The 56,559-nt window shown below is 60.5% G+C and carries 49 protein-coding genes and 2 tRNA genes (1 of these 51 running past the window's edge); 36 read left to right on the top strand and 15 right to left on the bottom strand.

Going from position 1 to position 56,559, the window contains the following annotated elements:
- Positions 1-1,143 carry the 3' end of a hybrid sensor histidine kinase/response regulator gene (locus tag A11A3_RS04995; RefSeq protein ID WP_083851677.1) on the top strand. It extends 1,410 nt beyond the left edge of the window, so the window shows 1,143 of its 2,553 coding nt (coding positions 1,411-2,553); its start codon lies beyond the left edge, outside the window; the stop codon is at positions 1,141-1,143.
- Here the strand turns inward: A11A3_RS04995 and A11A3_RS04990 are convergent.
- Positions 1,133-1,438, bottom strand: coding sequence for a hypothetical protein (locus A11A3_RS04990; RefSeq protein ID WP_008928179.1), 306 nt, complete (start codon positions 1,436-1,438; stop codon positions 1,133-1,135). The genes A11A3_RS04995 and A11A3_RS04990 overlap by 11 nt on opposite strands.
- A 338-nt stretch (positions 1,439-1,776) precedes the next feature.
- Between A11A3_RS04990 and A11A3_RS04985 the strand changes: the two genes are divergently transcribed.
- The 3 genes from A11A3_RS04985 (at position 1,777) to cmoB (ending at position 4,042) form a co-directional block, all read left to right on the top strand.
- Complete coding sequence (locus tag A11A3_RS04985; RefSeq protein ID WP_008928178.1) at positions 1,777-2,226, top strand: hypothetical protein; 450 nt, start codon at positions 1,777-1,779, stop codon at positions 2,224-2,226.
- Between the two features lie 116 nt (positions 2,227-2,342).
- Positions 2,343-3,074 carry a carboxy-S-adenosyl-L-methionine synthase CmoA gene (cmoA, locus tag A11A3_RS04980; protein ID WP_008928177.1) on the top strand — a complete coding sequence of 244 codons (732 nt, stop codon included), beginning with the start codon at positions 2,343-2,345 and terminating at the stop codon, positions 3,072-3,074.
- A complete protein-coding gene (gene cmoB, locus A11A3_RS04975) occupies positions 3,071-4,042 on the top strand; it encodes a tRNA 5-methoxyuridine(34)/uridine 5-oxyacetic acid(34) synthase CmoB (RefSeq protein WP_008928176.1) in 972 nt (323 codons plus the stop codon). Before cmoA ends, cmoB begins: the two co-directional genes overlap by 4 nt.
- On the opposite strand, the gene A11A3_RS04970 is transcribed toward cmoB, so the two are convergent.
- The gene (locus A11A3_RS04970; protein WP_040296721.1) at positions 4,022-4,723 is read right to left on the bottom strand and encodes a diguanylate cyclase domain-containing protein; all 702 of its coding nucleotides are present in this window, start codon (positions 4,721-4,723) and stop codon (positions 4,022-4,024) included. The genes cmoB and A11A3_RS04970 overlap by 21 nt on opposite strands.
- A 216-nt stretch (positions 4,724-4,939) precedes the next feature.
- Between A11A3_RS04970 and A11A3_RS04965 the strand changes: the two genes are divergently transcribed.
- A complete protein-coding gene (locus A11A3_RS04965; protein WP_008928174.1) occupies positions 4,940-5,260 on the top strand; it encodes a hypothetical protein in 321 nt (106 codons plus the stop codon).
- A gap of 16 nt (positions 5,261-5,276) precedes the next feature.
- Here A11A3_RS04965 and A11A3_RS04960 read toward each other — a convergent pair whose 3' ends face one another.
- Complete coding sequence (locus A11A3_RS04960; RefSeq protein WP_237738829.1) at positions 5,277-5,969, bottom strand: SCP2 sterol-binding domain-containing protein; 693 nt, start codon at positions 5,967-5,969, stop codon at positions 5,277-5,279.
- Between the two features lie 289 nt (positions 5,970-6,258).
- Between A11A3_RS04960 and A11A3_RS04955 the strand changes: the two genes are divergently transcribed.
- From A11A3_RS04955 to A11A3_RS04945, 3 genes are all read left to right on the top strand, one after another.
- Entirely contained in the window at positions 6,259-7,479 is a 1,221-nt protein-coding gene (locus A11A3_RS04955) for a DUF445 domain-containing protein (protein WP_040296720.1), read from the top strand.
- Positions 7,476-7,784, top strand: coding sequence for a DUF2486 family protein (locus A11A3_RS04950; RefSeq protein WP_008928171.1), 309 nt, complete (start codon positions 7,476-7,478; stop codon positions 7,782-7,784). The genes A11A3_RS04955 and A11A3_RS04950 overlap by 4 nt, the downstream gene beginning before the upstream one ends.
- A 149-nt stretch (positions 7,785-7,933) precedes the next feature.
- Complete coding sequence (locus A11A3_RS04945; RefSeq protein ID WP_008928170.1) at positions 7,934-8,392, top strand: phasin family protein; 459 nt, start codon at positions 7,934-7,936, stop codon at positions 8,390-8,392.
- Between the two features lie 940 nt (positions 8,393-9,332).
- On the opposite strand, the gene A11A3_RS04940 is transcribed toward A11A3_RS04945, so the two are convergent.
- The 7 genes from A11A3_RS04940 to A11A3_RS04910 all read right to left on the bottom strand — a co-directional run bounded on the left by A11A3_RS04940 (position 9,333) and on the right by A11A3_RS04910 (position 20,070).
- Positions 9,333-11,162 (bottom strand): long-chain-acyl-CoA synthetase, encoded by a 1,830-nt coding sequence (locus A11A3_RS04940; protein ID WP_008928169.1) that lies wholly within the window; start codon positions 11,160-11,162, stop codon positions 9,333-9,335.
- A 300-nt stretch (positions 11,163-11,462) separates the two neighbouring features.
- Positions 11,463-13,412: an acetyl/propionyl/methylcrotonyl-CoA carboxylase subunit alpha gene (locus A11A3_RS04935; protein ID WP_008928168.1), complete on the bottom strand. Its 1,950-nt coding sequence runs from the start codon at positions 13,410-13,412 to the stop codon at positions 11,463-11,465.
- Between the two features lie 144 nt (positions 13,413-13,556).
- Complete coding sequence (locus tag A11A3_RS04930) at positions 13,557-14,360, bottom strand: enoyl-CoA hydratase/isomerase family protein (protein WP_008928167.1); 804 nt, start codon at positions 14,358-14,360, stop codon at positions 13,557-13,559.
- Positions 14,361-14,464: 104 nt separating this feature from the next.
- Positions 14,465-15,622, bottom strand: coding sequence for an acyl-CoA dehydrogenase family protein (locus tag A11A3_RS04925; protein WP_008928166.1), 1,158 nt, complete (start codon positions 15,620-15,622; stop codon positions 14,465-14,467).
- Between the two features lie 186 nt (positions 15,623-15,808).
- The gene (locus tag A11A3_RS04920) at positions 15,809-17,419 is read right to left on the bottom strand and encodes an acyl-CoA carboxylase subunit beta (RefSeq protein ID WP_008928165.1); all 1,611 of its coding nucleotides are present in this window, start codon (positions 17,417-17,419) and stop codon (positions 15,809-15,811) included.
- Entirely contained in the window at positions 17,419-18,288 is an 870-nt protein-coding gene (locus A11A3_RS04915) for an SDR family oxidoreductase (protein ID WP_008928164.1), read from the bottom strand. The genes A11A3_RS04920 and A11A3_RS04915 overlap by 1 nt, the downstream gene beginning before the upstream one ends.
- A complete protein-coding gene (locus tag A11A3_RS04910) occupies positions 18,289-20,070 on the bottom strand; it encodes an acyclic terpene utilization AtuA family protein (RefSeq protein ID WP_008928163.1) in 1,782 nt (593 codons plus the stop codon).
- 166 nt (positions 20,071-20,236) lie between these two features.
- Here A11A3_RS04910 and A11A3_RS04905 point away from each other — a divergent pair, with 166 nt between their 5' ends.
- The 15 genes from A11A3_RS04905 (at position 20,237) to A11A3_RS04835 (ending at position 40,363) form a co-directional block, all read left to right on the top strand.
- Positions 20,237-20,827 carry a TetR/AcrR family transcriptional regulator gene (locus tag A11A3_RS04905; protein ID WP_008928162.1) on the top strand — a complete coding sequence of 197 codons (591 nt, stop codon included), beginning with the start codon at positions 20,237-20,239 and terminating at the stop codon, positions 20,825-20,827.
- The gene (locus tag A11A3_RS04900) at positions 20,824-21,015 is read left to right on the top strand and encodes a hypothetical protein (protein WP_008928161.1); all 192 of its coding nucleotides are present in this window, start codon (positions 20,824-20,826) and stop codon (positions 21,013-21,015) included. Before A11A3_RS04905 ends, A11A3_RS04900 begins: the two co-directional genes overlap by 4 nt.
- A 156-nt stretch (positions 21,016-21,171) precedes the next feature.
- A tRNA-Val gene (locus A11A3_RS04895) sits at positions 21,172-21,247 on the top strand.
- Between the two features lie 30 nt (positions 21,248-21,277).
- Positions 21,278-21,354, top strand: a tRNA-Asp gene (locus tag A11A3_RS04890).
- A gap of 589 nt (positions 21,355-21,943) precedes the next feature.
- A complete protein-coding gene (locus A11A3_RS04885; protein WP_008928160.1) occupies positions 21,944-23,299 on the top strand; it encodes a hypothetical protein in 1,356 nt (451 codons plus the stop codon).
- Between the two features lie 103 nt (positions 23,300-23,402).
- Entirely contained in the window at positions 23,403-24,473 is a 1,071-nt protein-coding gene (locus A11A3_RS04880) for a cyclic nucleotide-binding domain-containing protein (protein ID WP_008928159.1), read from the top strand.
- 54 nt (positions 24,474-24,527) lie between these two features.
- Positions 24,528-25,439, top strand: a complete 912-nt coding sequence (locus A11A3_RS04875) for an NAD(+) kinase (protein WP_051011751.1) — start codon at positions 24,528-24,530, stop codon at positions 25,437-25,439.
- 198 nt (positions 25,440-25,637) lie between these two features.
- Entirely contained in the window at positions 25,638-25,910 is a 273-nt protein-coding gene (locus tag A11A3_RS04870) for a YeaC family protein (RefSeq protein WP_008928157.1), read from the top strand.
- 236 nt (positions 25,911-26,146) lie between these two features.
- Positions 26,147-28,669: a putative lipoprotein gene (locus tag A11A3_RS04865; protein ID WP_008928156.1), complete on the top strand. Its 2,523-nt coding sequence runs from the start codon at positions 26,147-26,149 to the stop codon at positions 28,667-28,669.
- A gap of 130 nt (positions 28,670-28,799) precedes the next feature.
- Complete coding sequence (gene pepN, locus A11A3_RS04860) at positions 28,800-31,418, top strand: aminopeptidase N (RefSeq protein ID WP_008928155.1); 2,619 nt, start codon at positions 28,800-28,802, stop codon at positions 31,416-31,418.
- Positions 31,419-31,642: 224 nt separating this feature from the next.
- Complete coding sequence (locus A11A3_RS04855; RefSeq protein ID WP_008928154.1) at positions 31,643-33,628, top strand: DUF1302 domain-containing protein; 1,986 nt, start codon at positions 31,643-31,645, stop codon at positions 33,626-33,628.
- A gap of 53 nt (positions 33,629-33,681) precedes the next feature.
- A complete protein-coding gene (locus A11A3_RS04850) occupies positions 33,682-35,091 on the top strand; it encodes a DUF1329 domain-containing protein (RefSeq protein WP_008928153.1) in 1,410 nt (469 codons plus the stop codon).
- 120 nt (positions 35,092-35,211) lie between these two features.
- Positions 35,212-36,270: a WD40/YVTN/BNR-like repeat-containing protein gene (locus tag A11A3_RS04845; RefSeq protein ID WP_040296718.1), complete on the top strand. Its 1,059-nt coding sequence runs from the start codon at positions 35,212-35,214 to the stop codon at positions 36,268-36,270.
- Positions 36,271-36,281: 11 nt separating this feature from the next.
- A complete protein-coding gene (locus A11A3_RS04840; RefSeq protein ID WP_008928151.1) occupies positions 36,282-38,663 on the top strand; it encodes an efflux RND transporter permease subunit in 2,382 nt (793 codons plus the stop codon).
- 689 nt (positions 38,664-39,352) lie between these two features.
- On the top strand, positions 39,353-40,363 hold the full coding sequence (locus A11A3_RS04835; RefSeq protein WP_008928150.1) for a quinone-dependent dihydroorotate dehydrogenase: 1,011 nt from the start codon (positions 39,353-39,355) through the stop codon (positions 40,361-40,363).
- 102 nt (positions 40,364-40,465) lie between these two features.
- Here A11A3_RS04835 and rmf read toward each other — a convergent pair whose 3' ends face one another.
- Positions 40,466-40,672: a ribosome modulation factor gene (rmf, locus tag A11A3_RS04830; protein WP_040296717.1), complete on the bottom strand. Its 207-nt coding sequence runs from the start codon at positions 40,670-40,672 to the stop codon at positions 40,466-40,468.
- A 266-nt stretch (positions 40,673-40,938) separates the two neighbouring features.
- On the opposite strand from rmf, the gene rlmKL reads away from it, so the two are divergent.
- The 3 genes from rlmKL to A11A3_RS04815 are packed head-to-tail and all read left to right on the top strand — an operon-like array spanning position 40,939 to position 43,615.
- Positions 40,939-43,050, top strand: coding sequence for a bifunctional 23S rRNA (guanine(2069)-N(7))-methyltransferase RlmK/23S rRNA (guanine(2445)-N(2))-methyltransferase RlmL (rlmKL, locus tag A11A3_RS04825; protein WP_008928148.1), 2,112 nt, complete (start codon positions 40,939-40,941; stop codon positions 43,048-43,050).
- A complete protein-coding gene (locus A11A3_RS04820; protein WP_008928147.1) occupies positions 43,050-43,277 on the top strand; it encodes a glutaredoxin family protein in 228 nt (75 codons plus the stop codon). The genes rlmKL and A11A3_RS04820 overlap by 1 nt, the downstream gene beginning before the upstream one ends.
- A 35-nt stretch (positions 43,278-43,312) precedes the next feature.
- Positions 43,313-43,615, top strand: a complete 303-nt coding sequence (locus A11A3_RS04815) for a DUF6482 family protein (protein ID WP_008928146.1) — start codon at positions 43,313-43,315, stop codon at positions 43,613-43,615.
- On the opposite strand, the gene A11A3_RS04810 is transcribed toward A11A3_RS04815, so the two are convergent.
- From A11A3_RS04810 to lexA, 3 genes are read right to left on the bottom strand one after another with little or no spacing between them, the layout of a single operon-like run.
- Positions 43,612-44,445: a TatD family hydrolase gene (locus tag A11A3_RS04810; protein ID WP_008928145.1), complete on the bottom strand. Its 834-nt coding sequence runs from the start codon at positions 44,443-44,445 to the stop codon at positions 43,612-43,614. The two genes, A11A3_RS04815 and A11A3_RS04810, sit on opposite strands and share 4 nt — an antisense overlap.
- Positions 44,381-44,809, bottom strand: coding sequence for a DUF1499 domain-containing protein (locus tag A11A3_RS04805; RefSeq protein WP_008928144.1), 429 nt, complete (start codon positions 44,807-44,809; stop codon positions 44,381-44,383). Before A11A3_RS04805 ends, A11A3_RS04810 begins: the two co-directional genes overlap by 65 nt.
- A gap of 31 nt (positions 44,810-44,840) precedes the next feature.
- Positions 44,841-45,455 carry a transcriptional repressor LexA gene (gene lexA / locus A11A3_RS04800; protein ID WP_008928143.1) on the bottom strand — a complete coding sequence of 205 codons (615 nt, stop codon included), beginning with the start codon at positions 45,453-45,455 and terminating at the stop codon, positions 44,841-44,843.
- Between the two features lie 285 nt (positions 45,456-45,740).
- Between lexA and A11A3_RS04795 the strand changes: the two genes are divergently transcribed.
- Positions 45,741-46,394 (top strand): cyclic nucleotide-binding domain-containing protein, encoded by a 654-nt coding sequence (locus A11A3_RS04795; RefSeq protein WP_008928142.1) that lies wholly within the window; start codon positions 45,741-45,743, stop codon positions 46,392-46,394.
- Between the two features lies 1 nt (position 46,395).
- Here A11A3_RS04795 and A11A3_RS04790 read toward each other — a convergent pair whose 3' ends face one another.
- Complete coding sequence (locus tag A11A3_RS04790) at positions 46,396-46,842, bottom strand: universal stress protein (protein ID WP_008928141.1); 447 nt, start codon at positions 46,840-46,842, stop codon at positions 46,396-46,398.
- A 393-nt stretch (positions 46,843-47,235) separates the two neighbouring features.
- Between A11A3_RS04790 and topA the strand changes: the two genes are divergently transcribed.
- The 9 genes from topA (at position 47,236) to cysK (ending at position 56,533) form a co-directional block, all read left to right on the top strand.
- On the top strand, positions 47,236-49,965 hold the full coding sequence (gene topA / locus A11A3_RS04785) for a type I DNA topoisomerase (RefSeq protein WP_008928140.1): 2,730 nt from the start codon (positions 47,236-47,238) through the stop codon (positions 49,963-49,965).
- An 87-nt stretch (positions 49,966-50,052) separates the two neighbouring features.
- Positions 50,053-50,583: a DUF6586 family protein gene (locus A11A3_RS04780; protein ID WP_008928139.1), complete on the top strand. Its 531-nt coding sequence runs from the start codon at positions 50,053-50,055 to the stop codon at positions 50,581-50,583.
- 181 nt (positions 50,584-50,764) lie between these two features.
- Positions 50,765-51,403, top strand: coding sequence for a TetR/AcrR family transcriptional regulator (locus A11A3_RS04775; protein ID WP_008928138.1), 639 nt, complete (start codon positions 50,765-50,767; stop codon positions 51,401-51,403).
- A 32-nt stretch (positions 51,404-51,435) separates the two neighbouring features.
- The gene (locus A11A3_RS04770) at positions 51,436-51,903 is read left to right on the top strand and encodes a L,D-transpeptidase (protein ID WP_040296716.1); all 468 of its coding nucleotides are present in this window, start codon (positions 51,436-51,438) and stop codon (positions 51,901-51,903) included.
- Positions 51,904-51,911: 8 nt separating this feature from the next.
- A complete protein-coding gene (gene nagZ, locus A11A3_RS04765) occupies positions 51,912-52,934 on the top strand; it encodes a beta-N-acetylhexosaminidase (protein WP_237738828.1) in 1,023 nt (340 codons plus the stop codon).
- Positions 52,931-54,088: a mechanosensitive ion channel family protein gene (locus A11A3_RS04760; protein WP_008928135.1), complete on the top strand. Its 1,158-nt coding sequence runs from the start codon at positions 52,931-52,933 to the stop codon at positions 54,086-54,088. The genes nagZ and A11A3_RS04760 overlap by 4 nt, the downstream gene beginning before the upstream one ends.
- On the top strand, positions 54,075-54,647 hold the full coding sequence (locus tag A11A3_RS04755) for a hypoxanthine-guanine phosphoribosyltransferase (protein ID WP_008928134.1): 573 nt from the start codon (positions 54,075-54,077) through the stop codon (positions 54,645-54,647). The genes A11A3_RS04760 and A11A3_RS04755 overlap by 14 nt, the downstream gene beginning before the upstream one ends.
- Complete coding sequence (locus A11A3_RS04750; RefSeq protein WP_008928133.1) at positions 54,647-55,384, top strand: S-methyl-5'-thioinosine phosphorylase; 738 nt, start codon at positions 54,647-54,649, stop codon at positions 55,382-55,384. Before A11A3_RS04755 ends, A11A3_RS04750 begins: the two co-directional genes overlap by 1 nt.
- Before the next feature lie 180 nt (positions 55,385-55,564).
- Complete coding sequence (cysK, locus tag A11A3_RS04745; RefSeq protein WP_008928132.1) at positions 55,565-56,533, top strand: cysteine synthase A; 969 nt, start codon at positions 55,565-55,567, stop codon at positions 56,531-56,533.
- The last annotated feature ends 26 nt before the right edge of the window (positions 56,534-56,559 follow it).

The raw sequence follows: 56,559 nt of genomic DNA, 5'->3' as shown, positions 1-56,559 counted from the left end.
CGCCAGATCCTGATCAACCTGATGGGCAACGCGGTGAAATTCACCCCCCATGGGCGGGTGGTACTCTCGCTCAGTTGTCGGCGCCACGCTGGCGAGGCGCCATTGCTGACCTTTGCCGTGACCGATACCGGTATCGGCCTGAGTGCCGAGGAAAAGAGCCGCCTGTTCGAGCAGTTCAGCCAGGCCTCACCGTCCACCGCCAAGCGCTTTGGTGGCACCGGGCTGGGACTGGCCATCAGCCGCGAGCTGGTCATGCTGATGGGCGGTGATATTCAGGTACGCAGCACCCTGGGACACGGCGCCCGTTTTTCCTTCAGTATCCAGCTACCGGTTTGCGAGGAAGCGGTGCCACTGATGGTCGAGCCTCCGCCGGATTCGCTGGTCTGGGATGTGCAGGGCACCCTGGGGGACTGGCTGGCGGATGACGAACGTTTCGAGAAAGCCCGGGTGGCACACCGTCTGCAGGAGGTGGCCGACGAGCTGGAGAAACAGGATTGCTCCGTGCTGCTGATCAATGGGCTGCCGGAGCCGGAATTCCTGCAGGAGGCCCTGTCGTTTTGCCGGGTTTTGCAACCGGACATGCCGATACTGATGCTGACGGGTATGCGCAGCGAACCGCCTGCCGGTCTTCCGGAGGGCATTCGCCTGATTCGTCGCTCGGTACTCACCGTCAGCGAGTTGCAACAGCTGCTGGGCAGTCAGCTGCCAGGTTCCATCCCGCTGGTCACCGACACGGTTTCCTCGGAGCGCTTGGATCAGCTACGGGTGCTGGTGGCCGAGGACAACCCGGTCAACCAGATGGTCACCCGTGGCTATCTGCAGCGGCTGGGCATCCGCAATGTGGATATTGCCGAGGACGGGCGCCCGGCGCTGGCCATGTATCGCGACAACAGCGACATTGGCCTGGTACTCATGGACCTGGACATGCCGGACATGGACGGCTTCACCTGTGCCCGCGAGATCCGTGCACTGGAGCGCACATCCGGGCGAGAGCCGGTGGTGATACTGGCGCTCAGTGCCCATGCCCTGCCGGAACACAGCAAAATGATCCGTGAGGCCGGCATGGATGGCCAGCTGATCAAGCCATTGACGCTGAGTGGCCTGCAGGCGGCCCTCAAGGAACACCTGAACCTCAGGGTTTGAGGTATTCCAGCGTGTCCTGAAGGCCCACGGGCAGCAGCGGCTGCGCCAGCATGATGGCTGCCATGACGGCCAGCAACAGGCTGTCGGCAAACGCCCCGGGGCGATAACGCAGCGCCCGCCAGGCAAAGCCCACTACCGTGGCCAGGGCGCCGGCAAAGAACGCCAGCATGCCCACCAGTTGCAGACGAATGTCCAGGGTCATCATGGTAATGCCCGCCAGCATGGCAACCAGTGCCCAGGCGGTACCGGTTTCGACCATGGGTCGGGTGGAACGAGGGCCGGATGTCTCGCGCATGTGTACTACACTCCCCACATTGACTGTCTTCAACCATTGCTGTGCCCGCGGCTTGCGCTCCCAGCCTGGGAGAGGCGGCAGCGGGCCCCGCGGTTCTCAGGCAAAGCCTTGAGCAATGCCTTAAGCAAAAAGCATTCCAGCCCCGGGGCCAGCTATGTTGGCAGGCTGCCAAGGGCATCCGGCAAGGGTGCGAGCGGTTGGTGACAGATTTATGACATTATTTTGGCATTATAATAATGACGCAGTAGTCACTTTTGTAGGGCAAAAGGATTATTTTTGTTCACTAAGTGGTCAAATCTTACCTATAATCTGGCCGTTCCGTGAATGGGGGATTTCCTATGCGTTATGTCATGTTTGCCGTGCTGGCCGCGATGGCCATGCCCCTTCAGGCCCAGCCCGTGGATCAGGGCCTGACCGATCAGTTGTGCCTTGCCGCTGGCCAGGACAGTGCACTGGGTGTGCTGGTTGACCAGTTGATCGAAGAAGGCCGGATGCCGCTCAAGTCCGGTGAAGAGCTGTTGTCGCTGCCCTGTGGCGGCAACCAGAGCCTGTTGAGCCGGGTAGTGGATCAGCACCAGGCGGAAAACCTGGAGTATGCGGTGATCGACATGGGCCTGAGCCTGAAGCGCTCCCATGTCCTGCTGCAGGGCCAGGACCTGCCGCTGGGCCAGGCCATGCAGCGTCTGGCCGAGCAGGGTGACGGGGAAACCCGGGCCTTTGTCAGTGATTACCTGGATTCGCTGGCCGATGAGGACTTCAATCCCAACCTGCGTTTGAGCCTCAAGTAAGTCGCCAGGCCGTGCCCCGTGCCCGGCCTTTGGTCCTGCTGCCCGGCTGGGTATAATCCGCCCTGTTCCGTGCGCCGCTGTCATACGGTGCCCCCCGACGTTGTTCCGGATTGCCTATGTCAGACCAGCAGGACCGTATCTATGCCACCGCCCATGATCAGGTGGCGCGCTTCTCCTTTGATGACACCGTGGTACGTGTCTTTCCGGACATGATTCGCCGCTCGGTGCCGGGCTATCCCACCATCATCGACATGATCGGGGTGCTGGCGGCCCGTTATGCCCAGCCAGATACCGTGCTTTACGATCTGGGCTGTTCATTGGGCGCGGCCACCACCGCCATGGCGGCACTGACCCGGGACCGGGCCTGTCCGCTGATTGCGGTGGACAATTCCGAGGCCATGATTCGCCAGGCCGGGACCTTGCTGGAAGAGGCGGGCCTGCGTGAGCGGGTCAGTCTGCAGCTTGGCGATGTATCGACCATGGCCTTTGAGCCCTGCTCCATGGCGGTGCTCAATTTCACCCTGCAGTTCATCGAGCCGGCCCGGCGCGATGCGTTGATTCGCCGTCTGGCCGAAGCCACCGTGCCGGGTGGGATTCTGGTGCTGTCGGAAAAAATCACCTTTGCCGATGCGGCGGAAAATCAGCTGCAGACCGACCTGCACCATGCCTTCAAGCGCAATAACGGCTACTCGGATCTGGAAATCAGCCAGAAACGCTCGGCACTGGAAAACGTGCTGATTGCGGAAACGCTGGACGTGCACCGCGAACGCTTGCTGAAGGCCGGTTACCGGCACATCCATGTCTGGTTCCGCTGTTTCAACTTCATGTCCCTGATGGCGGTGCGATGACCCTGAACGATTATCTGGCGGCCCTGGATCCGGCGCTGCGATCGCTGTTCACGGCGCAAGACCACGAGCAGGTGCTGTCCCTGACTCGCCACCGGCTTGTCGATCATCCCCATGGTGATTTGCCGCGCTGGCTGGCGGCGCTGGATTCCCTGCCCGCCGGCCCGGCACCCTGCCAGCTGGACCGGGACACACTGCAGCTGGGTGAGCCTGGCAGCGAAGATAGCGATGCGGTGCGCCAGTCACTGCAAGGGCTGATTCCCTGGCGCAAGGGGCCGTTCAACTTCTTCGGTGTAGCGGTGGATACCGAGTGGCGCTCGGACTGGAAATGGCAGCGGCTGGCGCCGCATCTGGCGCCTTTGGCCGGGCGGCGGGTGCTGGATGTGGGCTGCGGCAGCGGTTATCACTGCTGGCGAATGGCTGCCGCCGGGGCAGAAAGCGTACTGGGTATCGACCCGACCATCCTGTTTCTGGTGCAGTATCTGGCGGTAAAGCGCTATGCCGGCCAGGCGCCGGTGTGGTTTGCGCCTCTGCGCATGGAAGAATTGCCGACGCAGACCGATGCCTTTGATACGGTTTTTTCCATGGGCGTGCTCTATCACCGCCGCTCGCCGCTGGACCATATTCTGGAACTGAAGGGGGCGCTGGCACCCGGCGGTGAGCTGGTGCTGGAAACCCTGGTGGTAGAAGGTGACGGGCAAACCGTGCTGATGCCGGAAGACCGCTACGCCAGAATGCGCAATGTGTTTTTCCTGCCTTCGGTGGCCATGCTGACACTCTGGCTGCAACGCTGCGGCTTTACCGACGTGCGCTGCGTGGATGAAAGCCAGACCACGGTGCAGGAGCAGCGGGCTACGGACTGGATGCGCTTTCAGTCCTTGCCCGATTTCCTGGATCCGCAGGACCCCTCACGCACCTGTGAGGGGTACCCGGCGCCGCGACGGGCGGTGTTACTGGCTCGCAAGCCTTGAGTGGGCCAGCGACGCCTCCAGTAGCAGGTCTACCAGTTGCAGGCGCAGGCCTTCGTCCAGGCGCGACATGGCCGGCGTCAGTGTTTGCAGGATATCGTCACGGTTGTTCTGGCTGACCAGCTTCTCCAGTTGCAGAGCCAGCGAGGCTTCGCATTGCCGGGCGGCCTGGTCCTCCTCGGAACTGGCGCTCTCGGCACGGGCGGAGAGAATGACCGGCGCCTTGCTGGCATCGGTTTTCAGCACGCCCAGGGCGGTGGTCAACAGATCGCGCGGGGTGTCTTTGCTTTCCGGGTCGCGGCAGTGCACGACGATGCGCGGTTGCAGGCAGACGTGGTACTCATCCAGCGCAAACTCGTGCTTGCGCAGACTTTGCTGCAGGCGTTGGGCCGCCGCTGCCGCACCCCGGGCGCTGGTACCGGGCAGGGTCAGTATCAGGTAGCCTTGATGCCAGCTAACCGGCGCATCTTCAAGGCGTTTGTGTTTGCCGATAAAGCGGTTGATCAGCTGGCGAAGCTGCACCACGCGATCCATACCGATCTCGTCGGCCAGACCGAGTAGCTCGGAGAAGTGTACGGCCAGCACGGAGAGTGGCAGCTGATGGCGGCAACAGAAGGACAGTTGGCGGCTCAGTGTGGAAAGACTATGACTTTCGGCACTCTTTGGTGGCGTCACAGCAGTCATTGGCGTCCCCAGGGAAATAATTATTATTGCTCCTTCCCGTCTGAACTCGGGCGTCCTGCCCAGTGGAATGACTATAGCGGTTTGGCCGTTAAACGGGCGTGAGCTCTCACCATTGGTAACAACAATACCGGTTACTGTTACATCCGCATTATGGCTACGCCATGGCCGTGACTGTGGGACAATGGCAATAAATCAGGACCGGTTCTGGAGACAAACATGACATTATTCTGGGTACTGATGACCGCGGTACTGTGTGCCGTGATCACGCTGCTGGTGGTGGCGCTGTGGGCGCATTTCTATTTCCAGCCGCGTTTGCGCGGCAGCCTGCAAAAGGAACTGGATGCGCAGGTGGAGCAGGCCGCCACGGTGCTGGCCGAGCGGGTGGAGGAAGCGGTACGTCGGGGGCTGGTGGAAGGCGTTCGGGATCTGCCGTCCCGGGAGGTGCTGCAGGGCGCCAGCCGCAACCTGGCACGCACCAGCGCCGAGCTGGTGGGGGAACGGTTGGGCCAGATTTTCGGTCGCCGCGAACGGGATTGATCCCCGCGCTGGCAGGTCAGGAGCGCCGCGGCAGCAACCGGGCAACCAGACAGGCCAGCCCCAGGCTCAGCATGGCCAGCGACAGGGTGTCATGCTGCAGTGCCTGCCAGGTGCTCTGCCACTGGCCCATGGCCTTGAGTAGCGACAGCAGGATCAACAGGGTGCCCACCAGCATGAAGAACAGGTCGAGCTTGCGGGCACGCCGCATTTCTTCTCGCAGGCCGCGCACTTCGTCCAGAATGTCTTCCTGAAGCAGTTGCTGGCGGGCCATCTGTTCGGCCAGCTCGCCGACCTGGGAGGGCAGCGTGGCCAGTTTCTCCAACCAGACCGGGTCCTCCCGGCGCAGCACGGCCAGCAGTTCCTTGAGACGCACATGGTCGTCCAGCCAGTTGCGGATCAGCGGCCAGAGGCTGAAATGCTGTAGCAGCTGTGCCAACTGGGCCACACGAGCCTCATCGCCATTAACGCGAAGCGCCTCCTGATCTTCCAGATTGTCACTGCTGAATACCCAGCCAAGCATGGCACCCAGCGGCCCGCGCACCCGAATGTCCACACTGCCTTCGTATTCGGTGAGCAGCTCGATGCCATCTTCGTAGATCAGCACATAGAGCACCCAGCGAGGGCGCTCTGCACGGATGCGCACCACGGTGCCGTGCAATGCCGCCAGGCGTTCGCGGCCTGCCGCTGTCCCGGTGAGGGCCTGGTTCAAAATATTTTCCAGCCCCCCAAGGAGAATCAGCTGAGGGAAGTTCCCGGTCTGCGGCATGGTATTGACGACATTCCTGTTGGTATGTGAGTGCTTTTGTCCCCGGTGGGGCCGTTTAGTTGCCAAAAATTACGTTAGGTTGCTTATATTTAGCCCCCCCTCTACCTATACTATGCATTTTCATAATTGCACAACATTGGCTTTTTTGACTGGGGTGGTTGCTCTCGGGAGCTGTTCTGTTTTGCCCCGTGAGGCTAGAGTGCGTTTTCCCTTGGAGGGGAGTTGGTTGTAAATGCTTGATTCTCTGCTTTCGTATCCTGATGTCTGGAAGTACATCAGTATACCCTTTATTGCCGGTGCCGTTGGCTGGACTACCAACTGGATGGCCGTGCAAATGACGTTTTATCCTCTGGAATTTCTCGGTATTCGCCCTTTTTTCGGCTGGCAGGGCATTATCCCGTCCAAGGTGGAAAAAATGGCCGGCATCGTGGTGGACAAGGCCCTTTCCAAACTGGGTAGCCTGGATGAGTTCTTCCGCGAAATGGAGCCGGAAAAAATTGCCGCCCACCTTACCCGCACCATCCAGGCCCGCATCGAAGAATACACCGATGAAGTGATGACCGAACGCAACGCCGTGCTGTGGGAGAACCTGCCACTGGTGGTGCGCAAGCGCGTCTACAGCCGCGCCCGCCGTGCCATTCCGGCGGTGATGGACAATGTGGTGGATGATATCAGCCGCAATCTGGAAAGCCTCGTGGACATGAAGCACATGGTGGTTACCCAGATGAGTGAAGACAAGCAGTTGATGGTGCAGATGTTCCGGGAAGTTGGTGATCCGGAATTTCGCTTTGTCACCAATTCCGGCCTCTACTTCGGTTTTCTGTTTGGTCTGATTCAGGTGCCGGTGTTCATCTTCTTTCCGGAAAACTGGGTGCTGCCGCTGTTCGGTTTCATCGTCGGTATTGCCACCAACTGGCTGGCGCTGAACCTGATCTTCCGTCCCCTGCATCCGGTCAAGATTGGCCCGGTGAGAATCCAGGGGCTGTTTCTGAAACGCCAGAAGGATGTGGCGGAATCGTTTGCCCGCCTGTCCACCGAGCAGGTCATTACCCTGCGCAATATCATGTATCAGGTGGTTAATGGCCCCCGTGGTGACCGCACCAAGGCGTTGATCAAGCGCCACCTCAAGCCGTTGCTCAATGGCGGTGTGGTTCGCACCGCCGCCCAGCTGACGGTGGGCCCCGGCGGCTACGCCGACCTGAAGAAGGCGGTGGAAGAAAAGGCCGTGGACCTGGCCGTGGAGCCTTTCGAGGACCCGTCCTTCAACCGTGAGCGCGGCGCCATCGTCGAGCGTCTGATGAGCGAGCGCATGCAGGCGCTCAGCGTGGACGAGTTCCAGGACCTGCTGCGGCCGGCCTTCCAGGAAGACGAGTGGATCCTGATCGTGGTGGGGGGCTTCCTGGGCGCCATGGCGGGGCTGGGTCAGCTTGTCTTTATGTTTGGTGTGGCATGACCCTGACGGTGGATCTGCAGACGCTGGGCTGGCTGCTGTTCGCCGCCGCCGGTGCGTCGTCGTTGCTGACGCTGCTGATCCTGGCGCTGGTAGGGCGCTTTTATCTGGGCCCGCGGATCGAGAAGAAAATCGACCGGCGTCTGGAAGAGGGCGCCGACCAGCTGGAAGAACGCCTGCGCAAGCGCTTTGTGGACCTGCTCACCGGCCGCTCCCGGGAGGTCATTCGTGACCGTGCCCGGGATCTGGCCCGGGGTATGGGCCTGATTGGCGGCAATCGCCGCGACCGCGAGGACGATGAGCTGTAATTTTTTTGCTTATTGGCTTTTTGTTCGACAATGTGAACACGCTTTTCGCTTGCCCCCTCTATACTTTCCCTTATTGCGCTTTCTGTTGAGTTTTGTGTTGTTTTCCCGCTGCATTCGCTCGTGGAATTGCCTTCGGGAGTATTAGGACTATGTCCGATCAGGAACAGGAACATAAAGATGGACGCACCGGCGGCCCCATTCGGGCGCTGACAGGTGCTTCCCGCGACCTTCGCAAGTATACCCACCAGATCTGGTTAGCGGGTCTGGGCGCTTTCGCTCGCGCGGAAGAAGAGGGCAGCGGCTTTTTTGAAGCGCTGGTGGAAGCCGGTCGCGAAGTGGAGCGTCACACCAAGGACAAGACTGAGTCCCGGGTGGAGGAGCTCAAGGAACGGGTTCGCCATCATACCGGCGAAACCATGGAAAAGATGGAAAAGGCCTTTGACGATCGTCTCGGCAAGGCGCTTTCCCGTCTCGGAATTCCCAACAAGCGTGAGGTGGAGGCCCTGCAGCAACGTGTGCAGGAGTTAACCCAGGCGCTTGATAGCGTGGACGAAGAAGAAGCCCGGGAAGCGGAGAAAGCCGCCGCCCGTCGCTCACGCAAAAAGTAAGGGTCAGAGTGTTGTAGCGCACACCGCTAACCCCTTAGTGGTGTCTTTCGGCGGGTACCTCCCAGGTACCCGCTTTTTTTATGTCTGTCATTTTGCCGCCATGATCGCCGGGCGTAAACCGCGGGTACCGCTTGTCGGCGTGGCGGCGCATCGGCTTGCACCGTGTCAGCGCGTTTTATGGCGACGGTAACACCGGGCTGTCACCGCTGGTAACGCTTGAAACACGCCGGGAATTCTTTTTTTGTGCACAGGCGCCTGTCAATGGATTTTTTCACGGCGCGAGCATGACAAAAACGTTAAAAGTGCGGAAAAAATAACACAACTCATTGAAATAAAAGAAAAATATTATCAGGTTAAAAAATAGACAGTCAGTTGAGAGCGCCGTTTTTAGCAAGCTTATGGGGGGTTATCAGCATACTGTTCACAGCTTTATCCACAGAAGCTGTGGAAAACCCGGCACGACCGTTCTGCTGTAAATTTTTTTGAGGACTTTATTGACTCGGCGTCGATTTTTTTACACAGGCCGTGATTTCCTTGCCAGACGCTGGAGTTGGCGTGACTTCCTCACTCGCTTTGTCTGAAGTTGAATGTAACTAATTGAAAATAAATAAAAAAATAAAGAGGGTAAAAAATCACCAATGTGTGAAGGGTGGGGCTATCACTGGTCTTGCTCGGGTTTTCCTCAAACCATTCACAAACTTGTCCACAGATTCTGTGTATAACCTTCAGTGCCAAGCCATTCGTATTTTTCCTGGGGATAGTCTATTGGTGAAAAACTGCTCTTATCGACTAACTGATTGTTTTAAAAAGAATTAAAAGGTTTGTTAGAGGAGGGTTAACAGGGTTGTCCACAGTAATCGTGGATAAATGCTGTTGGGGATAAGCGAGTGAGGCGGGCGGTGGGGCCGCGGACTCGTCCCTGAGTCCGCGTTTTCGGGTATCAGAAGCGGTGTTCGCCGCTGTCGATACTCTTCTGGGTGGCTTCGTCCAGTTGCTGGTAGCAGCTTTCCTTGGGCAGCAGCACGTAAACCGCGTTGTCCTGCTGGCTGAGGTCGTATTTCTGCTCTTTCAGCTTGTTCTTCTGGTGCTTGAAGGTACCCGTGGTCTCCATGGCCTGCTCATTGATACGCAGGAATACCGGGATGGCATAGGGCGGCAGTTCGCGCTTGAGGTAGGCGCACAGCCCCTGGAAGTCGAACTCCTTGTGGTCCCGGTTCAGGCGAACCTGGGCCATGCCGGCACGGCCGTTGGTATTGGGGATCTCGACCCCGTAGACCACGGATTCCTGAATACCGTCGAAGCCGTCGAGAATCTGTTCCACCTCGGTGGTGGAAACGTTCTCGCCTTTCCAGCGGAAGGTGTCACCCAGGCGGTCCACGAACTGGGCATGGCGGAAGCCGATATCGCGCATCATGTCGCCGGTGTTGAACCAGGCATCGCCCTGTTTAAAGACATTGCGGAAGATGGATTTTTCCGTCTTTTCCGGGTCGGTGTAGCCGTCGAAGGGGGTTTTGTCGGTGATTTCCCCCAGCATCAGGCCGGATTCGCCCTTACCGACCTTGATCATGTGGCCCTTGCTGTCCCGGATCGGCTCGTCACGCTCCTTGTCGTATTTGACGATGGCGTAGCTCACCGGCGAGAAGCCCACGGTGTTATCGAAGTTGAACACGTTGGTGAAGGCCACGTTACCTTCCGAGGAGGCATACAGCTCGACCACCCGCTCAATGCCGAAGCGTTGCTTGAAGTCTTTCCAGATGCTCGGGCGCAGGCCGTTGCCGACGATGGTGTGGACCTTGTTGTCCTGATCGTTGGGCTTTTCCGGCTGTTCGTGCAGATAGCGGCACAGCTCGCCCACATAGCCAAAGGCGGTGCAGTTGTGGCGACGGATATCATCCCAGAAGCCGCTGGCAGAGAACTTGCGGGCAATCACCAGGCTGCCGGCGCTGGCGATCACCGAGGCCCAGCAAATCACCATGCCGGTGGCATGGTAGAACGGCAGGGTGGTGTAGAGACGATCATCCTTGCTCAGGCGTACCGCGGAGAAGCCGAAGCCGCCGAAGGCCTTTTCCCAGCGCCCGTGGTTGAAAACCACGGCTTTGGGCAGGCCGGTGGTGCCGGAGGTATAGATGTAGAACAGCGGATCACGCAGAAAGGTTTGCTTGCTGGAGGCCGGGTTCTCACTGGAGCAGTCACGGATTTCCGTGGCCAGGTTCTTGTAGCCCTGTGGCGCTTCGCCCGGGTTTTCCAGAGTGTCCTGGTCGGCGAAGAAGAAGAAATTGTCCTTCAGGTCCAGCTGGTCACGGATTTCTTCCACCGCGTCCACCAGCTCGGCGCCGATGATGGCCGCTCTGGGTTTCACCAGATTGAAGGAATGGATCAGTACCTTGCCACGCTGGGAGGTGTTGATCAGGGCCGCACAAACACCGATCTTGGCGCAGCCGACCACGGTGGCCAGCAGTTCCGGGCGGTTTTCGATATTGACCGCAACGGTGTCGCCTTTTTTCAGGCCGATGGACGCCAGGTAGTCGGCGATGCGGTTGGCCCAGGCATTGAACTGCTTGTAGGTCAGTTCGGTGTCCTGGTAGATCACGGCGGCGCCGTTGGGGTTCATGCTGGTGGCACGTTCGATGGCCACGCCCAGGCCCAGGGGTTTGTTGGCGTCGGTGATCTTGGCCATCCGCGAGCCCTTCACCAGGCCGGGAAGGTTGGTGATCAGCTCGGGAACCTTGGACAGAATCTTGGGCAACGTGATGATGTCGGCGTTGCTCATAGGATCTCCATTGTCTGTGTTCTTGGAAGGCCCGGGGATAGCAGTGTTTCGGCATAACCGGATACTCGCGTGTGCCCAACGGGCCGCAAACGGTATCGAATTAACCGGAAACCCCTCGCCGGGAACCCAGTGTTGGCAAGCGGGCGCTTACCTTAACCGCAGCACCAGGGCAGGGCAAGCGCCGTGCCCCCGGGCGGTGTGCCGGGCGGGCCGGCGCATCCATGATTGGCCCGATATGCCCGGCATATTGCATCACAGCGGAGTGTCCCTCTCCGTTCAGAAATTGTCACTGACCCCGGATTACGCCTCGTCTGGACTCAGGGTGACCAGCACCTGCTGGCGTTTCACCTGATCGCCAACGGCCAGTTCAAGGCTTTCCACCTGCCCGTCACAGTCGGCCTTGAGGCTGTGCTCCATTTTCATGGCTTCCATAATGACCAGCACCTGGCCCCGTTTGACCGATTCGCCGGCACGGGCGCAGACCTCAATCACCGCGCCATCCATGGGCGCCCGAATCTGGCCGGAACCGGCCTGGTCGCTGGCGCCGGCGGCCAGGTGAGTGATGTCTTCAAAGCAGGCGGTCTGCCCGCGGCATTGCAGCCAGTAACCGTTACCGTCTTGCACCAGGTTATAGGACAGTCGCACGCCATCGACGATGGCCTGTCCGTCCCCGTCCAGGGCGACCTGAATGTGCTGGTCAGCCATGCTGATGCGGGCTTCATGGCCCTGGAAGGTGAGGTAGAGGGTGTGGCTGTGTTCGCCGCTGCGCAGTGTCACCGGCTGGGCACCGACGCTGCTGGAATGCCAGCCGCGCAGGTTGTCGGCGGGCGTCTGGCTGCGCGAATGCAGCATGGCCGCCAGGGCCCAAAGAGCGGGTGCCGGGCCGTGCCCCTGCAGGCTGGCGTCATCGGCAAAATCACTGCCGATGAACGCGGTGGTGGCCTGTCCGGCCGCGAAGACCGGGTGGCGCAGGATGGCAGCCAGAAAGGCCCGGTTGTCGTTGACACCCATCAGCACGGTGTCCTCCACCGCGCGAATCAGCCGCCGGCGGGCATCCTCGCGGCTGTCGCCGAAGGCGATGATCTTGGCCAGCATGGGGTCGTAATGGCTACCCACCGGGTAACCCTGTGCCAGGCCATGATCAACGCGCACGCCGTCGCCTTCGGCGGGTTGCCATTTCAGCACCGGCCCGGTTTGCGGCATGTAGTTCTGGGCCGGATCTTCCGCATAGAGGCGCACCTCCATGGCGTGCCCGCGCAGTTGCACCTGTTCCTGGCTCAGCGGCAGGGTTTCGCCTCGTGCCACCTTGATTTGCCAGGCGACCAGATCCTGGCCGGTGACCAGCTCGGTGACCGGGTGCTCCACCTGCAGGCGGGTGTTCATTTCCAGAAAGAAGAAGTCGCCCTCGGGCGCGAGCAGAAACTCCACTGTGCCGGCGCCCACATAATGGCAGGCTTTGGCCGCATTGACGGCGGCTTCGCCCATGCGCGCGCGCAGGGCGTCGTCCACCGCCGGCGACGGGGCCTCTTCCACCACCTTCTGGTGACGGCGCTGCACCGAGCAATCCCGCTCACCCAGGTGGATCACATTGCCGTGGCGGTCGCCGAATACCTGGATCTCCACATGTCGTGGCTGCATCACGGCGCGTTCCAGAATCAGCTCGTCACTGCCGAAGGCGCTTTTCGCCTCCTGACGGGCACTTTTCAGTTGGGCCGGTATTTCGCTGGCATCGGTGACGACGCGCATGCCACGGCCGCCGCCGCCGGCGCTGGCCTTGATCATCAGGGGCAGGCCGATGCGCTCGGCTTCCTTGAGCAGGGTGTCATCGCTCTGATCTTCGCCTTCATAGCCGGGAATGCAGGGCACGCCGGCCTCGATCATGGCGATCTTGGACAACCGTTTGGAGCCCATCAGGTGGATGGCTTCTTCGTCCGGGCCGATAAAGGTGATGCCGGCATCCTTGCAGGCGCGGGCAAAGCCGGCATTCTCCGACAGAAAGCCGTAGCCGGGATGCACCGCATCAGCACCGGTCTGCCGGCAGGCATTGAGCAGTACCTCTACATTCAGATAGGAGGCACTGGCCAGTGCCGGGCCAATACACACGGCCTCGTCGGCCAGCTGGGCATGGCGGGCCCCGGCGTCGGCTTCGGAATAGACCGCCACGGTCCGGTAGCCCAGGGACCTGGCGGTGGCGATCACCCGGCAGGCAATTTCCCCACGGTTGGCAATCAGGATTTTTTCAAAGCTCATAATGTTCCCTTACCGGCAACCGGTATGTCTTTAGCCGCGCAGCTCGGAAATGCCAGTAGGGCATCTCCGACATGGCCTTGCAGGATGGCACGGCTCGCTTTCAGTCATGGCGGAGAGGGGCTGGTGCCCATTGCCGCCCTACGGTTATTGATTCCAGGACGCCGGTCGTTTCTGCACGAACGCCATGGTGCCTTCCTGACCCTCTTCGCCGTTGACGGCGTCGGCAAAATCCCGCGCCGCCTGGTCGAGAAGGCTGTCCATGGGTTCATGGCCGACCTTCAGCACCAGCTGTTTGGTCACCCGGTTGGCGTTGGGCGCGCAGCGGCGCACTGTGGCCAGCGTCTGCGCCAGGGCGTTGTCCAGTTCGCTGCTGTCGACCACCTCGTGCACGATGCCAAGGCGCTGTGCCTCCTCGCCCTTGAAACGCAGGCCGGTGAGTGCCAGACGGCGGGCCTGGGTGAGGCCGATGCGTTGAACCACAAAGGGGGCGATCTGGGCGGGAATGACGCCCAGGCCGGTTTCCGGCAGCCCGAAGGTGGCATCGCGGCTGGCAATGGCCACGTCGGAAATACAGGCCAGGCCGAAGCCGCCGCCCAGCACCGCCCCTTCCAGCACGGTGATAACCACCTGTGGCTGCTGATTGGCGGCTGTGATCATTTCCCCGAATCGGCGGTTGAGTGCCACGTAGGCGTCACTGTCACCGGCGGCGGCCTGCTGGCGGGCGCCGGCCATATCCTTGATATCGCCGCCGGCACAGAAGTGGCCGCCGGCCCCGCGCAGCACAATGGCGCGTATATCGCGGTTGTCCTTTACCGCCTCGAACAGGGCCATCAGTTCATTGACCATGGCCAGGCTCATGGCGTTACGGCTGTCCGGCCGGTTCAGGGTGATGTGCAGAACCGGACCGTCCTGGTTCACCAGCAAGGTGTCGGTGTTGGGTAAGCGCATGCTTCACCTCGTTGTTTTCTTCTGTAGGAGCGACACTCGAGTCGCGAACAGGGTTGCAAGCCATCGCGACTCGAGCGTCGCTCCTACGGATGAAGGGCCTGACGTTATTTTTTCTTGCCCGGAAGGATATCCATGGTCTTGCAGATGATGCCCAGCATGACCTCGTCGGCACCGCCGCCGATGGAGCCCAGGCGACCATCCCGGTAGAGCTGGCCGGCCGGGTTGTCCCACATGAAGCCATTGCCACCCCAGTACTGCAGGCAGCTGTCGGCCACTTCCCGGCTCAGACGGCCCACTTTCAGTTTCGCCATGGAGGCCAGCTGCAGCACATCCTTGCCGTTGATGTACATTTCGCAGGCCCGGTAGGTGAGGGCACGCAGGGCTTCCAGATCGGTCTGCAGCTCGGCCAGGCGGAAATGCACGCTCTGGTTATCGATCAGCGGCATGCCGAATACCTGGCGGTCCTTGGCATAGGCAATGGTTTCGTCGATCACGTGCTGCATGCCCATCAGGCTGTTGGCGGCGGCGAACAGGCGCTCTTCCTGGAACTGCATCATCTGCATCATGAAGCCCATGCCCTCCTGGCCGATCAGGTTGCGCTGGGGGACACGGACATTGTCGAAGAACACCTGGGCGGTTTCCGAGGAGCGCATGCCCAGCTTGTTGAGCGGCTTGTCCACGGTGATGCCGGAGGCATCACGGGGCACCACGATCAGGGACTTGTTGACATGGGGCTTGTCGTCGGAGGTACAGGCCAGCAGGCAGAAGAAGTCGGCACTGGGGGAGTTGGTGATCCACATCTTGGTGCCGTTGATGACGTAGTCATCGCCATCTTTTTTGGCGGTGGTTTTGGTGTTGGCCACATCGGAGCCGGCATGGGGCTCGGACACGGCAATGGAGGCCACCATGTCACCGGCGATGGCCGGCGCCAGGAATTCCTGGCGCAGGGCATCGCTGCCGAAACGGGCCAGGGCCGGCGTCGCCATGTCGGTCTGCACGCCCACCGCCAGCGGCACGCCGCCGCAGTGCACGCGACCCATTTCCTCACTCATGACCAGGCCATAGGAGTAATCCAGCCCCATGCCACCAAACTCGGCGGGCTTGGTCACGCCCAGCAGGCCCAGGTCCCCCATTTTCTTGAACACCTCATGGATCGGAAAACGGCCGGCGTCTTCCCATTCCTTCACATGGGGGTTGAGTTCCTTTTCCACAAAATTGCGGACCGTACGGCGCAGTTCTTCATGTTCTTGAGTGAAAAGCATGAGTGACTCCTGTTGTGTTCGTCATGTTCTGTTGTGTTCAGCGCTTGCCGGAAAGGCCGGGGGCAAATTGATAATTGAGAATGGATAATTGATAACGAAAACCCAAAAGCGCGGGCTCAGGAGTGGAAGATCGGCAGAGCCGTACTCGCGTCGTTATCCATTGTCAATTCTCCATTATTCATTGCTTTATAGCCTTGCCACCCCGAACGCATTCGGGTGCAGTTGTCGTTGTTCCGCGTCTTCGCAGATGTCCAGGGCATAGGCCACCACACGGCGTGTGTCGCGGGGGTCAATGATGCCGTCATCCCACAAACGGGCGGTGCCGTAGAGGGCCGTGGATTGGCTGTCGAGTTTCTGTGCGGTGCTCTGCTGCAGCATGTCCAGCACCTTTTCATCCGGCTCGATGCCGTTGGCGCGCTGTTTGGCTTCGGCGACGATGCGCAACACCATGCCGGCCTGCTGGCCGCCCATCACGGCTACCCGGGAATTGGGCCAGGCAAAGATGAAACGCGGGTCCAGGCCACGGCCGCACATGGCGTAGTTGCCGGCGCCGTAGGAGCCGCCGATGACCACGGAAATTTTCGGCACGCGGGCATTGGCTACTGCCTGCAGCATTTTGGAACCGTGCTTGATGACACCGTTCTGTTCCGCATCGGTGCCCACCATGAAACCGGTGGTGTTGTGCAGAAACAGCAGGGGACGGCGGGTCTGGTCGCACAGCTGGATGAACTGGGCGGCCTTGGCGGCGCCACGGGGTGTGATCGGGCCATTGTTGCCGATGATGCCCACCGGCTTGCCTTCAAGGGTGCTCCAGCCACAGACGGTGGCGCTGTCCCAGTCATTCTTGAAATCCAGGAAATCGGAGCCATCGACGATGCGGGCAATCACCTCGCGCACGTCATAGGGTTTTTTGGCGTCCGCCGGTATCACGCCCAGCAGCTCCTGCGGGTCGTAGCGCGGCGGTTCGTGGGCAGGGGCCTCGGCGGCGGCCCGGCGCCAGCCCAGCAGCTTTACCAGCTCGCGGGCCTGGCGGATGCCGTCGCCGTCGTTTTCGGCCAGGTATTCAGCAGTGCCAGCGGTGCCGCTGTGCATTTCGGCGCCGCCCAGTTCCTCGTCGGTGGCGATTTCACCGGTGGCGGCTTTCAGCAGGGGCGGGCCAGCCAGAAACATCTTGGCCCGCTCGCGCACGACTACCACATAGTCGGACAGGCCCGGTTGATAGGCACCACCGGCGGTGGCATTGCCGTGTACCACAGTGATCTGCGGAATGCCGGCGGCGGACAGGCGTGCCTGGTTGGCAAAGGTGCGCGCACCATCGACAAACACTTCCGCAGCGTAATTCAGGTTGGCACCGCCGGATTCCACCAGGCTCACCACCGGCAGCTTGTTTTCCAGGGCGATGCGCTGCAGGCGCAGGGTCTTGTGCAGGCCGGAGGGCGAAATGGTGCCGCCCTTGATGGCCGAGTTGGAGGCGGTCACCAGGCAGCGTACGCCGGACACATAACCAATGCCGGCAATGGTGCTGCCGCCGGCTTCGGTACCGTCCTTGTCATCGTGCATCTTGTAGCCGGCCAGGTTCATCAGGCTGAGGAACGGTGAGCCGGCATCCAGCAGGCGGGAGATCCGTTCGTGGGGCAGCAGCTGGCCGCGTTTCTCGAATTTGGCGCGCTTGCCTTCGGCGGTATCCACCACCTGTTGTTCGATGGCGCGGAATTCCTCCACCGCGGCCAGCAGGGCCTCGCGGTTCTGGCGGTATTCCTCGCCGTGGGTATCCAGTGCGGATTCGATCACAGACATTAGAGATCCTTGAAGACGTCCGGGGTGGAGGCTCGGTGAAAGCCGTCAAAGGGCTGGCTCTTGTCATGGTCGGGCAGCGGGAAGATGGCCACGTTGCCCTGGCTGGCGGCACCGTCGATGCGCAGGGTGTCGCCACTGATAAAGGCGGCGGCATCACTGAGCAAAAAGCAGATGGCGCCGGACACTTCGGACTCGTTGCCCATGCGCTTGAGGGGCACCGCCGCTTTCAGGGTTTTCAGGGTTTGCTTGAAACCTTCCGGGTAGGTATCCATGCCGCTGGACATGATCCAGCCCGGCGCCACCGCATTGACGCGTACCCCGCAGCTGCCCCATTCGTAGGCGGCGGTCTGGGTGAAGTTGACCATTCCGGCCCGGGCAGCGCCGGAGTGGCCCATGCCGGGCATGCCGCCCCACATGTCGGCGACGATGTTGACGATGGCGCCGCCATGGCGATTCATGCCCTGGGTGAACACCTCGCGGGCCATCAGGAACCCGCCGGTCAGGTTGGTGCGCACCACGGTTTCCCAGCCTTTCTGGCTGATCAGGGCCAATGGTGAAGGGAACTGACCGCCAGCGTTGTTGACCAGTCCATGGACCCGCTCCACGGCCTGATAGACCTGGGCCACGGTCTCTTTCACCGCCTCCTCGTCACGGATATCACAGGTAAAGCCCAGGGCCTGGCCGCCATCTTCCTCGATCTCCGCCATGACGCTATCGAGCTTTTCCTGCTTGCGACCGATCAGTACCACCCGGGCGCCCAGCGAGGCCAGTTCATGGGCGGTGCAACGGCCGATGCCGGAGCCGCCACCGGTGACGATGATGTTCTGGCCGCTAAACAGCCCTTCGCGGAAAACACTGCGGTAACCCATTTAATTCAACTCCTCGGCGAGTGCCCGGGGGACGGGCACGGGATAATCCAGTAACTGCTGGGCAAAGGCTTTGCCCTGGGGGTCGATGCGCAGCGATGCGATACCGCCGCCCCCGAGAGCATTTTTCAGCAGGAAATTAAAGGCATGCATGCCCGGCATGGACCAGCGACTGACGCTGCCGGTGTCCGGATCGAGCACATGCCGCATGTAATCGGCTACGCTCTCGGCGGTGAGCGCGGCATTGATGTAGGGAAGATAGTCCGCCCGGCGGGCGATCACGCCGATGTTGGCATGGTTGCCCTTGTCGCCGCTGCGTGCCCAGGCCAGTTTCACCAGTGGCACGCAAACCTCTCCGCTGGCGCTGTCGCCGGTCGGGTCTGTGGGCAGGGCGCCGGCATCGAAGGGCTCGCCGGCGGGAATGGCCACCGTCAGCGTCTGGTTATTGATGTCCACGGTGACCGGCACCTGCTCTTTGCGCACCAGGGTGGAGAACAGACGGATGCGGGGGATCGGTTTGGGGCGACCGCCGACCAGGCCGGACAGGCCCGGTGCCATGCCGGTGGCGGCCTGGGCGATTTCCCGGGCAAACAGGCCCAGCGCCTTCTTGTCGTCGTGCAGGGCGGCAATCTTGACTACCACTTCGCGGGTGTCCCGGCGGCGGGCGTGTTCGCCATAGGTGCTTTCGCTGCCGAGAATTTCCACGCTGGTATCGCGGAAGGGTGCCATGCCGACCTGCTGGAACAGGCCGGCCACCTTTTTGAGAATGGCGTCGGCCACCACCTGGCCTTTTTCCGGGGCATCGAGGCCGCCCATCAGGAAAGAGGCGGTAATGCGATTGCCGTCCGGGTAGGTGGCGGAGACCTTGTAGCTGTCGGTGGGCGCGCGTCCCCGGGCGCCGGTGACCTTGACCCGGTTGTCGCCATCCTGGGTCAGCTCGATGCCGGTAAAGTCGCAGACCACATCCGGCAGTATGTAGGCACGCGGATCACCGATTTCATAAACGATCTGTTCGCCCACGGTGGCCGGCGTCACCAGACCGCCAGTGTTGTCCGGTTTGCTGATGATAAAGTGGCCGTCGGCATGGCACTCGGCGATGGGAAAGCCCATGTTGTGAAAGTCGGGCACGTCACGCCAGTCGGTGAAGTTGCCGCCGGTGCACTGGGCACCGCATTCAATCACATGGCCGGCCAGGGAACCCTGGGCGAGCTTGTCGTAATCGTCATTGGCCCAGTGGAATTCGTGCATCAGTGGCCCCAGTGCCAGCGCCGAGTCAGCGATGCGGCCGGTGAGTACGATGTCGGCGCCGGCATCCAGCGCGGCCTTGATGGGCAGGGCGCCCAGGTAGGCGTTCATGGTGACGGTAAACGGTGGCAGTGGTGCGCCACTGTCCATCTCGGTGGCGTGGGCAAAGTCGGCCCGTCGCGGGTTCAGATCGTCGCCTTCCACCAGGGCAATCTTCATTGTCACGCCGGCGGCCTCAAAGGCCTTTTCCAGTGCCTCGCGGCAGGCGCGAGGATTGACGCCCCCGGCATTGCTGATCACCTTGATGCCCTTGTCCTTGATGTCCCGGGCCAGCGGCGCCATGACGTTGTTGACGAAGTCATGGGCATAGCCGGCGGACGGGTCTTTCATGCGGGCTCCGGCCATGATCGACAGGGTCACCTCGGCCAGGTAATCAAACACCAGGTAATCGATCTCGGCCTGCTTGACCAGCTGAAAGGCGGCACTGTTGGTGTCGCCCCAGAATCCGGCGGCACAGCCGATGCGCACGGGGTGGGTCATGGTGGCTCCATTTGCGTGTTAAAGCGTGGTCTCGTAAGCTACCAAGCAAGCGCTTGGTTTGTAAAGGTCCGGGGCGGCCTGCGTGGATTTATTGCCTGTCCCGGGCAAGCCTTGCGGCTACGGCGATGGAACCGGGATAATGCCGCGTCACAGAATGAGGGTAGCAATGGTTGAGTCACTGGCGATTAATGGAATTGATGATTCTCCCCGCGGGCGCTTGTTGAGTGCAGCGGCTCACCTGTTCCGTGACAAGGGGTTTGACCGTACCACGGTGCGGGACATCGCGGCAGCGGTGGGCATTCAAAGCGGCTCCATCTTTCATCACTTCAAGAGCAAGGAGGATATCCTCTACGCGGTGATGGAGGAGGTGATCCACTTCAATACCGAGCGACTGCGTCAGGCTATTGCCTCGCAGGACTCGGCCCGTGACAAGTTGCGGGCCCTGCTGCGTGCGGAATTGCAGTCCATCGTCGGTGATACCGCCGAGGCCATGGCAGTGCTGGTGACCGAATGGCGCTGTCTGAGTGATGACAAGCAGCGCAAGGCGCTGGCCCTGCGCGGCATTTACGAGCAGCTCTGGCTGCAGGTGCTGGAAAGCCTGCATCGTGAGGGAGCTTTCCGGGCCGACCCTTTCATTATTCGTCGCCTGCTCACCGGCATGACCGGCTGGGTGCCCAACTGGTTTGACCGTGATGGCTCACTGAGCCTGGATGATCTGGCTGACATCATGGTCGAGAGAGTGGTGGGCGAATCATGATCGGCAGCGCTCTGGCCTGGGGCAAGACCGGCTATACCATCATCGAGGAAGGGGAGCTGAACCGGCAGACCTGGGCCCTGGATGTGCACCATTACCTGATAGCCCGGCCCAACGGCCAGCCGGTAGCGGGCACCTACACCCTGGAGGAGGCCAAGGCGCGAATCGAGGCGCTGGAGGCCGGCGAATAGCGGCTCGTTGCCGGTATTTCCGCCGTTTTTGTGAGCATTCCGGCCAACTTTTCGGCGTTTCGCCCATTTTCTAGGCAAACGAACCTCTTTCTGAAAAAAAGCCGTTGACACCCGGGGCCCAATCCCTAAAATGGCGCCCACTTCGCAACGCGATGCGGGTGGTTAGCTCAGCTGGGAGAGCATCTGCCTTACAAGCAGAGGGTCGGCGGTTCGATCCCGTCACCACCCACCAAATTTTGAAAAGAGTTCCGTAAGGAATAGTGGAGCGGTAGTTCAGTTGGTTAGAATACCGGCCTGTCACGCCGGGGGTCGCGGGTTCGAGTCCCGTCCGCTCCGCCATCTATTCGCAAGACGCCCTCAGTATTGAGGGCGTTTTTGTTTGTGCTTGTCCCGTCTGTCTGCGCCGCCCGGCAGGAACTTTCCGATTCACTGTATTGTCATTTCTTCAGGTTCCAATAGAGGGCCGAATCCAACAAAAAGAGGACAATACCATGGAAGAATATCTCGAAGATCGTCTGGAAGAGCAGTTGATGATGCAAAGCCTGGAAGAGTGGTACGAGGGCGATGACGCCTGGGGAGATGACGGCGAAGAGCTGTAATCTCTCCTTCCCGGCCTGGCCGGCTTCCTTTCCTGCTTACCTCCCTCACCGCATTACCACTATCCACCTGAAACCCCACATATTTTGTTACCGGTATCCGCCCCGGACGTGATCCGTGCACTGGTTTGTGCCGGTTGTCTGGCGCATGGTGTCGGTTGGGCATCAGTGCTTTTTTTTCAGTGCTGATCGGGTCACACTCTTGGCCCGACGCATGACTATAATTGGCAGGCTTTGACCTCTTGTGTCACTCGGCACGTCAGGTCAGTGTGCAGGCAGCCTGCTGGATCAAGCCGCCACATTACAATAACCGTAAAGGGAAGGAAGGCATCATGGCAGCATCCTCAGTGACCTCGGAGGCGATACTTTTTTTTGACCATCGGGGCATCTGCAAGAGCATGTTGTACGCGGATTTCGAGGCGATTCTGGACGGTATGGTGGGTGTGCCCGAGTTTGCCGACAAGGAAATGCGGGGTGCCTACTGCCTGGTGAACGGCCAGTTAAAGGTCCGTTCCATGGTGCTGTTTACCATTGATTTTGATGAAGACGGCATGGCGGATACCAGCTGGAATGTACCGTTGCGTCACCTGGCCGAGCATGCCGGTCAGGGGCCGGACATGGGAGCCGGGCCGATCCGTCTGGCCTGCCGCAGCCAGTGCCCGGTGGCCTGGCACCAGGACCAGCTCTGGGACCCGAGCATGAAGCCCGGCGCCAATGACTTTATCGCCATCCGCGATACCATCCGCGAGCGCGGCCCGAAGATGGGGCTGGAGATGGATGATGAGCTGGATGCCCCGTCGGTACCGACCATGTCGGCGCCGGTGGTAGCGCCGGAGGCGGCCCCCGCGGCGGCCCGGGACGACGCCGAGCGAGTGCGACTGGCCCGCATCATCAAGGAGCTGCGCCTGCGTGTGCAGACCCTGGAAACCAGCCACCAGGAAGAGGTGGGCAAGCTGCGTTACAGCGCCCAGCAAAAAGAGGAAATCCTCAATGCCCAGCTGGAAAAGGTGCTGACCCAGTTCAAGACGCTCAAGTCCCAGAATGTGGCCCTGCGCGAGCAGAACGATTCACTCAAGGGGCAGGTGATTTCCCTGACCGGCAGCCTGGAAGAGAAAAATCGCGAACATGCCGATCAGGGCAGTGAGCTGGAAGTGCTCACCGAGCAGTACAAGCTGGCTCTGGAGCAGCGCCTGGAAGAAGAACGCGCCAAAATGGCCGAAGAGATGCACAGCCGCGAGATGGAGGTGCTCACCCGGGACGACGTGATCGGCCAGCTGCGCGAGGAAATCAGCGAACTCAAGCGCAACCAGGGCAAGATCGCCAACAGTGGCGCCCAGAAAGTGCTGGAGAAACTGGAAGATCTGGGCCTGAGCTTTATCGCCTTCCACCCCGGTGCCGGCCATATTTCCGTATCGGCGGATCAGGTGGCCAACTACATGGACAACCCCATCGCCTTTGCCGCGCGAAAGTGTCTGGTTACCGAAGACCATTACCGGGCCTGGCTGGCTCACTATGAGAATCCGGTCTGCCAGGTGCCGGTGGGCAGCGATGAAAGCCCCTGCGGCAAGCGGGTGATCCGGGTGGAAGTGCCCAACCAGTTCAAGCCCGGTGTCTCTGATTGCAACTCCAACCGCTGCCCGAATTGCCGTTCGGATTCTGCCATCGATAACGTGCTGCGTTTTCGCTAGCGGGTCAAAGGTCATATAAGAATATTTTCTTACAAAGCTGGTAAGGTTCTTGCAGGCAGGTAAGAAAATCGGGGTTGAACAACAAGAAGACGGGAGGCGCTGCATGGCGCAGGAATCCATTGACAAGAATCTGCTGCAAACCTTCGTGCCGGTGAATGCGTTGTCGGGGGATCAGCTGGACTGGTTACTGGATCAGCAGGAGGTCTGCCGCTTTCAGGCCGGCGATGTCCTGTTCTCCATGGGTGACGAGGACAACACCACCATCTACCTGCTCAGTGGCAAGGTGGAACTCACCGACGAGAGCGGTGAGGTGCAGGTGGTCAGTGCCGGGGACACCGCATCCTGGCACCCGCTGGAGCATGTGCAGCCGCGTCGCAGTACCGCCAGGGCCGTGGGGGAGGTCAGCGTGGTCCGTTTTGACAGCTTCCGCCTGGATACCATCCTTTCCTGGGATCAGTCCGCCGGTTACGTGATTCTCGATATCAATGCCAATGCGGCCTATCAGAATGACCGCGAGTGGATGATCCGGCTGCTCAAGTCCAAGTTGTTCCACCGGGTGCCGCCTACCAACATCCTGGAAATCTTTCGACGTCTGCGCGCCCAGCGCCACAAAGAGGGGGATGTGATTATCCGCCAGGGGGAAGAGGCGGATTGCTGCTACATTCTCAAGGAAGGGGTCTGCGAGGTAGCCATCAGCATTGGTGATGCGCCGGAAGCGACGCCCGTGGCCATGCTCGAAGAAGGCCAGTGGTTTGGTGAAGAGGCGCTGCTGTCGGGCAAGCCGCGTAATGCCACCGTGACCATGGCCACCGATGGGGTGTTGATGCGTCTGGATCGCAAGGACTTCGATGCCCTGTTGCGCGAACCCATCATCAACACGTTACCCGCAGACGAAGTGCTGGGTGTGGCCGAGAAAGGCGCCTGGTGGCTGGATGTGCGTACCAGTGACGAGTTTGACCAACAGCATCTGGTGGGCGCCACCAACATGCCCCTCAATGTGCTTCGCCTCAAGTCCCGGTTGCTGGACCCGGGCAAGACCTATATTGCCTACTGCGACACCGGTCGACGTAGCGCCACGGCGGCGTTTCTGTTAAAAAACGCGGGTTTGGATGTGATCGTGCTGGATGGCGGCCTTAACAGCAATGCTGCTACCCTGAACGAATACCTGACCTAGGAGACTGCCGCCTGCGGCAGGCTCCTCCACCGGATGCAGCTGCGGCTGCCCAGGATGACCGTGTCGCAAGAGACTTCCTTTAGTAACAAGTGGCGCAATATCGGCCTGGTTGCCCGTTCCGAGAGCGAGCAGGCGTTGTATTCCATGCGCCAGCTGATCCACTTTCTGCATGGCCGCGACTGTACCGTGATTCTTGACCGCAAGATCGCCGACAGTCTCTCCGAAATGGGGCTGCAGGCCGCCTCCGCCGCCCAGATGGGCGAATCCTGCGATTTGATTATCGTGGTCGGTGGCGATGGCAGCCTGCTGGGCGCCGCACGCACCCTGTCCCGTTATGATGTGCCGGTGCTGGGTGTTAACCGTGGCCACCTGGGTTTTCTCACCGACATTCTGCCCTCGGAAATCGAAAGCCGGGTCGGGCAGGTGCTGGATGGCGAGTACACCACTGAAAAACGTTTTCTGCTGGATATGGAAGTGCGCCGGGGTAAATCCGTGGTGGGCGAGGGGTGCGCCCTGAATGATGTGGTGCTGTTGTCCGGTGACAGTGTCCACATGATTGATTTCGAGCTGATGATTGATGGGCATTTTGTCTATGGCCAGCGCTCCGACGGTCTGATTATTTCCACGCCCACCGGCTCAACGGCCTATGCCCTGTCCGGTGGCGGCCCCATCATGCACCCCAAGCTGGATGCCATGGTAATGGTGCCGCTCAATCCTCATACCCTGACCAGCCGCCCCCTGGTGGTGGCCGGTGACAGCGAGATCAAGATTCACATCACCACCGAGAAGGTGCGCCCGTTGGTCAGCTGTGACGGCACCGAGGGGATTCGCCTGCAGGTGGATGACGTGATCGCCATTCGCAAGCGCCCCCACCGGCTGCATTTGATTCACCCGCCAGGCCATGATTTCTATCAGGCCTGCCGGTCCAAGCTGGGCTGGAGTACCCGTCCCGGCGATGGTAATTGAGGGGCGGTTTTATGTGGGAGCGTGCTTGCACGCGAACCCGAGCTCCCTTCGCTTGCAAGCAAGCTCCCACAGTATGGGTATGGATTCTGTAGGAGCGTGCTTGCACGCGAAGGGGCAAGGTCTTTTGCAGGCAAGCTTCCACAGTCCTGGCAGTGGCTTCCCGTGCTGCCTGTTGTGACCTGTTAATGAGTTAGTGTTATGAACTACCAGAGTTTTGATGATCTGATCGCCAGCATGACGCCGGAGGTCTACCAGAATATGCGGCGTGCCATCGAGCTGGGGCGCTGGCCGGACGGGCGCACCCTGTCACCGGAGCAGAAAGCGCTGTGCCTGCAGGCGGTGATTGCTTGGGAAAGTCGTAATCTGCCCGAGGAGCAACGCACCGGTTACATGGAGCAGGCCTGCAAGAGTCAGGAGGATGCCGACCGGGAGCAACCGGTTACCATCAAGGGGCCGGATACCCTTCAGTAGCGTCAGGGCAGGGGCATTCGGCGACTCGCTACCGGCCGTCTGCCCCGTGACTCGCTGGTCGTCGTTTATTTCTCTTTTCTCGTGTAAAAAATACACTCTGGCATGGCTTAATACTTTGGTGCTGCCGAGCCTGATCATGTATTCTTCCTAGTCAGGTTTGGCTGCCCTGCTTGCGCATGCAGACAGAAACCTGGGTCTTTATATAAAAAAATAAGCACTGGTTTCGGGAGAAACCCATGGGAAATTACAAGAAAGTCCTGCCACTGGCGGTTGCCATGGCATTGGCCGCCTGCGGCGGCGGTAGTGATTCATCGGTACCTGATCAGAGCATCGGGTCCACCCGGGTCGGGACTCATCCGGTTTTCAACCCGGCAGCAAGTCAGTTGCCATTGAATACGGATCTGGTTTTTGCGGGTAGTACCGATGGCACCGCAGATGTGGGCGTGGCCACCAACCCGGTCACCGCAGCGCTGAACAAGCTGGATGGTTTTTCCACTTCGGCCTATTTCGATATCGCCTTCGAAGGCGATGCTATTGATCCGGCTTCCGTTTGCGTGCCTTCGGATGGCTCCTGTACCCCTAATGTCTATCTGGTGCCATTGGCGACCTCAGACGATGATGCCTTGCCGATTACCGCTAACTTCGCGCCTGACTCGGATGCCAGTCACCAGCCTGCCTACAGCGCGTCGGTCGAATCACTGGATGGCGGCACCAACAATGTGTTGCGTGTTATCCCCGAGCAGCCTTTGCTGGCCAAGACCAAGTACCTGGTATTCATCACCAATGGCCTGCGCGATGAGCAAGGTGACCCGATGGAAGCCTCGTACCAGTATGATTTGCTGGGCGGGCCGGACGACAGCAGCCTGATTGACAGTTTGCAGTCGGTACAGAAGGCCGTGCATGGCTGGGAAGCGCTGGCGGCGGCGGTAATGAAGGGCAATCCTGCGGATCAGGCGGCCAAGGATTCCGTGGTGATTTCCTACACCTTTACCACCACGGATCCGGTTGCCCCGCTGGTGGCCATGGGTGCGCCGAGGGCGGCGGTGGTGAAAGCGCAGGTTGACGCGGGTGTACCGCCTGCCAATGCGGTGACCAATGCCGGTAATCTGGAAATGGGCGGGTTGCTGAGCACCCCCAAGGCGCGCGATCTTGGCGTCAGTGCCATGAGCGGTGTGGATTTCGGCACACTGACCCAGGGACAGCTAAGTGGCGGTGGCAAGCTGTACACCGGCTATATCAAGCTGCCTTATTACCTTAGCGCGCCGGCAGCGGCCTCCGATTACAGCTTCCTGCAGAAAAGCTGGAATGCGGACCAGGTGCTGGGCAGCCAGCTGGGTGCGGGCGTTCCGCCTCAGGATGTGGATGGTTCCTACAATGTGACCTACCGCTATCCGTTTGCTGCCAAGACCGGTATCGAGGATGTGCCCCTGCAGGTCACCCTGCCGGATGCGACACAGACGCCCAGCGAACTCGGTGGTGCCTCCTGTGCCAATGTGCGGGATAACACCGGTTACCCGGTAGTGATCTATGTTCATGGCATTACCAGTGACCGTACCTCGGTGATTGCCCTGGCCCACTCTCTGGCGACCAAGTGTGTGGCAACCGTAGCCATTGATCTGCCCATGCATGGGGTGCCGGCCAACAGTGATTTTGTCAATGTGCTGAACGTGGAGCACGGCGTTAATCCCGTAAACGGGAAAAGCTATAGTGAAATCTACCCTGACAATGCTCCCCATGAACGTCATTTCGAGATAGTTCAGGATGCCGCTGGCAATCCTGCCCCGATGAATTTTGCTAACCCTTCCGATGACTTTGATGGTTCCGGCAGTTGGTTCATCAACCTGGCCAACCTGCCCAACACCCGCGATAACCTGCGCGAGAGTGTCATGGACCTGATGAACCTGAATGCCAGCCTGGGGGCGATTAGTGATTTGAATATCGACGGCAATGGCACCCTTGATCTGGACAATGTGAAGGTCATTGGTGTATCGCTGGGTGGTATTGTCGGCACCGTATTCGCCTCTGCCAACCAGCAGGCGATCGCTTCTCTACAGCAAATTAATTCAGCGACGGGGGCTTCCTTTGTTTCCAACCTGAATCCCCTCAAAGGGTTGCTGGTTTCCTCTGGTGGCTCTCAGGTGACGCAGATTCTCAACAATTCGCCGACCTTCGCACCGCGCATCCAGGCTGGCCTGGCCGTCAGTGGTGTGAAGCCGCATACCTCGGATTACGAGAAGTTCCTCTATGTGGCCCAGAGCACCGTGGCCTCCGGGGATCCGTTGAACTTCGCCCAGACCCTGGTCGGTGACACCCTGTCCGGTGCCGGGTTGGGGATGCCGGTGCTGGTGCAGCAGATTGTCGGTGGTGGTGATACCGATACCTCCGGCCTGGGTGAAAGCGATACGCCGCTGCCTGATCAGGTCGTTCCCCCCGTGGCAGAGGGTGCACCGTTGGCTGGTGTGACTGCCTTGGCGAAGTTGCTGGACACAACTCAGGTCGGCGCAGGTGGGTATGATTTGACTGCATCTGATCCGGGACCAAGATTGTTGGTTAATCTGAAGATCGGCCAGCATGCTTCTCTATTGACGACTTACCCGGATGAAGAGGGTGACAGTAAAGCCAGTGATAAGCTGGCGACGGCCGAGTTGCAAACGGAAGCGGTCACTTTCGTGCTGTCACCAGCCAGTTCTTTGGCGGTTGGCTCGGCGCCGGGTGGCAGCAATACGGCGGCATCGTTTATCCAGGTGCCCGCGCCATAGTGAGCTGAACTTCAGCACCACAAATGGCATTATCAACAACACCCCGCTCTGTCGGGGTGTTGTTGTTTTGGGATAGCGACATGGCCGTCCGGTGAAGGGCGGCACAACCTGGATTGTCTGGAGTAGGGTTATGGAAGGTGCAAATACAGCGATCACCACCACTCGCCTGGCGGATTACCAGCCGCCGGTTTACCGGGTTGAGCAAGTGACACTGGATGTGGATATTCATCCGGGCCAGACCCGGGTCACCAGTGAGCTGCAGCTGCAACATAACCCGGATTCTGACCAGCCGGCCGGCGAACTGGTACTCAATGGTGAAGCGCTGGTGATTGAATCGCTGAACCTGGATGGCGAAACACTGACGCAGGACAGCTACCACTATGATGGCCATCTTCTGACAGTGCGCGATCTGCCGGCCCAGTGTGTGTTGACCTCGGTGGTGACCATCGAGCCGGAGAAGAACACCGCGCTGGAAGGGCTTTACCAGTCCAACGGCATGGTCTGCACCCAGTGTGAAGCGGAGGGTTTTCGCCGTATTACCTTTTTCCCGGATCGCCCGGATGTGCTGGCCCGGTTTACCACCACGGTGCACGCGGACAAGGCGACCTACCCGTTGCTGTTGTCCAACGGCAATCCGGTGGACTGGGGCGAGGAGGGCACACGTCACTGGGTGACCTGGGATGACCCTTTCCCCAAGCCCTGTTATCTGTTTGCCCTGGTGGCCGGCGACCTGGCCTGCCTGGAGGACAGTTTTAACACCGCTTCCGGGCGTCCGGTGGCGCTGCGCCTTTACGCCGAACACCGTGACCTGGACAAGCTCGACCACGCCATGCAATCGCTGAAAAATGCCATGCGCTGGGACGAGCAGACCTATGGCCGCGAGTACGATCTGGATATCTACATGATTGTGGCGGTGAGCCACTTCAACATGGGCGCCATGGAGAACAAGGGGCTCAATATCTTTAATACCGCCTGCGTGCTGGCGCACCCGGATACCACCACCGACGCCGGCTTCCAGCGGGTGGAGTCGGTGGTCGCCCACGAGTACTTCCATAACTGGTCCGGTAACCGCGTCACTTGCCGCGACTGGTTTCAGCTCAGCCTCAAGGAAGGCTTTACCGTGTTCCGTGACCAGAGCTTTTCCGCGGATATGAACTCCGCCGCGGTCAAGCGGGTCGAGGACGTGGATTTTCTGGTCAACCACCAGTTCCCCGAAGACCAGGGGCCCATGGCCCATCCGGTGCGCCCGGCGGAATATCAGAAAATCGATAATTTCTACACCCTGACCATCTACGAGAAGGGCGCGGAAATCGTGCGCATGCAGTATAACCTGCTGGGCCCCGAGGCCTTCCGGCGAGCCAGTGACCGCTATTTCGAGCAGTTCGATGGCCAGGCGGTGACTTGTGATGATTTTGTTGCCTGCATGGAAGCCGAGTCCGGCCTGGACCTTTCCCAGTTCAAGCGCTGGTACAGCCAGGCCGGCACGCCGGTGCTGACGGTCACTGATGAATATCATGAAGGTCAGTACACCCTGCATGTTCGTCAGCATACCCCGGCCACACCGGGTCAGCCGGACAAGGCCCCGCTGGTGATCCCGGTGAAACTGGCATTGCTGGATAGTAACGGTCAGGCCGTGGCCATGGACGAGCAGGGCAACCGCGAAACCGTAGTGATTGTGGACCAGTCGGAGCAGAGCTTCCGTTTTGCCGTGCCGGAGGCGGTGACGCCGTCGCTACTGCGCGGTTTTTCCGCACCGGTGGTGCTGGACTATCCCTATACCGAGGCGCAGCTGGCCACGCTGCTGGCCCATGACAGTGATGGTTATTGTCGCTGGAATGCTGCCCAGCGGTTGTATTTCTCGGCCCTGGATCGTCTGGTTGGCGACCCCGGTCAGGCGCAATCGGAAGCGCTTGCCCTCAAGCCGGTACTGGAGCGAGTGATCGAGCGAGCCAAGGAAGATCCGGCCCAGGCGGCGCTGTTACTGACGCTGCCCACCGAGGTGGCGCTGGGGGACCGGCATTCGCCCCTTGATCCGCGCGCCGTGCATCAGGCTCGCCGTGCGCTGACTGGCGCTCTGGGGCAAGTACTGGAGGAACAGTGGCAGGCCCAGCAACAGGCCTGGCAGCGGCAGGATTTCAGCATGGAGGGCGACGCCATTGGTGGCCGTCAGATGCGTCTGCTGGCGCTGGGGTATCTGGCTGCTGCCGGGAGCGCCGGCGTCACCGAGACCGTCGGCGAGTTGTTCGGTCATCCCCTTTGCATGACCGAGGAGCTGGGTGCCCTGCGCCTGCTGGTGCACCACGGGCTGCCCGGTGCCGACCAGGCGCTGGCAGATTTTGCCGCGCGCTGGCAGGGCGAAGCGCTGGTTATGGACCAGTGGTTTGCCGTACAGGCGACCTGTCCGGGGGAAGACACGGTGTCGGTGGCCAGCGCCTTGCTGGACCACCCGGCCTTCGAGTGGACCCTGCCCAATCGGGTGCGGGCGCTGGTGGGAACCCTGGTCAATGCCAACCCGGTGGCCTTTCATGCCGCCGACGGGCAGGGCTACCGCTTCTTCTGTGAGGCGCTGGCACGCCTGGATGCCATCAATCCGCAGGTGGCCGCGCGGCTGGCCAATGGTGCCGCCCGTCTGCGTCGTCTCGAGCCGCAGCGCCAGGCCATGCTGGAAAAGGGGCTGCAGGGCGTGCAGCAGAAGGCCTCGGCAAACCTGTCAGAAGTACTGTCCCGCATTCTCACAGACCGTTCATAGCGGTTTGCCGGTGGTCTGCGAGGCCCCGGGAATGTAAAAAGGTGACCGGAAGGTCACTTTTGGATGAAGGATGGGGCTTTTTTTTGACCGGTTCTGTGTAAGAATTAAATACTAGAGTGGGTGGCGGTCTGTGTCAGAAAGATTGATGGGACTCTGGCCGGCCGGGGAGCCAACCGCCACACTTGATAACAATAAGCCTTGCGCAAGGTAACTCGGAGTAGCTAATGAATAATAACCACCTGCGTAAAACCAGGCTGGCGCTGGCTGTCGCCAGTGCTGCCGCCCTCAGTGGCCTGTCTGTACCCGCCTCTGCACTACAACTGCAATTCGACAACCCGGATATTTCCGGGCGGTTGGATACCACCCTGTCGGTGGGCGCTCTATTCCGTACCGAGAGTCAGGACCCGATGCTGGCGGCGACCGGTGATGTGGTCGACATGACGAAGCAAGGGTATGGCTCGCAGATCAACAAGAACGATGCCGACAACAATTTCGACACCGGCCTGGCGTCCCTGGTCTACAAGATTACCCCGGAACTGGATCTTAGCTGGCAGAACAAGTACGGCGTATTCCTGCGCGGTACCGCCTTTTACGACGCGGTGATCATGGGTGGCAACCATGACGGCGGTGATCTGTTTGCTTCCGGCCCGTATATTCCCGGTAGCAACATGTACACACGCTACGCTACCTACTCCGATTACGCCAACAACGGCACGGGTGACGATTTCACCGATGACACCAAGCGTTATGCCGGCAAGCGTGCTCGCATGCTGGACGCTTATGTCTGGGGTAACTTCGACATGTTTGATCGTCCGCTGAACCTGCGACTGGGTCAGCAAGTGATCAATTGGGGCGAGGCCCTGTTCATGCAGGGTGGGGTCAATACCGCCAACTACTTCGATCTGAATGCCCTGCGGCTGCCCGGTTCCGAGATCAAGGAAGCGCTGCTGCCGCTGGACAGCTTCTACTTTTCCTACGGCCTGACCTACAACGCGACTCTGGAAGGCTTCTACCAGTTCGAGTGGAAGAACTCGGAAGACGCGCCGGTGGGCAGCTACTTCTCCACCCATGATGCGTTCCCCGGTGAAGGGGCGGATCACGTGATCGTGGATGGCCGAGCTGTAGCTTACACTGCAGGTCTTCCTGGACTGGAAACGGCCTTTGCGGGCTATACCTCACAGTTCTCCGATTACCAGTATGAGGCAACTCAGGTAACTGTGGACCGCATGCGGGATGACGAGGCTAAGGACAATGGGCAGTTTGGTCTGGCCTATCGTTATTTTGCCGAAGGGCTGAACGGCACTGAGTTTGCCCTGTATTACACCCGGACGCATGCGCGTACCCCTATTGTCGGGTCTCGCATTACAAAATTGAATAAAGGTGGTGGTGCTGCGGCAATGGCGGAGACTATTGATACCTCTCAGTATCAAATGGTCTATCTCGAAGATCAGGACATGTTTGGTGCCAGTTTCAATACCAATATTGGCACCATGTCCCTGGCCGGTGAAGTGGCCTACCGGCCCAAACGCGCCATCATCAACGAAGTCGGTGATAATCTGATCGCCAAACTGGCCGGTGCAGCAGGTATCTCTGCTTTGCAGGGGCAGGATGTCCAGATAGATGATCTGACTTCGCATTGTGTTCGCGCTGAAGTCGGCGGGAGCTGTCTCGACGGTAGTACCACGGTGCAGGAAGGCCAGATGTACTACTTCTACGACGAGGTAGAGAGCTACAACGGCTCCCTGGTGAGTATCTTCAACTTCGGCCCGACGCTGGGCACCGATAACCTGATTGCCTTGCTGGAACTGGGTGTCGAACGTGTGGATGGCCTGGAAAACCCGGAGCTGAACTACAACTCCACCGCAGCCATTCTTGATAGCGAGGCCAACACTCTGGGCGGCGGCCCGGATCATTACGATCTGGACAAGACCTCCTGGGGTTATCGCGCTGTCATTAAAGCCGATTACAACAATATCTACCGCGGCATCGCCATGAGCCCGAGCATTCGCTTCGCCCATGACGTGGACGGTAATTCACCGATCGGCGGCAACTTCATGGAAGATCGAAAGGCAGCCACGCTGGGCGTCAATTTTGTTTACCTGAACAATCTTGAGCTGGATCTTTCCGCTACCACCTTCTGGGGCGCGAATTATTCCAACAAGCTGGCTGACCGTAATAACGCCACGGTTTCCGTCAAATATTCTTTCTGATAATGAACAATTGCGGGCCGGTGCGAGCCGGCCCGGTTTTCCGGAGAGCAACCATGTTTAAAAAGATTGCAGTGATGGGCGGTGCCTTGGCACTGTCTCTGTCTATGGCCAGCGGGGTCCAGGCCGGTGTGTCTGCCCAGCAGGCCGCTCAGCTGGGCAAGACCCTGACGCCGTTTGGTGCCCAGGTGAAAGGCAACGGCAAGGCCACCTCCACCGGTCTGGGTATTCCCGACTGGACCGGCGGTATCCAGCGCAAGGACATTCCCAAGACCTACACACACCCGGGCCAGCATCACCCGGACCCGTATGCCAGCGACAAGATCGCGTTTACCATCACCGCCCAGAATCTGGGCAAGTACGCCGACAAGGTTCCCGATGGCGTACAGGCGATGCTGAAAACCTACCCTGATACCTTCAAGTTGAATGTCTATCCGAGTCACCGTTCCACGTCGGCACCGCAATGGGTGTACGACAACACCAAGAGCAACGCCACCTCCGCAGTGCTGGAAGACACCGGCGTGAAGAACGTCTTCGGCGGTATTCCCTTCCCGGAGCTGTATGGCAGCAACAGTGAGAAGGCCCGTGAAGCGATCTGGAACCACATCCTGCGCTGGCGCGGTATTTACGTGGTACGTCGTGCGTCCGAGGTAGCGGTACAGCGCAACGGTGCCTACTCACTGGTGACCTCCCAGCAGGAAGTGTATTTCCGTTACTACGACCCGAAATACTCCTTCAACACCCTGGACAACGTCATCTTCTACTACCTGTCCTTCACCAAGGCGCCGGCGCGTCTGGCCGGTGGTGCCGTGCTGGTGCACGAAACCCTGGACCAGAAGAAAATGCCGCGTCAGGCCTGGGGTTACAATGCGGGTCAACGTCGGGTCCGTCGTGCCCCGAACCTGGCCTACGACACCCCGATTGCCGCGGCCGATGGCCTGCGCACCGCCGACGACACCGACATGTATAACGGTTCACCGGACAAGTACAACTGGTCCCTGGTGCACGAAAAGCCGGTGGAAATGTTTATCCCCTACAACAACTACAAGATCGATAGCGCCGACATCAGCTATGAACAGCTGCTGCAGCAAGGTCATGTGAACCCGGAATACGCCCGCTGGGAACTGCACCGCGTGTGGGTGGTGGAAGCCAACCTGAAAGAGGGTGAGCGCCACATCTACACCAAGCGTCGTTTCTACATCGATGCGGATTCCTGGCAAATTGCCGCCGTGGATCAGTATGACCGTCGTGGCGAACTGTGGCGTGTCAGCCTGGCCTACATCAAGAACTACTACGAGGTTCCCACCCAGTGGAGCGCGCTGGATACCTTCCACGACCTGCGTGCCAAGCGTTACCACGTGCAACTGCTGGATAACGAGGAACCCTCCATCCTGGACTTCAGCCAGCCGGTACCGGATGAGCGTTACTTCCATCCGGCGGCCCTGCGCCGTCGCGGTCGCGGCTAACAGGATCTGAACCACTACGCCGGCAGCAAGCACCTGTCGGCGTTGATAATACGACCGGGCGCCCGGGCATCCTGCCAGGCGCACCGGTCGTTTTGTGCTTGCCTCGGGAAGAGATGGGATATGAAAAAACTAATAACGATGGCCGTGATGGCCACGCTTGCCGGTTCCGTGCAGGCGTCAGAATTTCTGGATAACAACGCGCCACTGGTTCGTGCCAATACCTATCTGGGTCTGGCCTATGCCGGTGAGCGTGCCGTGGCCGTTGGCGATCGCGGCAAGATTATTTATTCCGATGACCAGGGCAGCCACTGGAAAGTGGCTGCTACGCCCACCCAGGTGTTGCTCACCGCCGTTTGCTTTGCCGATCCCCGTCATGGCTGGGCGGTGGGCCATGATGCCGTGGTGCTGGGCACCGATGATGGTGGTGAAACCTGGACGCTGGAATACAGTGACCCGCTCGGCGGCGAAGGCGACCAGCAGGACGACACCGCCTACGATGACAGCGGTGACATGGGTGACATCTATGGCGACCCCTACGGTGACGACAGCTACGATGAGCCGGCGCCGGTGGATACTTCCGGAGCCCCGCTGCTGGATGTCTACTGCGAAGGCCGTGACCGTGCCGTGGCCGTGGGCGGGTATGGTTATTTTCTGGAAACCCAGGATGGTGGCCAGAACTGGAAAAAGGACCTGAAGCGTCTGGATAACGTTGATGGCTGGCATCTGTACAGCTACAACGGCAAAGCGGGCCTTGATGAGCGTTATGTGACCGGCGAGAAAGGCGTGATTTTCCGGTCCCGTGATCGTGGCAAGACCTGGAAGAAGCTTGATAGCCCTTATCAGGGCACCCTGTTTGGCGCCACGCTGTTGTCTGATTACCAGGCCCTGGTTTATGGCCTGCAGGGCAATGTCTGGCTGACCGGCAATCGCGGCAATAGCTGGACCCACATCGACACCGGCCTGAGCCGGGGTATTAATGCTGGCACTGTCCTGAAAGATGGCACCGTGGTGCTGGTAACCAATGCCGGTGGCATTCTTACCAGTCATGACGGTGGCCAGTCACTGTCCCTGCGGTTCCTGCCGGGCCGCGAATCCATTTCCGCTGTACTTCCCAGATCCCAGGGTGGCGTGTTGATCGCCGGCCAGGGGGGAGTACGTGTGGTTGAAGACGTCAAATAAGGGGGCTCAGCATGTCAGGACGTATTTCCAAAGGTATTGCCGGCGGCCTCTTCGCGGTTCGCCCGCTGATCCTGCTGGCCTTCATTGTCGCCACGGTGGTGCTGGGCCTTCAGGCCAGCAAGATTCAGCTCAATACCGATATTCGCAAGATGATCCCGCTGGATCATCCCTATATCCAGAATTTCCTGGAGCATCAGAGCGACCTTAACCTGGGTAACGACATCCGTGTGATCGTCGAGGAAACCCAGCACGATGACATTTTCAATGCCGATTACATGCAGGCATTGAAAGATGTCACCGACGATGTGTTCGCCATGGAAGGGGTGGATCCCAGCAAGATCAGCTCCCTGTGGACCAGCAATGTGCGCTGGAACGAGGTGACCGAGCAGGGCTTTCAGGGCGGTGAAGTGATTCCGCTGGGCTATGACGGCTCCGAGCAGAAGCTGGAACAGCTGCGCACCAATGTGCTGCGCTCCGGGCAGGTAGGGCGCCTGGTGGCGGATAACTTCCGCTCCAGCGTGGTCCACGCCCAGTTGCTGGATGCCCTGGGCAAGGATGGTGTGGATATTCCTGCCTTGTCCGCCAAGCTGGAACTGCTGCGCAGTGATTATCAGAAGAAGTATCCCAATGTCAGCATTCACATCGTCGGCCTGGCCAAGAAGGCCGGTGATGTGATGTCGGCGGCCCAGGAAGTGGCCATGTTCTTCTTCTTCACCCTGGCTCTGATTGCGGTACTGCTGCTGGTAGATACCCGCTGCATTCGCAGTGCCCTGACGGTGACCGGTTGTTCCTTTATCGCCGTGATCTGGCAGCTGGGGATCGTCAGCTATCTGGGTTTCACCATTGACCCGTACTCCATGCTGGTGCCTTTTTTGGTGTTTGCCATTGCCGTGTCCCACGGTGTGCAGGTGGTCAATACCCTGGCCAACTTTGCCGCCGGCGGCATGGATTCCCGCACCGCCGCCCGTTCCACCCTGGAGGCCCTGTGTGTCCCGGGCATGGTGGCACTGCTGTCGGATGCCATCGGTTTTCTCACGCTCTACATCATTGATATTGGCGTGATTCGCGAGCTGGCCATGGCCGCCAGTATCGGTGTGGCGGTGATCATCATCAGTAACCTGGTGGTGGTGCCGATGGTGTTGTCCTACCTGGGCGTCAGTGGCGCCGCGGTGCGCAAGATCCAGGCCGGTGACAAGAAGGACCACCCGCTGGCGACCCTGTTTGCCCGCTTTACCAAGACGCCGCTGGCGATTGTTTCCATCGTTATCGCGCTGGCCGGTTATGGCGTGGGTATCTACTACAGCCAGGATCTGAAAATCGGTGACCTGGACAAGGGCGCACCGGAACTGTGGCCGGACCCCTGTGCCGACCAGGAATGCCCCCGTGGCTTCCAGCCCAAGCACCGTTATCAGTACAACCATGACGTGAACTTCCTGGTGTCTAACTACTCGGTGAGTGCGGACGTACTGGTGGTGATGGCCAAGACGCCGGTGGAATCCTGTAATGCCTACGAGGCCATGGAAACTATTGATGACCTGGCCTGGCAAATGCGTAATGTGGAGGGTGTGCAGGATGTGGTGACCATTGCCTCGGCCACCAAACAGATTGCCACCAACATGAACGAGGGCTCGCTCAAGTGGGCCACGGTTTCCCGTGACCAGTATGCGCTCAACAACGCCATGAGCTTCATGCCCGATTCGCTCTACAACCTGAACTGCTCGCTGACACCGGTTTACGTCTTCCTGGATGACCACAAGGCGGAAACACTGGACCGGGTAACCGCGGCGGTGGCCAAGTTTGCCAAGGCTCACAACAATCCGGATCAGGTGGTGTTCAAGCTGGCTTCCGGCAATGCCGGGGTGGAAGCGGCTACCAACCAGACCATCGCGGCCAACCAGTACCCCATGCTGGCATTGGTTTATGCGGTGGTGTCGGTGCTGATTCTGCTGGCCTTCCGATCCCTGCGGGCGGTGATCTGTATCATCGTGCCCCTGGGGCTGACCTCGATTCTCTGTCAGGCGCTGATGGCGCAGCTGGGTATCGGCGTGAAGGTAGCCACCTTGCCGGTGATCGCATTGGGCGTGGGTATCGGTGTGGATTATGGCATCTATATCTATAGCAAGCTGTCCGAGTTCCTCAAGCAGGGCATGGATCTGGAGCAGGCCTACAAGGAAACCCTCAAGACCACCGGCAAGGCGGTGGCCTTCACCGGCATTACCCTGGCCGTGGGCGTGGTTTTCTGGGTGTTCAGTTCCATCAAGTTCCAGGCGGACATGGGCATCCTGCTGACCTTCATGTTCCTGTGGAACATGATCGGAGCTCTCTGGCTGTTGCCGGCGCTGGGCCGCTTCCTGCTCAAGCCGGATGCGGCACGGGCCCGACAGCGCGATTGACTGGCGCGCTGATTCCGTTGGTTATTTTTTAGCCCGGCCTGTGCCGGGCTTTTTTATGGTTCTTCGCGGGGGTGCGTGAAAACGCACAAGGTCGGACGTCAGAGGTCGGACGCCAATCTCAACCTCGACAGTTGGCGCGGCATTGCAATTCCGAGGCGCCTCTTGCATGCGCACGCCTATGCCCTTCGCCTGCAGCCTATTGCGTCCGACGTCTGACCTCAGACCTCAGACCTCAGACCTCAGACCTCAGACCTCAGACCTCAGACCTCAGACCTCAGACCTCAGACCTCAGACCTCAGACCTCAGACCTCAGACCTCAGACCTCAGACCTCAGACCTCAGACCTCAGACCTCAGACCTCAGACCTCAGACCTCAGACCTCAGACCTCAGACCTCAGACCTCAGACCTCAGACCTCAGACCTCAGACCTCAGACCTCAGACCTCAGACCTCAGACCTCAGACCTCAGACCTCAGACCTCAGACCTCAGACCTCAGACCTCAGACCTCAGACCTCAGACCTCAGACCTCAGACCTCAGACGTTGGACCAGGCTGATATGCCTCTAATCCGCGAATAACCTTTTTAGGCCCCAAGCCGCCCGGCAGGGCGATTCCCTGTCCGACACAAAGCATCGAAGTGGCTGCTTGCCTTGGCTATAATGCCGCGGTCGATCCCTTATCAGGCCTGCCCATGCTGTATTCCCTTGCCCGACCATTGCTGTTCTCCCTGTCCGAAGAGCATGCCCATGAACTGACCCTGGCGGCCCTGCGCAAGCGCCTGGGTAAATGCTGGCCGGGGTCGGTGCCTGACAAGCCGGTGGAAGTGATGGGTATCGAGTTTGCCAATCCGGTGGGGTTGGCAGCCGGGCTGGACAAGAATGCCGACTGTATTGATGGTCTCTCCGACCTGGGCTTCGGGTTTATCGAGGTGGGCACGGTGACGCCCCGGGCCCAGCCTGGCAATCCGCGCCCGCGACTGTTCCGGTTGCCCAAGGCCAGCGCGCTGATCAATCGCATGGGATTCAATAACCAGGGGGTCGACTACCTGGTGGAAGCGGTCAAGCGTAGCCGCTATGAAGGCGTACTGGGCATTAATATCGGCAAGAACAAGGACACGCCGGTGGAAGATGCGGTGCAGGACTATCTGATCTGTCAGCAGAAGGTCCATGCCTATGCGGATTATCTGGTGGTGAATGTATCGTCCCCGAATACCCCGGGCCTGCGTACCCTGCAACACGGTGACGCCTTGCACGAACTGCTGGGCACCCTGCGCGAGGCCCAGACTCGCCTGGATCAGCAACATCGTCGTCGCGTCCCCCTGGTGATCAAGATTGCACCGGATAACAGCGCCGAAGAACTGGCCGGCATGGCCGAAGCCTTCGTCCAGCACGGCATTGATGGCGTCTGTGTGGGCAATACCACGCTGTCCCGGCAGGGGGTACAGGGCCTGCGTCACGGGGATGAACAGGGTGGGCTCAGTGGGGCGCCGCTCAAGCCAATCGCCGATCAGGCGCTGAAAACCATGAGTCAGGCACTGCACGGGCGGATTCCGATTATCGGCGTAGGTGGCATTACCAGCGCAGACGATGCGCTGGAAAAGAAGCGCTTGGGGGCCAGCCTGGTGCAGATCTACAGTGGGCTGATTTATGAAGGGCCGGCGCTGATTGGCGATATCGCCCGCAGCTGGCCGGATACGTTTTAACCAGCAGGCTTGTCGCGAGCCAGACATTAAGAAGGGCCCGGGTAGGGCCCTGTAGGTCGGCGCAAGTGCGCGTCGGCGCGGGTAAAGAGAAGGTGGCTTGAATCAGCCGATGTCTTTCAGATTCTGAATGCCGGCAATGCCCAGAAAGCCCTGGGCCTGGTCGGTGCGACCTTCCCGCCAACCGCCCATCCAGTGGGTACGACCCTGCAGCGTGCCGAAGGGGCAATCCTCGCGGGATTTGCCATTGATTCCGGCCATATATCCTCTGTTATAAGCGCGGTCGTCCCGGTTTCTTTTTTGTCGCTTCATAGACGCTTTCCCCTTCGCTATTGACAGTAAAATGGGTGAGGCTGAGAAGACAGGCGCGGCACTTCGAAAAGGGGCCGCGGCAGCCAACAAGTTCAGTATGGGATAAGGCTGAAAGTGGTGTCGAATACCATGTAGCAATATGGTGGAGGCCTGTTAAGCATATGACGTATAAAGGACAGCTAGATGACTGTTTCCGTAACGCCTTGAAAGTCATGAAATTCTTTTTTTCTGCGTAAAGAGAAACAGTCACTTACGAGGACCCAATCATGGAATTTGTTGCCACCTGCATGCCGGGTCTGGCGCCGTTACTGTCCGATGAACTGAAGTCACTGGGCATGACGGTAACAGAAGAAGGGCGTGCCCATGTCCAGATCGACGCGGGAGTGGCCGATGCCCTGCGCGTTTGCCTCTGGTCACGGCTGGCCGAGCGCCTGCTGATGCCGCTGGCGACGCTGGATGTGGACCCCCGTGAGGCGCCGGAGCGGTTGGCCCGCAGCCAGGAGTGGCCAGCCCTGGTGGCCGATGGTGCGGCGGTGCATGTGCAAGTGGAGCATGGTGCCGGCGTGCGGGGAGACAATCGCATCAGTGCCAAGCGTTTCTGCCAGGCATTACCGCCGCAGCTGACGGTTTCCCGCGAGGCCCGTGGCAGCCTTTGTGTGCGTGCCCGTCTGGATGAACAGCAGGCTTACCTGTGGCTGGATCTGGCCGGAGACCCGTTGCATCGGCGCGGTTACCGATTGGCCGGTGGCCGTGCGCCGCTGCGCGAAACCCTGGCCAGCGCCATGCTTTGGGCGGCCGGCTGGGCCCGTGAAGGGGGCCCCCAGGCCTTGCTCGATCCGTTCTGTGGTAGTGGCACCCTGGTGATTGAAGCGGCGCTGATGGCCGCCGGTCATGCTGCCGGTGCCCGTCGTCAGCATTACGGCTTTCAGCAGTGGCGCGGTTGCCGCCGCAAGCTTTGGGAAGACGCCATGAGCGAGGCCGCGGCCAGCGCGGCCCGACCGGTGCCGGCGCTGTCCATCAAGGGCTTTGATGTGGATGCCCGGGCGTTGCAGCTGGCACGGCAGAATGCCGAGCGGGCCGGCGTTGGTATGGCCATCCATTTCGAGCGCCGCGAACTGGGTGCGTTACGGCCGCGGGATTTTGTCGAGCAGGGGCTGGTGGTCACCAACCCGCCCTGGGGCGAGCGTCTTGATGAGCAACAACAGGCCGGATGGCTGCATTATGCCCTGGGCCGCATTCTGGCTCTGCGGGCACCGGGCTGGCAGGTCATGCTGCTGGGGGCCGATGCCGAGGTCATGGATCGCTCCGGCATGCAGCTGGAGCAGCAGTGGCGCCTCAAAAATGGCCCGTTCAACAACTTTATCCGCCTGTATACCCCCCGGGCGGTGAATCCGGTCCGGGTGGTGCAGGTGGCCGATGACAGTGCCTTCGAGGTGCCAGCGCAGGCGCAGCCACTGCTCAACCGGCTGCGCAAGAATGGCAAGCACCTGAGACGCTGGGTCGAGCGTGAGGATATTCAGTGCTACCGCCTCTACGACCGGGATCTGCCGGAGTTCAATGTGGCGGTGGATATCTATGGCGATCAGGTGCTGGTCCAGGAATTCAAGGCCCCCAAAACGGTGGACCCGGAAAAGGCGCGCCTGCGTCGGGACTGGGCGGTAACGGCGGTGCGGGCGGCGCTCGGCGTACACCGTGAGCAGGTGCACCTGCGTACCCGCGAGCGCCAGAAAGGCAAGCAGCAGTACCAGAAACTGGATGGCCAGGGCCATTACCGGGTGGTGCGCGAGGGGCAGGCTCAGTTGCTGATCAACCTGCAGGATTACCTGGACACGGGCCTGTTTCTTGATCACCGGCCCACGCGCCTGCGCATTGCCGAGCAGGCTGCTGGCAAACGCTTTCTCAACCTGTTTGCCTATACCGGTTCGGCCACGGTGCATGCGGCCGTGGCCGGCGCCAAACGCACGGTCACCGTGGATGCCTCCAAGCGCTACCTGGAGTGGGCCGCCTGCAACCTGGCAGCCAACGGTTTCTCCACCGACCAGCACGAGCTGGTACGGGCCGACACCATGCGCTGGCTGGATGAGTGTCGCGAGCAGTTCGATCTGGTGTTCTGCGATCCGCCAACCTTTTCCAACAACAAGTCGCGCAGTGACTTTGTGGTGGAAGAGCACCACGCGGAACTGATTCGCAAGATCATGCGGCGTCTGGAGCCCGGTGGCGTGTTGTATTTCTCCTGTAACTACCGGCGCTTCCAGCTCGATGAGAGTATCAGCAAGTGGTATCACGTGGAGGATATCAGCCGCTGGAGTATCCCGGAGGACTTCCGCCGCAATGATCGTATTCATGTCTGTTTTGCCATCCGCCATGTGGAGGATTGATGCCGGTTCGCCTTTACACCACCGTGGGCTGCCATCTTTGTGAGCAGGCCCGTGACTGGGTAAGCATGGTCGACCCCGGTCTGGCGCTGACACTGGTGGATGTGGCGGAAGATGATGCCCTGCTGGCCCGCTATGGCGAGCGCATTCCGGTACTGTGCATGGACGGGTGTGAGCTGGCCTGGCCATTCGGCCTGCTCGAGGTGCAGCGGTTTTTGCTCAACACTTGATGTCGGCTTCACGGCCGCCGGGCAAGGATGTCCTTATGGAAAAGATAACCGTCAAAGCGCTGAAAAAACGGCATGCCGAGCATATTCTGCTGCGCTCGGTGACATTGTCTGTGTGTACCGTTCAGGTACAGCTGGAAGGCACCCTTTATTGGGTGGTGGACGAGCAGGGCAGGGTCATGCGCTTCAATGGCCCGGAGCATGCCAACAATCAGCTTGCCTTTCTGCCCACGGATTCTGCCAGTCTGGTACACCAGTCCGCCCACGCGGAAATGGTCGGCCAGCCGGATGGAGAGGTGGCGCCGCTGGACGTGCCCTATAACTGGCGAACTAACAGCTAACTGAACAGCGTTGTCGCATTGGTATAAGTCAGCCTGGCCACGGTCGCCACGGGCTGCTGACGCAGCTGGGCCACGCGCTGGCCAATCCAGGGCAGCAGGGCGGGTTCGTTACGGCGTTTTTTCGGCGGGGCGCCGGGTAAGTCCCGGGGCAACAGGTAGGGCGCATCGGTCTCCAGCAGCAGACGCGTATCCGGAATATTGTGCACCAGCTCAGCCAGGGGTTTGCCCCGCCGCTCGTCACAGATCCAGCCGGTTATGCCAATGTGACAATCCAGATCCAGGTAATGAAACAGGGCCTCGCGACTGCCGGTGAAGCAGTGCACCACGGCACCGGGAATGGCATCCCGGTGGGCCTTGAGAATCGGCAAAAACCGTTCATGGGCATCACGCTCATGGAGAAACACAGGCAGGTTGTATTCCGCAGCCATTGCCAGCTGGGCTTCGAAGGCCCGCTCCTGATCCGGCCTGGGGGAAAAGTCCCGATTGAAGTCCAGCCCCATTTCGCCGGCGGCCTTTACCGGTGGCTGAGCAAGCAGATGGCGCAAATCCCTTTCCAGGCTTTCGCAGTAGAAACGCGCGCTGTGGGGGTGCAGGCCGGCGGTGGCGAACAGCCCCTCATTGGCCTGGGCCAGTTCGATGGCCTGGCGAGACTCTTCCACATTGGTGCCCGTAAGCAGCTGCCAGTCGACGCCGGCAGCCCGGGCCCGATCAATGACAGCATCACGGTCATCATGAAACTGCTTGTCGGTCAGATTGACGCCAATGTCAGCCCATTGAATGGGACTGTCCGGTGTAGTTTTGCTGTGGGTCTCGTTGTGAGGTTCGGTCATTGCTCGTCGGCTCGGCCAGTTGCTCGCGCAGGGATTCTACCCGACGACGATTGACGCCGAAATCGTAATAGCCGATTCGCGAGGCCGAGCGTACTTCCGCCGTGCCGTCTTCACGCACGTAGAAGGTGACATCGTCCACGAAGCGGAAAATCAGGCTCTTGAAGCGTGCCTGGATGCGGGACTGGCCCACCACTTCATATTCCACCCGGGGCAGGGTATCCAGCACGGCCTGGATGCGCGCCATGCTGTCCGCCCGGTTGTCACTGACCGCCAGCGGGTCCACATGGTGCTTTTCGTCCGTGGCCAGGCTCGACACGCAGTGAGGCGCGTCCGGGCAGGGCGCAAGCAGGTTGGTGTCTGACATTACACTGGTACTCAAAAGAAGCAGGATGGCGCTAGAAAGAATTCGGATCACGGATCAACCCCACGAAAATGCCTTCGATCACCAGCTGATCCGCCGGCACCTTGATCGGCTCGTAGGCCTCATTGGCCGGCAACAGCGTGGCACTGGATTTGTTCAAGCGTAGGGTCTTCACCGTGACTTCCTCGTCAATGCGCGCCACCACGATTTCACCGCTGCGCGCCACATTGGACTTGCGCACCGCAATCAGGTCACCGTCGAAGATACCGGCATCGATCATGCTGTCGCCCTGCACCTTGAGCAGGTAGGTGGGGCGCTGCTTGAACAGACCCTGGGGCACCGGCACGGTGCGCTCCACATTCTCGATGGCTTCGATGGGTACACCGGCCGCCACCTTGCCGACAATCGGCAATTCCTCGTCCGACCAGTAGGCATTATCCAGTAGCTGGATACCGCGGGAGCGGTCGCTGTGGAGCTTGATGTACCCCTTGCGCTCCAGGGCACGCAGATGATCGGAGGCGGCGTTCTTGGACTGGAACCCCATGCGATCCGCAATTTCCGCCCGGGTGGGGGCCATGCCGGTATCGCTCTGGAATTCACGGATGCAGTCCAGTACCTGCTGCTGGCGCTCGGTCAGTTTGCTGCTCATACCCATCTCCTTGTGGTTCGGGCCGCCGGGCGGCCATCACTGCTGTCGGATACGCCGAGCGGCAGTGAGCTGCGATCAGCGTGATGCGGCGTCTATTCCCGGCCTGTTTCGTTTGCCTGGAGTGGGCCGCTGGATTAAGACTAGCATGACTACTGATAATATGAACAGTGTTATTTGTCCAGTTGCCGTGTAGGAGATTGCACAACATTTTGCGTTTAGTCGTTGCCCGTTGCGGGCCGGCCCTCTAGCATTGACGTAAATAAAAAAAGGGCTGTGGGGGAAAGCATGCAGCAGGCCAATGATGATCAGTACGGCATCGAGCGAACCCGGCAACTGCTGTCCGGGGTGCCGTTTTTCAATGAAGTGGCACGGGGTGAGCCCGGTCAGTTCGAACTCCTCAAGACCAAGACCCGCATTCTGGTGGCGGCCCCCGGTGAGCAGATCATCAAAGCCGGTGACGTGGATACCACCCTCTATTTTCTGTTGCGTGGGCAGCTTGAAGTGCTGGCGGAGCAGGATGATGACGCGCCGCTCTATTATGTGTCCCCCGGCGAGGTGTTCGGCACCCTGTCCATGCTGCTGGGGACCCCGCGCAGTGCCAGTATCCAGGTGGCAGAGAGTGCCCGCGAAGCGGTGCTTGCCAGCCTGGATTTCAATGACTTCAATGACGACGATAACAGCCCCTACACGCTGGAAAGCCGGCTGGCCTTCTTCCACATGATTGTCCACCACATTCGCTGGACCCTGGAGGTCAAACGCATGCAGATGCCGGACCACGAGCTGGTGCAGTCATTGCGCAAGCTGCCGGTGTTTCATGGTGAGAAGGGCACGGCGGACGAGCTGGATGCGCTGAAGATCCAGGCCCAGGCGCTGGCGGAGCTGCTGTGTCGCTGGAACGAGGAGCCGGTGGCCTCCACTGGCACCCTGCAACTGACCTGAATCAGTCTTTCTTTTTATCCACCTTCACCGCCAGCACATCGCAGTGGGAGCCGGGTACCAGCCCGCGGGCGGTGGAGCCCAGCAACAGCGCCAGGCCACTGCGGGTATGGCTGCCCACCACGATCAGATCCGCCTCCAGGCTGTCCGCCTTGCCCAGGATGGTCTTCTCGATGGAGCCCAGCTCCACATAGATATGTTTGTCGGGGATATGGTAGCGCTCGGCGTACTGGTGAGCGGTCTGTTTGGCCTGCTCCACCAGGCCGCTTTGCAGGTCGGTGACGTCCATGGGCACATCGGCCCCGTAGGCCAGTGCCAGAGGTTCGATCACATGGATCAGATGCAATTCGCCACTGACCCCTTCCAGCACACCGGCGGCCCGGGCCAGCACGGTGGCGGATTCATCACTGCAGTCAATGGCGACCAGAATCTTGCGGTACGGCGAGGCCATTTTCTGTCTCCCTGAGTGGATTTAACCCCAGTATATAGGCCGCTGACAGCACCTTGCCAAGGGGCAATTGGCATTCTCGCGCTTGCCGGTTATGGCGTGCATGCACCAACGAGGTCGGTTGACGCTACCGGGATGCGTGCTGCGGGGTGAAAAGAGGAATCGGCCTTGCGTGTTGAGCCCCAAGCCCCCGCCACTCGTCATTATTCGTTACCTGTCTGGAACGACCAAACGCGTCCCTCCGCGCCCGGATTTGATGGGCTTGGGGGATCAACAGGCGTCATTCGGATGGTGTTAACAGGCCCACCGAAAAGTGGCTGGCGCTTGACCCGGCCCCCAAGGCGCTGTCTAAATAGCGCCGGTTAACGTAATCCGCCGTCATTTGAGAACCTGAGAATGGGCAAATCCCTCGTTATTGTGGAGTCACCGGCCAAGGCCAAGACCATCAACCGTTATCTGGGCGATGATTTCGTCGTGAAATCCAGCGTCGGCCACGTGCGGGACCTGCCGGTCAGCGGCGGCTCCAAAAAGAGTACCCCTCAGGAACGTGCCAAGGAGGCGGCCTACACCCGCTCCCTGCCCAAGGAAGAGCGCGAAGCCTATAAAAAGAAGAAGGCCAAGGCCCAGCTGATCAATCGCATGGGCGTTAACCCGGAAAAGGGCTGGGACGCGCATTACGAGATCCTGCCGGGCAAGGAAAAGGTCATCGACGAGCTCAAGCGTCTGGCCGCCAATGCCGACCGTATCTATCTGGCCACTGACTTGGACCGCGAAGGGGAGGCCATTGCCTGGCACCTGCGGGAAGTGATCGGTGGTGACGACAGCCGCTTTGATCGGGTGGTGTTCAACGAGATCACCAAGAAGGCCATCCAGGCGGCCTTCCAGGAGCCCGGCAAGCTGGATATGAGCCGGGTGGAAGCCCAGCAGGCCCGCCGCTTCCTGGACCGGGTGGTGGGTTTCATGATTTCGCCGCTGCTGTGGGAAAAGATCGCCCGTGGCCTGTCCGCCGGTCGGGTGCAGTCGGTGGCGGTGGAGCTGGTGGTGGAGCGCGAGCGGGAAATCCGCGCCTTTACCCCGGAAGAGTTCTGGGAGATGCACAGCGACACCCACACCGGTGACGGTGAAGCGTTGCGCCTGGAAGTGGCCAAGCATGCTGGCCAGACCTTCCGCCCCAACAATGGCGATGACGCCGAGCAACACCGCCAGGCCCTGCTGGCCGCCGGCAACCTGACTGTCAGCCAGCGCGAGCAGCGGCCCACGCGCTCGAAGCCGTCTGCGCCCTTTATTACTTCCACCCTGCAGCAGGCGGCCAGTACCCGTCTGGGCTTCGGGGTGAAGAAGACCATGATGATGGCCCAGCGTCTCTACGAGGCCGGTCACATCACCTACATGCGTACCGACTCCACCAACCTGAGCACCGATGCGGTGGCCGCCTGCCGGGACTGGATCAGTGACAAGCTGGGCGACAAGTACCTGCCGGAAAAACCGCTGTCCTATTCCAGCAAGGAAGGGGCCCAGGAAGCGCACGAGGCGATTCGCCCCTCCGATGTGAAGCGTACCTCCGACTCGCTCAAGGACATGGAGCGCGATGCCCAGCGCCTTTACGAGCTGATTCGTCGCCAATTCATCGCCTGCCAGATGCCGCCGGCGGAATACCTGAGCACCACGCTCACCGCCACCGCCGCTGATTACGAGCTCAAGGCCCGCGGTCGCATCATGAAATTCGACGGCTGGACCCGTATCCAGCCGCCGGCCTCACGCAAGGGCCAGGAAGACACCCTGCTGCCGGACGTGAAAGAGGGCGATAACCTGGCCATCGATCAGGTGGACATTGCCCAGCACTTCACCAAACCGCCGGCCCGCTATACCGAAGCCAGCCTGGTCAAGGAGCTGGAAAAGCGCGGTATTGGTCGGCCGTCCACCTATGCGGCGATCATCTCCACCATTCAGGATCGCGGCTATGTGCGCCAGGATAATCGCCGTTTCTATGCCGAGAAGATGGGCGACATCGTCACCGACCGGCTGGCGGAAAACTTCCCGGACCTGATGGACTACGGTTTCACGGCCAAGATGGAAGAAACCCTGGACGAAGTGGCCGAGGGTCGACGCAACTGGCAGGACGTGCTCAACGAATTCTACCGTGATTTCGTCGCCCGGCTGGAAGCGGCCCAGGGCGAAGGCACCGGCAAGCAGGCGGTGGGCGGCATGCGTGCCAACCTGCCCACTGACACCGATATCCAGTGCCCCACCTGCGGGCGGCCCATGCAGATCCGTACCGGTTCCACCGGTGTGTTCCTGGGCTGCTCCGGCTACAGCCTGCCGCCCAAGGAGCGCTGCACGGCAACGCTCAACCTGCTGCCCGGCGAGGAAGCGGAGACGGTCAACGCCGACGATGACGAAGCGGAAACCAAGGAACTGCGCCGCAAGAAACGCTGCCCCAAATGCGGCACCGCCATGGAAAGCTACCTGATTGATGAAAAGCGCAAGTTGCACATCTGCGGTAACAACCCGGACTGTGACGGCTATCTGGTGGAACAGGGCGAATTCCGAATCAAGGGTTATGACGGCCCGACCCTGGAGTGCGAAAAGTGCGGCAATGAAATGCAGCTGCGCACCGGCCGTTTCGGCAAGTTCTTCAAGTGCACCAATGATGATTGCGGTAACACCCGCAAGCTGCTCAAGAACGGCGAGCCGGCGCCGCCGCGGGCCGATCCGATTCCCATGCCGCACCTTCAGTGTGAAAAATATGAGGATGATCACTACCTGCTGCGTGATGGTGCTTCGGGCCTGTTCCTGGCGGCCAGCAAGTTTCCCAAGAACCGGGAAACCCGCCCGCCGCTGATCGAAGAGATCCAGAGCGTGGCCAAGCAGCTGGACCCCAAACACAAATACCTGGCCGATGCCCCCGCCAGGGACCCGGACGGCAATCCGGGTGTACTGCGCTACAGCCGCAAGGCCAAGGAGCAGTACGTGATGAGCGAGGTGGACGGCAAGGCCACCGGCTGGATGGCGTTCTACCGCGACGGCAAGTGGGTCGAGGAACAGACCAAGAAAAAGGCGCCGGCCAAGAAGAAGGCAGCGAAAAAGAAGGCGGCAAAGAAAAAGGCCGCCGCAAGGAAATCCTAGTCGTGCCAACGGTGAATCGCGTCAGACGTCCGAAAACCGGCGTCTGACGCCAACCCCAAAGACAGTCCCCCGAATCAGGAAGTCCCCATGTCCCGAATGGTCCGCGAAAATGAAGTCAGTGGCCTGCGCGAGCGGCTGTATTTTGCCCGCGCGCTGCTGGGGCAGCTTACCGGCGAGCAGGCCGGAGCCACTCCCACTCTGCGGCTGGCCTTGCGTGGCGCAGTGGTGTTCCACCTCTATTCCGCCCTGGTGGGGCTGGCGCGTCAGTCCGCCAGGACTTACCGGGTAGAGGGCTATGAGTCGCTGTTCAGCCTGGCCGCGCTGCAGCAGGCGTTTGCGCAGTCCGGCGTGGAAGCACCGGAAATGGCCATCCTGTCACAGGCGCGCCAGGACCGCGGTGACCTGATTGCCTGGCTGGACGAGCAGATGCAGGCCTCGCTGGGGGCCGCCGGCCTGGCCCGTCGACCGACCCCGCCCAGTGATGCCAATGCGCTCAACCTGCTGGCCGAGGACAACTATGCGCCGCTGGCCGAAGGCGACCTGGATCGCCTCAAGCAGGCCTGCGAGCGGGTGGCCGAGCTGATCGAACACTGTGTCACCTACCTGGATGAGTGGTAAGAGACGTCAGTGGATCGTTGGACCTTGACAGGGGAATCCCTGCCTTGCCTGAACGTATGCGCTTATTTAGCGGTCAACGGTCCACTTTTTACTCTCAACCAACCCCTGCCTTGCTTGACCCCCCTTGTCTCCAAACGTATGTTTGAAACGTATGTTTTTGTGACCAGCAGGGGACAGGCAGATGGCGCAACCGGGCACCGTTGACCGGATTCTTGATACCGCGGAAGTGCTCTTCGCCCAGAAGGGATTTGCCGAAACCAGCCTGCGTGCCATTACCAGCAAGGCCGGCGTCAACCTGGCGGCGGTGAACTACCATTTTGGCTCCAAGGAAGCGCTGATACAGGCGGTTTTCGAGCGCTTTCTGACGCCCTTCAGTGCCGCTCTGGCGGCCAAGCTCGACGAGCTGGAAGCCTCCGGGACACCGGACACCCCGGAAACCATTCTCGGTATTGTCTCGCGGCTGGCGCTGGGCACTCATCCCCAGGATCCGCAACGGGCGGCGATCTTCTTTCGTCTGGCCGGTCAGGCCTACAGCCAGCCCCAGGGCCATTTGCGCCAGTACCTCAACCAGCATTACGGCGCCGTGTTCAAGCGCCTGCAGGAGCACCTGCAGCGGGCGGTGCCGGATGTGTCGCCCATGGAGCTGTTCTGGCGGGTGCAGTTCAGTCTTGGCTCGGTGATTTTTACCCTGTCCGGGCTGGAGTCACTGCAGGCCATCAGCAAGAGCGATTTCAAACTGGAACTGAGCGCCGCCGATATCACCCAGCGGCTGTTACCGTTTCTGGTCGGTGGTATTCAGGCGCCGGTGCCGGCACAGTAACACTCCTGTTCATTTGCCGTTTCGAGGCAGGGATGCACATAACCATTTCATTGGCCGGGCAGTGGCTGGAACTGGCCGGCCCAACCACCCAGCGTTTTCCCGTGTCCACCGCCGCTGTCGGTGCCGGCCAGGGGCAGGGCAGTGGTGCCACGCCGCGGGGGCGTCATCTGGTGCGCGCACGCTTTGGTGACGGGCTGCCGGCCGGCGCCGTGTTCGAAGGGCGTAAATTCAACGGCCAGATCCATTCGCCAACCCTGGCGGCGCAACACCCGGACCGGGACTGGATCCTCAGCCGCATACTCTGGCTTGGCGGCCTGGAACCGGGCCATAACCAGGGCGGTGACGTGGATAGTTTCCGGCGCTTTATTTATATTCACGGCACACCGGACAGCGAGCCCATGGGGGTGCCGGCTTCCCATGGCTGTATCCGCATGCGCAATCAGGATGTCATCACGCTGTTCGACCAGATCGGCGTGGGCACACAGGTCAACATTGTTTAGGGCTACCCATGTCTGTATCTGTTTCACCGTTGTTGATGCTGGATCTGGAAGGGCTGGAGGTGTCCGCCGTCGAGCGTGAAATGCTGGCCCATCCGGCCACCGGAGGCCTGATCCTGTTTGCCCGCAATTACCAGGACCGTGACCAGTTGCAGGCCCTGATTGGCCAGGTCCGCGCCGTGCGCCCGGAGATACTGATCGCGGTGGACCAGGAAGGCGGGCGGGTACAGCGCTTTCGCGATGGTTTTACCCGCCTGCCGGCCATGGCCGCCCTGGGACGCCGTTACGACAGCAACCCGGCTGCCGCCTGCCGGGAGGCCACCCTGCTGGGCGAGCTGATGGCCAGCGAACTGGTGGCCATGGATATCGATATCAGTTTTGCCCCGGTGCTGGATCTGGATTACGGCAGCAGCACGGTGATCGGTGATCGCAGCTTCCATGGTCATGCCGATGCCATGATTGCCCTGGCCGGCGCCTTTATTGACGGTATGAGCGCGGCCGGCATGGCCGCCACCGGCAAGCACTTTCCCGGCCATGGCCACGTGGTGGCGGATTCCCACCTGGAGCTGCCGGTGGACCCGCGCCCGCTGGCCGAGATCGAACATGCGGACCTGCGTCCCTTCGCGGCGCTGGCGCCGCGGCTGGCCGGCATGATGCCGGCCCATGTGATCTACAGTGCGGTGGATGCCGAGCATACCGCCGGCTTTTCCCGTCACTGGCTGCAGACAGTGCTGCGCGCCCGGCTGGGTTTCCGGGGCGTGATCTTTTCCGATGACCTGTCCATGGCCGGCGCCCACGCGGTGGGCGACTGCACGGCCCGGGCGGCGGCGGCGCTGGACGCCGGCTGCGACATGGCGCTGGTCTGTAACGACCGTGCCGGTGCCGAGCAGGTACTGCAATGGATGGAAAGTCAGCACTATGCCGGCCAGGTGCCGGCGGCCGGGCTACGTGCGGTACGCCGTGCCCCCATGGACAAGGAACGATACCGCCAGGGCAAGGCTTTGGCGCAGACATTGATTGAGGAAAACGCATGACCCTGGACTGGAACCTGATACTGCAATGGCCCAATGCGGAGACGGCCACGGAGGTCTGGCTCACGCAGCTGTTTGTGGTGGTGCTGTGTACCGTGTCGGTGAATTTCATCCTCATGCGGGTGATTGATATTCTCGACAAACTGATCATCAAGACCGATACCCTGTGGGACGATGCCCTGCTGGAAGCGGCGCGCGTGCCGGTACGACTGGCGTTCTGGGTGGTTGGTCTGTCGGTGGCCATGGAGCTGTTGCAGGCGGTGGCGGAGGACCAGAATGACCTGTTTTCACTGGTGCCGATGGCGCGGCGCATTGCCTTCATCGTCATCATCGCCATGTTCTTCAACCGGTTTATTTCCTACACCGAGAAGAACCTGATTGACCCGTCACGCATGCGCAAGCCCATGGACCATTCCACCGCGGCGGCGGTGGCCAAGCTGCTGCGGGTATCGGTGATCATCACGGCGTTACTGATCATTCTGCAGACCCTGGGGTACAGCATCTCCGGCGTGCTGGCGTTTGGCGGCATCGGTGGCATGGCGGTGGCGTTTGCTGCCAAGGATCTGCTGGCCAACTTTTTCGGCGGCATGATGGTGTATCTGGACAAGCCCTTCCGGGTGGGGGACTGGGTACGCTCACCGGATCGCTCCATCGAAGGCACCGTGGAAGATATCGGCTGGCGGCTGACGCGCATTCGCACCTTTGATCAGCGTCCGCTGTATATCCCCAACGCCATGTTCACCTCCATCGTGCTGGAAAACCCCTCACGCATGCTTAACCGCCGCATCAATGAAAAGATCGGTATTCGCTACGATGACTGGCAGAAAATGCCCGCCATCGTCGAGGCGGTGAAAGCCATGCTGATTGCACACGAGGAGCTGGAAACCGACACCCGTACCCTGATCGTCAACTTCGACAGCTATGGCGCCTCGCACCTGGAATTCTTTATCTACACCTTTACCAAAACCACCGCTTGGGTGCGTTACCATGAGATCAAGCAGGATGTGCTCATGAAAATCATGAACATTGTCCACGAGCATGGTGCCGAGTTCGCGTTCCCGACGCGCACCCTGCATCTGATAAGTCAGAACGACAAGAGCCCGGATACCGGTCTGGAAGACGACAATCTTGAGGAAGCACACCATGTCCAGCGCTGATCAACTGCAGCAGGAACTGAGGCGGGTTCGCCGTGAAGCCATCGAACTGCATTCTTCCGACCAGGTGCAGGAAGCCATTGGCAAACTGGCGTTCGAAGTCACCGAAGCCTATGCCGGCAAGGTGCCGGTATTCGTGACCATCATGAATGGTGGCATGATCTTCGCCGCCGAGCTGGTCAAGCGGCTCGATTTCCCGCTGGAGATGGATTATCTGCACGCCAGCCGCTACCTGGGCGAAACCACTGGCGGCGAGGTGGAGTGGCTGGTGACACCCAATGCCTCCCTGGCCGGCCGTGATGTGCTGATTGTCGATGACATTCTGGATGTGGGGTCCACGCTGCTGTCGATCATTGATGCCTGCAAGGCCCAGGGGGCGGCCAGCGTGAAAACCTGTGTGCTGGTGGACAAGCAGCATGACCGCAAGGCGCGACCGGGCCTCAAGGCGGACTTCACTGCCCTGCAGGCCGAGGATCTGTACCTGTTCGGTATGGGCATGGATTACAAGGGCTTCTGGCGCAATGCGCCGGGCATCTACGGGGTCAGAGAGAGCAATAGCTGATGCTGGCATTTATCGGCGGTACCGGCCTGACGCGCATGGATAACCTGCGCATCGTGGCAACACACCCCCTCGACACCCGCTTCGGCAAGCCGTCGGCGCCGGTGGTGGAGGGCGAGCTGCACGGGCGTCGGGTGCTGTTCCTGGCGCGCCATGGTGACCCCCATGTGCTGCTGCCCCACCAGGTGAATTACCGGGCCAACCTGGCCGCGCTCAAGGAGGCCGGCGCCAGCGCCATTGTGGCGGTCAATGCCGTCGGTGGTATTACCCCCGACGCCCCCACCGGCGCGCTGGTGCTGCCCGACCAGATGATCGATTACACCTGGGGCCGTGACAGCACCTTTTTCGACAGCCCGGACGAGCCGCTGGTGCATGTGGATTTCAGCTGGCCGTTCGACGGCGCCCTGCGCACGGCACTGAAAAATCAGCTGGCTACCAGTGAGCTGGCCTGGAATGACGGTGGTTGCTACGGTGCCACCCAGGGCCCGCGACTGGAAACCGCCGCGGAAATTGCCCGCCTGGAGCGCGATGGCTGCGATATCGTCGGCATGACCGGCATGCCTGAAGCGGTGTTGGCCCGGGAGCTGGCGTTGCCCTACGCCATGCTGTCGCTGGTGGTGAACCCGGCGGCGGGCAAATCCACCCATGAAATCACCATGGCAGAAATCGAGGCAGTGATTCACAGTGGCATGGCTGGCGTTTGTACTCTGCTGGCCGACTTTGCCCGCGATTACGGCTAAACCGTCAGGAACTTGTGCCCGTTGCCAGCAGCCCTATAAACAAAGGCTGCCAGCCGCGAGACAGACAAAGAGAGCGGGGCGGTGCGTTCACGGACTGCCCGATCATTGAGCGAGACCACGGCGAGGCTGTTCTTTCTACAGTGATCGCCACACCCGACAACCGGCAACGGAGGGAGCGCCATGAGCAAGATTTACAAAGACAACAGTGAAACCATTGGCAACACACCGCTGGTGAAAATCAACCGCATCAGCCAGGGCAACATTCTTGCCAAGCTGGAGTCGCGCAACCCGGCCGGCAGTGTCAAATGCCGCATTGGTGCCAGCATGATCTGGGACGCGGAAAAGAGCGGCAAACTCAAACCCGGCATGACCCTGGTGGAGCCCACCAGCGGCAATACCGGTATCGCACTGGCTTACGTGGCTGCCGCCCGCGGCTATGACCTGGTGCTGACCATGCCCGACTCCATGAGCCTGGAACGACGCAAGATTCTCAAGGCGCTGGGTGCCAAGCTGGTGCTGACCCCCGGCGCCAAAGGCATGCCCGGTGCCATTGCCCGGGCCGGCGAGCTGGTGGAGGAAAACCCGGATACCCACCTGATGCTGCAGCAGTTCGATAACCCGGCCAATCCGTCCATCCATGAAAAAACCACCGGCCCGGAAATCTGGGAGGCCACCGATGGCGCCATTGATGTGCTGGTGGCCGGCGTGGGCACCGGCGGGACCCTGACCGGGGTGTCGCGTTACATCAAGCAGCAGCAGGGCAAGGCCATTATCTCGGTGGCGGTGGAGCCGGATTCGTCCACCATGATCAGCGCCGGTCTCAAGGGCGAGGAACCCACCCACGGGCCGCACAAGATCCAGGGCATCGGCGCCGGTTTCGTGCCGAAGAATCTGGACATGTCCATGGTGGACCGGGCCGAGCAGGTCAGTAATGAGGACGCCATGGAATGGGCCCACAAGCTGATGCAGGAAGAGGGCATCCTGGCCGGGATTTCCTGCGGCGCAGCCATGTGCGTGGCCGATCGCATCAGCCAGCTGCCGGAGTTCAAGGACAAGACCATTGTCGTGGTTCTGCCGGATTCCGGCGAGCGTTACCTGAGCTCGCCGCTGTTCGCCGATATGTTCAGTGACCAGGAGCTGAGTCAGTAATCGCCACTTTCCGCGGGGGATGCCAG

Origin of the sequence: Alcanivorax hongdengensis A-11-3, assembly GCF_000300995.1 — a bacterium.
GTDB classification, from domain to species: Bacteria; Pseudomonadota; Gammaproteobacteria; order Pseudomonadales; family Alcanivoracaceae; genus Alcanivorax; species Alcanivorax hongdengensis.
Note: the sequence above shows the minus strand (reverse complement) of the source record. Positions and strands in the feature narration are given on the sequence as shown.

What these genes read in the sequence shown, in the direction of transcription:
- nagZ (WP_237738828.1), top strand. Translation starts at nt 51,912, where the DNA reads ATGTCTGTATCTGTTTCACCGTTGTTGATGCTGGATCTGGAAGGGCTG.
- A11A3_RS04990 (WP_008928179.1), bottom strand. Translation starts at nt 1,438, where the DNA reads ATGCGCGAGACATCCGGCCCTCGTTCCACCCGACCCATGGTCGAAACC.
- A11A3_RS04910 (WP_008928163.1), bottom strand. Translation starts at nt 20,070, where the DNA reads ATGACCCACCCCGTGCGCATCGGCTGTGCCGCCGGATTCTGGGGCGAC.
- A11A3_RS04955 (WP_040296720.1), top strand. Translation starts at nt 6,259, where the DNA reads ATGCTTGATTCTCTGCTTTCGTATCCTGATGTCTGGAAGTACATCAGT.
- A11A3_RS04815 (WP_008928146.1), top strand. Translation starts at nt 43,313, where the DNA reads ATGGAAAAGATAACCGTCAAAGCGCTGAAAAAACGGCATGCCGAGCAT.
- A11A3_RS04875 (WP_051011751.1), top strand. Translation starts at nt 24,528, where the DNA reads ATGACCGTGTCGCAAGAGACTTCCTTTAGTAACAAGTGGCGCAATATC.
- cysK (WP_008928132.1), top strand. Translation starts at nt 55,565, where the DNA reads ATGAGCAAGATTTACAAAGACAACAGTGAAACCATTGGCAACACACCG.
- A11A3_RS04900 (WP_008928161.1), top strand. Translation starts at nt 20,824, where the DNA reads ATGATCGGCAGCGCTCTGGCCTGGGGCAAGACCGGCTATACCATCATC.
- A11A3_RS04905 (WP_008928162.1), top strand. Translation starts at nt 20,237, where the DNA reads ATGGTTGAGTCACTGGCGATTAATGGAATTGATGATTCTCCCCGCGGG.
- A11A3_RS04850 (WP_008928153.1), top strand. Translation starts at nt 33,682, where the DNA reads ATGTTTAAAAAGATTGCAGTGATGGGCGGTGCCTTGGCACTGTCTCTG.
- A11A3_RS04965 (WP_008928174.1), top strand. Translation starts at nt 4,940, where the DNA reads ATGACATTATTCTGGGTACTGATGACCGCGGTACTGTGTGCCGTGATC.
- A11A3_RS04820 (WP_008928147.1), top strand. Translation starts at nt 43,050, where the DNA reads ATGCCGGTTCGCCTTTACACCACCGTGGGCTGCCATCTTTGTGAGCAG.
- A11A3_RS04795 (WP_008928142.1), top strand. Translation starts at nt 45,741, where the DNA reads ATGCAGCAGGCCAATGATGATCAGTACGGCATCGAGCGAACCCGGCAA.
- A11A3_RS04790 (WP_008928141.1), bottom strand. Translation starts at nt 46,842, where the DNA reads ATGGCCTCGCCGTACCGCAAGATTCTGGTCGCCATTGACTGCAGTGAT.
- rmf (WP_040296717.1), bottom strand. Translation starts at nt 40,672, where the DNA reads ATGAAGCGACAAAAAAGAAACCGGGACGACCGCGCTTATAACAGAGGA.
- A11A3_RS04770 (WP_040296716.1), top strand. Translation starts at nt 51,436, where the DNA reads ATGCACATAACCATTTCATTGGCCGGGCAGTGGCTGGAACTGGCCGGC.
- A11A3_RS04780 (WP_008928139.1), top strand. Translation starts at nt 50,053, where the DNA reads ATGTCCCGAATGGTCCGCGAAAATGAAGTCAGTGGCCTGCGCGAGCGG.
- A11A3_RS04760 (WP_008928135.1), top strand. Translation starts at nt 52,931, where the DNA reads ATGACCCTGGACTGGAACCTGATACTGCAATGGCCCAATGCGGAGACG.
- A11A3_RS04945 (WP_008928170.1), top strand. Translation starts at nt 7,934, where the DNA reads ATGTCCGATCAGGAACAGGAACATAAAGATGGACGCACCGGCGGCCCC.
- A11A3_RS04845 (WP_040296718.1), top strand. Translation starts at nt 35,212, where the DNA reads ATGAAAAAACTAATAACGATGGCCGTGATGGCCACGCTTGCCGGTTCC.
- A11A3_RS04940 (WP_008928169.1), bottom strand. Translation starts at nt 11,162, where the DNA reads ATGAGCAACGCCGACATCATCACGTTGCCCAAGATTCTGTCCAAGGTT.
- A11A3_RS04870 (WP_008928157.1), top strand. Translation starts at nt 25,638, where the DNA reads ATGAACTACCAGAGTTTTGATGATCTGATCGCCAGCATGACGCCGGAG.
- A11A3_RS04855 (WP_008928154.1), top strand. Translation starts at nt 31,643, where the DNA reads ATGAATAATAACCACCTGCGTAAAACCAGGCTGGCGCTGGCTGTCGCC.
- rlmKL (WP_008928148.1), top strand. Translation starts at nt 40,939, where the DNA reads ATGGAATTTGTTGCCACCTGCATGCCGGGTCTGGCGCCGTTACTGTCC.
- A11A3_RS04810 (WP_008928145.1), bottom strand. Translation starts at nt 44,445, where the DNA reads ATGACCGAACCTCACAACGAGACCCACAGCAAAACTACACCGGACAGT.
- A11A3_RS04835 (WP_008928150.1), top strand. Translation starts at nt 39,353, where the DNA reads ATGCTGTATTCCCTTGCCCGACCATTGCTGTTCTCCCTGTCCGAAGAG.
- A11A3_RS04935 (WP_008928168.1), bottom strand. Translation starts at nt 13,412, where the DNA reads ATGAGCTTTGAAAAAATCCTGATTGCCAACCGTGGGGAAATTGCCTGC.
- A11A3_RS04930 (WP_008928167.1), bottom strand. Translation starts at nt 14,360, where the DNA reads ATGCGCTTACCCAACACCGACACCTTGCTGGTGAACCAGGACGGTCCG.
- A11A3_RS04840 (WP_008928151.1), top strand. Translation starts at nt 36,282, where the DNA reads ATGTCAGGACGTATTTCCAAAGGTATTGCCGGCGGCCTCTTCGCGGTT.
- A11A3_RS04750 (WP_008928133.1), top strand. Translation starts at nt 54,647, where the DNA reads ATGCTGGCATTTATCGGCGGTACCGGCCTGACGCGCATGGATAACCTG.
- A11A3_RS04805 (WP_008928144.1), bottom strand. Translation starts at nt 44,809, where the DNA reads ATGTCAGACACCAACCTGCTTGCGCCCTGCCCGGACGCGCCTCACTGC.
- A11A3_RS04880 (WP_008928159.1), top strand. Translation starts at nt 23,403, where the DNA reads ATGGCGCAGGAATCCATTGACAAGAATCTGCTGCAAACCTTCGTGCCG.
- A11A3_RS04970 (WP_040296721.1), bottom strand. Translation starts at nt 4,723, where the DNA reads ATGACTGCTGTGACGCCACCAAAGAGTGCCGAAAGTCATAGTCTTTCC.
- cmoB (WP_008928176.1), top strand. Translation starts at nt 3,071, where the DNA reads ATGACCCTGAACGATTATCTGGCGGCCCTGGATCCGGCGCTGCGATCG.
- topA (WP_008928140.1), top strand. Translation starts at nt 47,236, where the DNA reads ATGGGCAAATCCCTCGTTATTGTGGAGTCACCGGCCAAGGCCAAGACC.
- A11A3_RS04920 (WP_008928165.1), bottom strand. Translation starts at nt 17,419, where the DNA reads ATGTCTGTGATCGAATCCGCACTGGATACCCACGGCGAGGAATACCGC.
- A11A3_RS04950 (WP_008928171.1), top strand. Translation starts at nt 7,476, where the DNA reads ATGACCCTGACGGTGGATCTGCAGACGCTGGGCTGGCTGCTGTTCGCC.
- A11A3_RS04865 (WP_008928156.1), top strand. Translation starts at nt 26,147, where the DNA reads ATGGGAAATTACAAGAAAGTCCTGCCACTGGCGGTTGCCATGGCATTG.
- A11A3_RS04925 (WP_008928166.1), bottom strand. Translation starts at nt 15,622, where the DNA reads ATGCTTTTCACTCAAGAACATGAAGAACTGCGCCGTACGGTCCGCAAT.
- cmoA (WP_008928177.1), top strand. Translation starts at nt 2,343, where the DNA reads ATGTCAGACCAGCAGGACCGTATCTATGCCACCGCCCATGATCAGGTG.
- A11A3_RS04915 (WP_008928164.1), bottom strand. Translation starts at nt 18,288, where the DNA reads ATGGGTTACCGCAGTGTTTTCCGCGAAGGGCTGTTTAGCGGCCAGAAC.
- A11A3_RS04885 (WP_008928160.1), top strand. Translation starts at nt 21,944, where the DNA reads ATGGCAGCATCCTCAGTGACCTCGGAGGCGATACTTTTTTTTGACCAT.
- A11A3_RS04755 (WP_008928134.1), top strand. Translation starts at nt 54,075, where the DNA reads ATGTCCAGCGCTGATCAACTGCAGCAGGAACTGAGGCGGGTTCGCCGT.
- A11A3_RS04985 (WP_008928178.1), top strand. Translation starts at nt 1,777, where the DNA reads ATGCGTTATGTCATGTTTGCCGTGCTGGCCGCGATGGCCATGCCCCTT.
- lexA (WP_008928143.1), bottom strand. Translation starts at nt 45,455, where the DNA reads ATGAGCAGCAAACTGACCGAGCGCCAGCAGCAGGTACTGGACTGCATC.
- pepN (WP_008928155.1), top strand. Translation starts at nt 28,800, where the DNA reads ATGGAAGGTGCAAATACAGCGATCACCACCACTCGCCTGGCGGATTAC.
- A11A3_RS04775 (WP_008928138.1), top strand. Translation starts at nt 50,765, where the DNA reads ATGGCGCAACCGGGCACCGTTGACCGGATTCTTGATACCGCGGAAGTG.